The organism is Pseudomonas sp. AC463, assembly GCF_979253585.1.
In genome coordinates this window covers 1-57,671 of sequence record NZ_CEEDDZ010000011.1, presented here as the reverse complement: position 1 = coordinate 57,671, position 57,671 = coordinate 1, and the positions used below count along the sequence as shown (strand labels likewise).

Here is a 57,671-nt window from a genome sequence, read left to right as displayed (position 1 = left end):
TTCCACTGACTACGATACTTCCGACCGTCTGTACTTCGAGCCGGTAACCCTGGAAGACGTGTTGGAAATCTGCCGCGTCGAGAAGCCAAAAGGCGTGATCGTCCAGTACGGCGGCCAAACCCCATTGAAACTGGCTCGCGCTCTGGAAGCTGCCGGCGTACCGATCATCGGTACCAGCCCGGACGCTATCGACCGTGCCGAAGACCGTGAGCGCTTCCAGCAAATGGTTGAGCGCCTGAACCTGCGTCAGCCGCCAAACGCCACCGTGCGCAGCGAAGACGAAGCCATTCGTGCCGCCAGCAAGATCGGCTACCCGCTGGTGGTGCGTCCGTCCTACGTGCTGGGCGGCCGGGCGATGGAAATCGTCTACGAAGAAGAAGAACTCAAGCGTTATCTGCGTGATGCGGTGAAAGTGTCCAACGACAGCCCGGTGCTGCTGGATCACTTCCTCAACTGCGCCATCGAAATGGACGTGGATGCGGTTTGCGATGGTACCGACGTAGTCATCGGCGCGATCATGCAGCACATCGAGCAGGCGGGCGTTCACTCCGGTGACTCCGCGTGCTCGCTGCCGCCGTACTCGCTGCCGGCGCACATCCAGGACGAGATGCGCGAACAGGTCAAGAAAATGGCCCTGGAGTTGGGCGTGGTCGGCCTGATGAACGTACAGTTGGCGCTGCAAGGCGAAGACATCTACGTGATCGAAGTCAACCCGCGTGCCTCACGTACCGTGCCATTTGTTTCCAAGTGCATCGGTGTGTCCCTGGCCATGATCGCTGCACGCGTGATGGCCGGTAAGACCCTGAAGGAAATCGGCTTCACCAAGGAAATCATTCCTAACTTCTACAGCGTGAAAGAGGCGGTGTTCCCGTTCGCCAAATTCCCGGGTGTGGACCCGATCCTGGGCCCAGAGATGAAGTCCACCGGTGAAGTGATGGGCGTGGGCGACACCTTCGGTGAAGCATTCGCCAAGGCCCAGATGGGCGCCAGCGAAGTACTGCCGACCGGTGGCACTGCGTTCATCAGCGTGCGTGATGACGACAAGCCACTGGTTGCAGGTGTGGCCCGCGATCTGATCAACTTGGGCTTCGAAGTCGTGGCTACCGCCGGGACCGCCAAGCTGATCGAAGCTGCCGGCCTGAAAGTGCGTCGCGTGAACAAGGTGACGGAAGGCCGTCCGCACGTGGTCGACATGATCAAGAATGACGAAGTCACCCTGATCATCAATACCACCGAAGGTCGCCAGTCGATCGCCGACTCCTACTCCATTCGCCGTAACGCCTTGCAGCACAAGATCTACTGCACCACTACCATTGCTGCTGGCGAAGCCATCTGTGAAGCGCTCAAGTTCGGTCCGGAAAAGACCGTGCGTCGCTTGCAGGATCTACACGCAGGATTGAAGGCATGACCAAATACCCAATGACCGTCCAGGGCTTCAAGGCCCTGGAAGAGGAGCACGCCCATCTGACCAAGGTCGTACGTCCAAAGCTGAGCCAGGACATCGGTACGGCCCGCGAGCTGGGTGACTTGAAGGAAAACGCCGAATACCACGCTGCTCGCGAGCAGCAGGGTATGGTCGAGGCGCGGATCCGTGATATCGAAGGCCGCCTGCAGAACTCGGTGGTGATCGACGTGACGACCATTCCCAAGACCGGCAAGGTGATTTTCGGCACTACGGTGGAAATCGCCAACGTCGAGACTGACGAAAGCGTGGTCTACCACATCGTGGGTGAAGACGAAGCTGACTTCAAACTCGGCAAGATCTCCGTCGGATCGCCACTGGCCCGCGCCTTGATTGCCAAGGAAGAGGGTGATGTGGTGTCGGTGAAGACCCCTGGCGGCGTGATCGAGTACGAGATTGTTGAAGTTCGTCACATCTGAAAGAAGGCGCCCGCTTCGTGCGGGCGCCATGCTTTGGCAGCTCTCCCAGATGCTTTGGGTGGGCGGCCTGTGGCTGTTGCATATTGGTGTGTTGCCGGCGTTGGGCCTGATTGGCCTGGCGCCGTTGCTGATCGATGAGATCGACGGATTACTGAGCGCGTTGCTGGTGGGTTTTGCGGCGGCGTGCGTGACGATCCAGGTCTTGGTGCTGGTCAAGGCCGAAGGCGTGGGGAGTTTGTGGCGGGATATTCGCGGGCAACTGCTGTTGATGGCGCTGTATGCGTGTGCGATGTACTACATCGTGCATATCTGGCTGCCGGAAGCGTTGCGCTGGCAGCTATTCAGCTATCTTGTGCTAGGGTTCTCCGGCCTGGTACTGGTGATACAGCCTGCACCGGGATGGAGTGGCGGGGCGCGCGAAGCACGCCCGTAACCCTTGTAGCCATTTGAACATTACTTGAAGCGATGAACGTTCGACAGTTGCTTGTTGACGCTGAAGTTCTTGCGATACAGCAGCGCCATCTTGCCGATGACCTGAACCAGGTCCGCTTTGCCAACCTTGCACAGTTCTGCAATGGCGGCCAGGCGAGCTTCACGATCAAGGATGTTGACCTTGATCTTGATCAGCTCGTGATCGTTCAGTGCGCGTTCAAGTTCGGCTAACACACCTTCAGTCAAACCGTTGTCTGCCACAATCAGAACTGGTTTCAGATGGTGGCCAATGGACTTGTACTGTTTCTTCTGCTCTTGAGTGAGCGGCATAATCTGACCCCTGCGTCTGATCTTGTAAAAAGCGGCGGCCAGTTTACCCGAGCGAGTCCGGGACCGCCCAGTTAATCACGACCCGTTTTATTTTTCGAGGTGGCCCGTGGCCCGTTCCAAAACTAGCCTTAAGTGGCTGCAAGAGCATTTCAACGACCCTTACGTCAAAAAGGCGCAAAAGGACGGCTATCGTTCACGGGCCAGTTACAAGCTGCTGGAGATCCAGGACAAGGACAAATTGATCCGTCCTGGCATGAGCGTTATCGACCTGGGCGCCGCCCCGGGTGGTTGGTCCCAGGTGACCAGTCGTCTGATTGGTGGGCAAGGTCGCCTGATTGCTTCCGACATCCTGGAAATGGACAGCATCCCGGATGTGACCTTTGTTCACGGTGACTTCACCCAGGACGCCGTACTCGCAGAGATCCTCGAGGCTGTGGGAAATTCACAGGTAGACCTTGTGATTTCCGACATGGCCCCCAATATGAGTGGATTACCGGCCGTTGATATGCCGCGTGCCATGTTCCTGTGTGAGCTGGCGCTGGATCTGGCGGGTCGGGTGTTGCGTCCTGGTGGTGATTTCCTGGTGAAAGTCTTCCAGGGCGAGGGTTTTGACGAGTATCACAAGAACATCCGCAAGCTGTTCGACAAGGTACAGACGCGCAAGCCTGACTCCTCGCGGGACAGGTCCCGTGAGCAATATCTGCTGTGCCGCGGCTTCCGCGGTGTTGAAGGCGCTGCGAGCGAAGAGCGTTTTTGAGGAATTGGAGGAGGGCGATAGGTTTTTTTATATCGCTTTCGTCACGAAGCTTTACGAATATTGTGTAGTCAAAGTTTCACAAAGGGTTACAGACGGCGCCTGCCAGTGTTGTAGGTAATGTAGTAAGTTAGGCCGGTGAATATCATGCGAAGCGCGCGCCAGTAGCGGAGCTTGCTTCAGAGGGTAGTTAATTGAACGATATGGCAAAGAATCTGATCCTGTGGTTGATCATCGCGGCTGTCCTGGTGACGGTGATGAACAACTTCTCCAGCCCTAACGAGCCGCAGACCCTCAACTATTCCGACTTCATCCAGCAAGTTAAGGATGGCAAGGTCGAGCGCGTGACGGTTGATGGCGCTGTAATCACCGGCAAGCGCAACGATGGCGATGGCTTCAAGACCATTCGCCCGAATATCCCGGACAATGGCCTGATCGGCGACCTGGTGGATAACCACGTAGTTGTTGAAGGTAAGCAGCCTGAGCAACAGAGCATCTGGACTCAACTGCTGGTGGCCAGCTTCCCGATCCTGGTGATCATCGCCGTGTTCATGTTCTTCATGCGCCAGATGCAAGGCGGCGCGGGAGGCAAGGGCGGGCCGATGAGCTTCGGCAAGAGCAAGGCGCGCCTGCTCTCCGAAGATCAGGTGAAGACCACCCTGGCTGACGTCGCGGGTTGCGATGAGGCCAAGGAAGAAGTGGGTGAGTTGGTTGAGTTCCTGCGCGATCCAGGCAAGTTCCAGCGCCTGGGCGGCCGCATTCCTCGCGGCGTGCTGATGGTCGGCCCGCCGGGTACCGGTAAAACCTTGCTGGCCAAGGCAATTGCCGGTGAAGCCAAGGTGCCGTTCTTCACCATTTCCGGTTCTGACTTCGTCGAAATGTTTGTCGGTGTTGGCGCCAGTCGTGTCCGCGACATGTTCGAGCAGGCCAAGAAACACGCGCCATGCATCATCTTCATCGATGAAATCGACGCCGTCGGTCGTCATCGTGGTGCCGGCATGGGCGGTGGTCATGATGAACGTGAGCAGACCCTCAACCAGTTGCTGGTGGAGATGGACGGCTTCGAAATGAATGACGGCATCATCGTCATTGCAGCTACCAACCGTCCGGACGTACTGGACCCTGCGCTGCTGCGTCCAGGTCGTTTCGACCGTCAGGTCGTGGTCGGCTTGCCGGATATCCGTGGTCGCGAACAGATCCTCAAAGTACACATGCGCAAAGTGCCGATGGGCGACGACGTGGCTCCGGCCGTGATTGCCCGTGGTACGCCAGGCTTCTCCGGTGCTGACTTGGCCAACCTGGTGAACGAGGCTTCGCTGTTTGCAGCCCGTACCGGCAAGCGCATCGTTGAAATGAAAGAGTTCGAACTGGCAAAAGACAAGATCATGATGGGCGCAGAGCGCAAATCCATGGTCATGTCCGAGAAAGAGAAGCAGAACACCGCTTACCACGAAGCCGGTCACGCCATTGTGGGGCGTGTTGTGCCTGAGCATGACCCGGTCTACAAAGTGTCGATCATTCCTCGCGGCCGGGCGCTGGGTGTGACCATGTTCCTGCCGGAAGAGGATCGCTACAGCCTCTCCAAGCGCGCGCTGATCAGCCAGATCTGCTCGCTGTACGGCGGTCGGATTGCTGAAGAGATGACTCTGGGCTTCGACGGTGTGACCACTGGTGCCTCCAACGACATCATGCGTGCCAGTCAGATTGCACGGAATATGGTGACCAAATGGGGCTTGTCGGAAAAACTCGGTCCTTTGATGTACGCCGAGGAAGAAGGTGAAGTGTTCCTGGGGCGTGGCGGCGGCGGTCAAGCTGCCAGCTTCTCTGGTGAGACCGCCAAGCTGATCGATTCCGAAGTGCGCAGCATCATTGACCAGTGCTACGGCACGGCCAAGCAGATCCTGACCGACAACCGTGACAAGCTCGACGCCATGGCCGACGCGCTGATGAAGTACGAGACCATTGATGCCGATCAGATCGACGACATCATGGCGGGTCGTGCACCGCGCGAGCCTCGCGATTGGGAAGGTGGTTCGGGTACTTCGGGCACTCCGCCAGTGGTACAGAACGAACGTCCGGAAACCCCGATCGGCGGCCCGGCAGCTGACCACTAAGGTTTGAAATGACTTCAGCGTTGTCCTCCACCCGGTTGCCTTGCGGCAACCGGGTTCTTGATTTGGCCCGTACTCATGTGATGGGCATCCTCAATGTAACCCCCGACTCCTTTTCCGACGGCGGCCGCTTCAGCCAGCTGGATGCCGCGTTGCGTCATGCAGAGGCGATGGTGGCTGCGGGTGCGACCCTGATCGATGTTGGCGGTGAGTCGACTCGGCCAGGTGCTCGTGTTGTTTCTCCGGTGGAGGAGCTTGAGCGAGTGGCGCCCATTGTCGAGCGCATCGCGCGCGAGCTGGACGTGATCATCTCAGTGGATACCTCGACTCCCGCAGTAATGCGCGAGACTGCGCGGTTGGGTGCAGGGCTGATCAATGATGTGCGTTCACTGCAGCGCGATGGTGCCCTGGATGCAGCGGCGGCTACCGGCCTGCCGGTGTGCCTGATGCATATGCTGGGTGAGCCCGGCAATATGCAGGACGATCCGCACTATGACGACCTGGTGGGCGAGGTGGGCGACTTCCTTGCCGAAAGGATCGCTCAATGTGCCGCTGTGGGTATCGCACCGGAAAAGATCATCCTTGATCCAGGATTTGGCTTCGCCAAAACCCTGCAACACAATTTAAGTCTGTTCAAACACATGGAGTCCCTGCATGCCCTTGGTCGGCCCCTGTTGGTCGGCGTTTCGCGCAAGAGCATGATAGGCCTGGCGTTGAATCGTCCTGTGGGTGAGCGGCTGTACGGTGGTCTTGCACTGGCAGCGCTTGCGGTGACCAAGGGCGCGCGGATCCTGCGCGTGCATGACGTTGCCGAGACCGTGGATGTAGTACGCATGATTGCCGCTGTAGAATCAGCCGAATAAGAATGATGGAGCACTTATGACTAAAAAATACTTTGGCACCGACGGTATCCGTGGTCGGGTCGGCGAATTTCCGATTACTCCTGATTTCATGCTCAAGCTGGGTTGGGCGGCAGGCATGGCGTTCCGCAGCATGGGCGCATGCCGCATCCTGGTGGGCAAGGACACCCGAATCTCGGGGTATATGTTTGAATCCGCGCTGGAGGCCGGTCTGTCGGCTGCAGGCGCCGATGTGATGCTGCTGGGGCCAATGCCGACGCCGGCTATCGCGTACCTGACGCGTACCTTTCACGCTGAAGCCGGTATTGTGATCAGCGCCTCGCACAACCCCCATGATGACAACGGCATCAAGTTCTTCTCGGGCCAGGGTACCAAGCTGCCGGACGAGATCGAGTTGATGATCGAAGAGCTGCTGGATGCGCCGATGACGGTGGTTGAGTCCAGCAAGCTGGGCAAGGTGTCGCGTATCAACGACGCATCAGGCCGGTACATCGAGTTTTGCAAAAGCAGCGTGCCCTCCAGCACCAATTTTGCCGGTCTGAAAATTGTCGTCGATTGCGCCCATGGCGCGACCTACAAGGTCGCCCCAAGCGTGTTCAAAGAGCTGGGTGCCGATGTGACGGTGCTTTCGGCCCAGCCAAATGGTTTGAATATCAACGAAAACTGCGGCTCCACCCATATGGAGCAACTGCAGGCTGCCGTTCTGTCCGAGCATGCCGACCTCGGTATTGCTTTTGACGGTGATGGCGATCGCGTCCTGATGGTCGATCACACCGGTGCTGTAGTGGATGGTGATGACCTGTTGTTCATCATTGCGCGCGACCTGCATGAGCGTAACAAGCTGCAAGGCGGTGTCGTCGGTACGCTGATGAGCAACCTGGGGCTTGAGCTTGCCCTGGCGGACCTGGGTATCCCGTTCGTTCGCGCGAATGTCGGTGACCGTTACGTGATCGCCGAACTGCTGGAGCGTAACTGGCAGGTGGGCGGTGAAAACTCCGGCCACGTGGTCTGCTTCCAGCACACCACCACTGGCGATGCAATTATTGCGGCGTTGCAGGTGCTGTTGTCCTTGCGCCGTCGTGAGGAGAGCCTGGCCCAAGCGCGTCAGGCTTTACGCAAGTGCCCGCAAGTCTTGCTTAACGTGCGATTTGCCGGTGGCGAAAACCCGATCGAGCACCCTGCTGTCAAAGAGGCCTGCGAGCGCGTGACCCTGGCAATGGCGGGGCGTGGGCGGGTGTTGTTGCGCAAGTCCGGCACAGAGCCTCTGGTGCGCGTTATGGTCGAAGGTGACGATGAAACACAGGTTCGCGGCCATGCCGAAGACCTGGCAAAACTGGTAACTGAAGTTTGCGCCTGAATTCGGCTTGCCAGTGGTGATGTGGTTGGGTAACATCTGCGCCCACTTTGACCGACGGGGTACAGCATGCGTCGCACTATGGTAGCTGGTAACTGGAAGATGCACGGTACCCGCGCCAGTGTCGCTGAGCTGATCAACGGCCTTCGTCACCTGGCATTGCCTAGCGGTGTTGATGTTGCGGTTTTCCCGCCTTGCTTGCATATCAACCAGGTGGTTGATGGCTTGAAAGGCAAGTCGATTCAGGTCGGCGCGCAGAACTCTGCGGTGGAACCCATGCAAGGTGCATTGACCGGTGAGATTTCGCCGAGTCAGTTGGTTGATGCGGGTTGTTCCTATGTGCTTGTTGGGCACTCCGAGCGCCGTCAGATGATGGGCGAGCGTGATGGGACACTCAATCGCAAGTTCGCAGCGGCACAGGCTTGTGGCTTGATTCCAGTGTTGTGCATAGGGGAGACCCTGGAGCAGCGTGAATCGGGCAAGACTCTTGAAGTTGTCTCGCGTCAGCTGGGCAGCATCATCGAGGAGCTGGGTGTTGGTGCGTTTGCAAAGGCAGTAATTGCTTACGAGCCGGTCTGGGCCATTGGCACCGGGCTGACTGCTACACCGCAACAGGCGCAGGATGTGCACGCAGCCATCCGCGCGCAGTTAGCGGCAGAGAATTCTGAGGTCGCACAAGGTGTGCGGCTTCTATACGGCGGCAGCGTGAAGGCGGCCAATGCGGTCGAACTGTTCGGCATGCCGGATATCGATGGGGGGCTCATTGGTGGAGCTTCCCTGAATGCAGATGAGTTCGGTGCGATCTGTCGCGCCGCGGGAAACTGAAAAAATGCTGGAAACAGTCGTAGTCGTTTTTCATCTGTTGGCTGCCCTGGGCGTAGTTGCCCTGGTTTTGTTGCAACAGGGTAAAGGTGCGGATGCTGGTGCGTCTTTCGGTGCAGGTGCTTCAAATACTGTGTTCGGAAGCCAAGGTTCCTCTACCTTTCTTAGTAAGTTTACTGCTATACTTGCCGCCGGTTTCTTCATAACCAGCTTGGGGTTAGGTTACTTTGCTAAAGAGAAAGCTCATGTGCTGACTCAAGTAGGTCTCCCAAACCCAGCAGTGTTGGAAGTACCAAAAGCAAAACCGGCTTCTGATGATGTCCCGGTGCTTCAAGAGCAAAAGTCGGCTACTCCAGCGACTGACGTACCTCCAGCTCAAGAGCAGAAGTAAGAAGGGTTGTAAGCGCTGTATTGCCGAGGTGGTGGAATTGGTAGACACGCAACCTTGAGGTGGTTGTGCCCATAGGGTGTAGGGGTTCGAGTCCCCTTCTCGGTACCAATTATCAGGAGAGCCCGCTGTTGCGGGCTTTCTTGTAGGTGGAAGGTTACATTGACCCTGTAAGGGATCGGTCGTATACTTCCGCCCCAGCTTTGTCGCGGGGTGGAGCAGTCTGGTAGCTCGTCGGGCTCATAACCCGAAGGTCGTCGGTTCAAATCCGGCCCCCGCAACCAGTTTTAGCGGAGCCCCTTTTAAGGGGCTTTTTGTTAGCTGGACACTTTCAACGCCGCTGTTCGACGGCGTTTCAAGGATGGGCGTTTCGCCCATTTTTTTATTTTGCACAGCATGCACATACATGCACGAGGGGGTTCAGGTGTCGAGCAAGCTAGAAGAGTTGCAGGCCTTGTTGGCCCCGGTGGTCGTGGCCCTAGGCTATGAATGCTGGGGTATTGAGTTTTCGGCTCAAGGTCGCCACTCAATGTTGCGCGTTTATATCGATAAAGAGGGCGGTGTGCTGGTGGACGATTGCGCCATTGTCAGCCGTCAGATCAGCGGTGTCCTGGATGTTGAAGATCCAATCTCCGTTGAATACACCCTCGAAGTTTCCTCGCCAGGCATGGAACGCCCACTGTTCACTATTGAGCAGTTTGCAAAATTTGCCGGTGAACAAGTGAAGATCAAGCTGCGCTCCCCGTTCGAAGGGCGACGCAACTTTCAGGGCCTTCTGCGCGGTGTAGAAGAACAGGATGTCGTGGTGCAGGTAGAAGACCATGAGTTCCTGTTGCCGATCGATATGATCGACAAGGCCAACATTATTCCCAGTTTTGACTGAGACGCGGATCCCGCGGATCCAATGGCTTGCGAAAGGCGAGGCGTACGATGAGCAAAGAAGTACTGCTGGTTGTTGAGTCGGTATCCAATGAAAAGGGCGTACCGGCAAACGTGATTTTTGAAGCGCTGGAGCTGGCCCTGGCCACTGCTACCAAAAAGCGTTTTGAAGACGAAGTTGATCTGCGTGTGGAAATCAACCGCCACACCGGTGCCTATGAGACTTTCCGTCGCTGGACGGTCGTCGAAGAAGCCGATCTTGATGATCCGGCCATCGAAACCTGGCCGAGCAAGGTTGCGCAAACGCACCCGGGCGCCCAGGTCGGTGATGTCGTCGAAGAAAAGATCGAGTCGATCGAGTTCGGCCGTATCGCTGCACAGACCGCCAAACAGGTGATCGTGCAGAAGGTTCGCGAAGCCGAGCGCGCTCAAGTCGTTGACGCTTATCGCGAGCGCCTGGGTGAAATCATCTCCGGCACCGTGAAAAAAGTTACCCGCGACAACGTGATCGTTGATCTGGGCAACAACGCCGAAGCGTTGCTGGCCCGCGAAGACATCATTTCTCGCGAAACCTTCCGTGTCGGCGTGCGCTTGCGTGCGCTGCTCAAGGAAATCCGCACCGAGAACCGCGGCCCTCAGCTGATCCTGTCGCGTACCGCGCCGGAAATGCTGATCGAGCTGTTCCGTATCGAAGTGCCGGAAATCGCAGAAGGCCTGATCGAAGTCATGGCTGCGTCCCGCGATCCGGGTTCGCGTGCCAAGATCGCGGTCCGCTCCAAGGACAAACGCATCGACCCGCAAGGCGCTTGCATTGGTATGCGCGGTTCGCGCGTCCAGGCAGTGTCGGGCGAATTGGGCGGTGAGCGTGTGGACATCGTCCTGTGGGACGATAACCCGGCGCAGTTTGTGATCAACGCCATGTCGCCGGCTGAAGTGGCGGCAATTATCGTTGACGAAGATGCCCATGCAATGGACATCGCCGTTGGCGCAGACAATCTGGCTCAGGCCATTGGTCGTGGTGGTCAGAACGTGCGTCTGGCCAGCCAACTGACCGGTTGGACCCTGAACGTGATGACCGAATCGGACATCCAGGCTAAGCAGCAAGCTGAAACCGGTGACATCCTGCGCAACTTCATCGAAGAGTTGGAAGTCGATGAAGACCTGGCGCAGGTGCTGGTAGATGAAGGCTTCACCAGCCTGGAAGAGATTGCCTACGTACCGTTGGAAGAAATGCTCAACATCGACGGCTTTGACGAAGACACCGTCAACGAGCTTCGCGCTCGGGCCAAGGATCGCTTGTTGACTAAAGCCATCGCTACTGAGGAAAAGCTGGCAGACGCCCATCCGGCCGAAGACCTGCTCTCGCTTGAGGGTATGGACAAGGATTTGGCGATGGAACTGGCGGTGCGCGGCGTAATTACCCGCGAAGACCTGGCCGAGCAGTCTATTGACGATCTGCTCGACATCGACGGCATTGACGATGATCGTGCCGGCAAGTTGATCATGGCCGCCCGAGCCCATTGGTTCGAGTAACTAGGCGCGGCCTGAGGAGAGAAGTGCATGACGCAAGTCACGGTGAAACAACTGGCCGATGAGGTCAAAACACCGGTAGAGCGCCTGTTGCAGCAGATGCGTGAGGCAGGTCTGCCGCACACCGCCGCCGATGAAGGTGTGAGCGATAGTGAGAAGCAGTCTTTGCTGACTCACTTGAAGAGCAGCCACAAGGCGAAAGTGGAAGAACCGCGCAAGATTACATTGCAGCGCAAAACCACCAGCACCCTGCGTGTTGCTGGTAGCAAGAGCATCAGCGTTGAAGTACGCAAGAAGAAAGTCTTCGTACAGCGCAGCCCGGAAGAAATCGAAGCCGAGCGCAAACGCGAGCTGGAAGAACGTCGCGCAGTAGAAAATGCTGCTCGTCAGAAGGCTGAAGAAGAAGCCAAGCGTCGCGCCGAAGAAGAAGCGCGTCGCCAGCCTGCTGCTGCGCAACCTGCTGGTACTGAAGCGGTCGCCGCTCCAGCTGCGCCTGTTGAAGCTGTGCGTGAGGCCGCTCCGGTTGCCGCTGCACCAGCACCTGCAGCTGACGCCCGCAAACGCGACGAACCTCGTCGTCCGGACAAGCCACGTGCTGACGATAACAATCGTCGCGGTGGTGGCGGTGATGGCGAGCGCAAAAACGCTCCGCATCGCGCCTCGGTCAAAGAGAAAGCGCCTGCTCCACGCGTTGCCCCACGTACTACCGACGAAGAAAGCGATGGCTTCCGTCGTGGTGGTCGCGGCAAGGCCAAGCTGAAAAAACGCAACGCCCACGGTTTCCAGAGCCCAACCGGCCCTGTCGTGCGTGATGTGCAGATCGGCGAGACCATCACTGTTGGCGATCTCGCTAATCAGATGTCGGTCAAGGCTGCTGAAATCATCAAGTTCATGTTCAAACTGGGTACTCCAGCGACCATCAACCAGGTGCTTGATCAGGAAACTGCTCAGCTTGTGGCTGAGGAGTTGGGCCACAAAGTGACCCTGGTCAGCGACACGGCCCTGGAAGACTCCCTGGCAGAGTCCCTGAAGTTTGAAGGTGAGACGTTCTCCCGTGCGCCAGTTGTGACCGTAATGGGTCACGTTGACCATGGTAAGACTTCGCTGCTCGACTACATCCGTCGTGCCAAGGTAGCTGCTGGCGAAGCCGGCGGTATCACCCAGCATATCGGTGCGTACCACGTTGAAACCGAGCGCGGCATGGTCACCTTCCTCGACACCCCAGGTCACGCCGCGTTTACCGCAATGCGTGCCCGTGGTGCCAAGGCGACTGATATCGTGATCCTGGTAGTTGCAGCGGACGACGGCGTGATGCCGCAGACCATTGAAGCTGTCCAGCACGCCAAGGCCGCTGGTGTTCCACTGGTTGTTGCAGTGAACAAGATCGACAAGCCGGGCGCCGATCTTGATCGCATCCGTAGCGAACTGTCGGTTCACGGTGTGACGTCTGAAGAGTGGGGCGGTGATACGCCGTTCGTTTCGGTTTCGGCGAAAGTCGGTACTGGTGTGGACGAACTGCTCGAAGCGGTCCTGCTGCAAGCTGAAGTACTCGAACTGAAAGCAACTCCATCGGCCCCAGGTCGTGGTGTTGTGGTTGAATCGCGTCTCGACAAGGGTCGTGGCCCGGTTGCGACCGTTCTGGTTCAAGACGGTACCCTGCGCCAAGGCGACATGGTGCTGGTCGGTTCGAACTATGGCCGTGTACGTGCCATGCTCGACGAGAACGGTAAGCCAATCAAGGAAGCCGGTCCTTCCATCCCTGTCGAGATCCTCGGCCTGGACGGTACCCCGGACGCTGGCGACGAGATGAGCGTGCTGTCCGACGAGAAGAAAGCCCGTGAAGTGGCTCTGTTCCGTCAAGGCAAGTTCCGCGAAGTCAAACTGGCTCGCGCTCACGCCGGCAAGCTGGAAAACATCTTTGAGAATATGGGCCAGGCAGAGAAGAAGACGCTTAACATCGTCCTCAAATCTGACGTTCGTGGTTCCCTCGAAGCGTTGAACGGCGCCTTGAACGGCCTGGGTAACGACGAAGTGCAAGTGCGCGTTGTCGGTGGCGGTGTCGGTGGTATCACCGAATCCGACGCCAACCTGGCACTGGCTTCCAACGCTGTACTGTTCGGCTTCAACGTGCGTGCCGATGCTGGCGCACGGAAGATCGTCGAGCAGGAAGGCCTGGACATGCGTTACTACAACGTCATCTACGACATCATCGAAGACGTCAAGAAAGCCCTCACCGGCATGCTTGGCAGCGACGTACGGGAGAACATCCTGGGTGTTGCCGAGGTGCGTGACGTGTTCCGCTCGCCGAAATTCGGCGCGATCGCCGGTTGCATGGTTATCGAAGGTACCGTGTACCGTAACCGTCCAATCCGTGTACTGCGTGAAGACATCGTTATCTTCGAAGGCGAGCTGGAATCCCTGCGCCGCTTCAAGGATGACGCTTCCGAAGTACGTGCCGGCATGGAATGCGGTATCGGCGTCAAGAGCTACAACGACGTCAAGGCTGGCGACAAGATCGAAGTCTACGAGAAGGTTCAGGTTGCTCGCAGCCTCTAACTCGCGCACTTCCGGAGCCACGCCGCGTGTGGGCATGCAAATGCCCCGCGCAGCGTACGGACTCTAAACGCAACGCCCGGTCTGGCTTTTGTCAGGCCGGGCGTTTGCCGCTTTCAGACCCCACGGGTTTCACCGTGTGGCAGTAACAGGTAACAAGACATGGCAAAAGAATACAGCCGTACCCAACGTATCGGCGATCAGATGCAGCGCGAGCTGGCCCAACTGATCCGTCGCGAAGTCAAAGACCCGCGCGTTGGCCTAGTCACCATCACCGCCGTTGAAGTGAGCCGTGACGTGGGTCACGCCAAGATCTTCATCACCGTGATGGGGCAGGACAGCAGCGAAGAGATCGCGCAAAGCATCAAGGTGCTCAACTCGGCTGCGGGTTTCCTGCGCATGCAGTTGGCCCGTGAAATGAAGCTGCGCAGCGTGCCTCAGTTGCACTTCCACTACGACGAAAGCGTCGTGCGTGGGGCGCACCTGTCGGCACTCATCGAGCGCGCGGTGGCGGAAGACAGCCAGCACCCGTCCACACCTGAAGACGCCAAGGAGTAAGCGGTGGCTCAGGTCAAACGTATCCGTCGCAACGTCAGCGGCATCATTCTGCTCGACAAACCCATTGGCTTTACCTCCAATGCCGCGTTGCAGAAGGTTCGCTGGCTGCTCAACGCCGAGAAGGCCGGGCACACCGGCAGCCTCGACCCCTTGGCCACCGGCGTGCTGCCGTTGTGCTTTGGCGAGGCGACCAAGTTCTCGCAATACCTGCTCGATTCCGACAAGGGTTATGAAACCCTGATGCAACTGGGCAAGACCACCACCACGGCCGATGCCGAAGGTGATGTTCTGCAGGTTCGCGACGTGACCGTTGGTCGCTCTGATATCGAAGCCGCTTTACCCGCTTTTCGTGGGCAAATCAGTCAGATACCGCCGATGTACTCGGCGCTCAAGCGTGATGGCCAGCCCCTTTACAAGCTGGCACGTGCGGGCGAAGTAGTGGAGCGCGAACCGCGTTCTGTTACTATTGCGCGCTTGGAATTGCTCGCCCATGAAGGCGACACTGCCCGCCTGGCCGTGGACTGCAGCAAAGGCACCTATATCCGTACCCTGGTGGAAGATATCGGTGAACAGCTCGGTTGCGGTGCGTATGTTGCAGAACTGCGACGCACCCAGGCAGGCCCTTTCAGCCTGGCCCAGACGGTTACGCTGGAAGAGCTGGAAGCGGTACATGCCGAAGGCGGCAATGAAGCAGTTGATCGCTTCCTGATGCCTTCGGACAGCGGTTTGCTCGATTGGCCACTGCTGCACTTTTCGGAGCACAGCGCGTTCTACTGGCTCAACGGCCAGCCGGTACGTGCCCCGGATGCCCCGAAGTTCGGCATGGTGCGAGTACAGGATCATAACGGTCGCTTTATCGGTATCGGTGAAGTGAGCGAAGACGGGCGCATCGCGCCGCGTCGACTGATTCGGTCAGAATGACCGAACGAGTGTGGCTGTTAACAGGCACGGTCAACACTCATTTTTAGATACAGGGATTTGTCCCTGGCCTGTTGAAACTGCCCTTTGGGTGGTTTCCTGAAAAAAGGATTGCCTCATGGCTCTCGACGTTCAAGAAAAAGCACAAATCGTTGCTGACTATCAGCAAGCTGTTGGTGACACTGGTTCGCCAGAAGTGCAAGTTGCACTGCTGACTCACAACATCAACAAGCTGCAAGGTCACTTCAAGGCCAACGGTAAAGACCACCACTCCCGTCGTGGTCTGATCCGCATGGTAAACCAGCGCCGTAAGCTGCTGGACTACCTGAAAGGCAAGGATCTGGGTCGTTATCAGGCTCTGATCGGTCGCCTGGGTCTGCGTCGCTAATAAGCGATTGCGCTAGAGGTTGGTTGTCTGCCGTGTGTCAGTGGGATTCCCGCTGGCCCATGGTAGGCTCCCAGCCTCAAGTTTTATCTGGATACACGTTTTACCCTGGACAAGGGTTGGGCCGATTCCCGACATTGCCCAAGAATTTCGCAAGAAGACAAGTTCCCCAAGAGCCACAAAGAAGGTAGGACACCGTGAACCCGGTTATCAAAAAATTCCAGTTCGGTCAGTCGACCGTTACCCTCGAGACAGGCCGTATCGCCCGTCAAGCCTCCGGCGCAGTGCTGGTTACCGTTGATGACGACGTTACCGTACTGGTGACCGTTGTTGGCGCCAAGACCGCTGACCCAAGCAAAGGCTTCTTCCCTCTTTCCGTTCACTACCAGGAAAAGACTTACGCTGCCGGTAAGATCCCTGGCGGTTTCTTCAAGCGCGAAGGCCGTCCTTCCGAGAAAGAAACCCTGACTTCCCGACTGATCGACCGTCCGATCCGTCCGCTGTTCCCAGAAGGCTTCATGAACGAAGTGCAGGTTGTCTGCACCGTCGTTTCCACCAGCAAGAAGACCGATCCGGACGTCGCTGCGATGATCGGTACCTCGGCTGCCCTGGCCATCTCCGGCATTCCTTTCGATGGCCCGATCGGCGCCGCTCGCGTGGCTTTCCATGAAAGCACCGGCTACCTGCTGAACCCGACTTACGAGCAACTGAAAGCTTCGAGCCTGGACATGGTCGTTGCCGGTACCTCGGAAGCCGTGTTGATGGTTGAATCGGAAGCCAAAGAGCTGACCGAAGACCAGATGCTGGGCGCCGTACTGTTTGCTCACGACGAGTTCCAGGTTGTGATCAACGCCGTTAAAGAACTGGCTGCCGAAGCTGCCAAGCCGACTTGGGCTTGGGCACCACAGGCCGAAGCGACCGAACTGCTGGGCGCGATCCGCTCCGAGTTCGGCACTGCCATCTCCGACGCCTACACCATCACCGTCAAGGCCGACCGTTACGCGCGCCTGGGCGAGCTGAAGGACCAGGTTGTCGCCAAGCTGTCCGGTGAAGAAGGCCAGCCTTCTTCCAGCGAAGTCAAAGCTGCCTTCGGTGAAATCGAATACCGCACCGTTCGCGAAAACATCGTTAACGGCAAGCCGCGTATCGACGGTCGCGACACCCGCACCGTACGTCCGCTGAACATCGAAGTCGGCGTTCTGCCGAAGACTCACGGTTCGGCGCTTTTCACCCGTGGTGAAACTCAGGCGCTGGTAGTCGCGACCCTGGGTACTGCCCGTGACGCACAGCTGCTGGACACCCTGGAAGGCGAGAAAAAAGACCCGTTCATGCTGCACTACAACTTCCCTCCGTTCTCGGTGGGCGAGTGTGGTCGCATGGGTGGCGCTGGTCGTCGCGAAATCGGCCACGGCCGTCTGGCCCGTCGTTCGGTTCAGGCCATGCTGCCTGCTGCTGACGTGTTCCCGTACACCATCCGTGTTGTGTCGGAAATCACCGAGTCCAACGGTTCCAGCTCCATGGCTTCCGTTTGCGGTGCTTCCCTGGCGCTGATGGATGCTGGTGTGCCGATGAAGGCGCCGGTTGCCGGTATCGCCATGGGCCTGGTTAAAGAAGGCGAGAAGTTCGCCATCCTGACCGACATCCTGGGTGACGAAGACCACTTGGGCGACATGGACTTCAAAGTAGCCGGTACCGCCAAAGGTGTTACCGCGCTGCAGATGGACATCAAGATCAAGGGCATCACCGAAGAGATCATGGAGATCGCTCTGGGCCAAGCCCTGGAAGCGCGCCTGAACATCCTCGGTCAGATGAACCAGATCATTGGTCAGTCCCGTACCGAGCTGTCGGAAAATGCTCCGACCATGATCGCGATGAAAATCGACACCGACAAAATCCGTGATGTTATCGGTAAAGGCGGCGCGACCATCCGTGCGATCTGTGAAGAAACCAAGGCTTCGATCGACATCGAAGACGACGGCTCTATCAAGATCTTCGGCGAAACCAAGGAAGCAGCTGAAGCAGCACGTCAGCGCGTTCTGGGCATTACCGCTGAAGCCGAGATCGGCAAGATCTACGTCGGTAAGGTTGAGCGCATCGTCGACTTCGGCGCATTCGTCAACATCCTGCCGGGCAAGGACGGTCTGGTTCACATCTCCATGCTGAGCGACGCTCGCGTTGAGAAAGTGACCGACATTCTGAAAGAAGGCCAGGAAGTGGAAGTGCTGGTACTGGACGTGGACAACCGCGGCCGTATCAAACTGTCCATCAAGGACGTAGCAGCAGCCAAGGCTTCGGGCGTTTAATTACCCCCAGGCTGTACGCTGAAAGAGAGGACCCTTCGGGGTCCTTTTTTTATGGGCGCTGGAAAGTGAAGGGAAATCAGCCATTTACCCCATGACAAAAGCCGCAACTTGCATGCAGGCACGATGGGGTTCATGCAAGTTGCACGATTCCGAAAATCTGGATAATTGTTAAGTTATTGTTTTATAAGGATTTAATTCCAGGTCGAGACTTGGCACACTGCCTGCAATATCCCTGTTAACGCTGCAGCATCAAGGTTCACACACTGCAGACTTTTAATAAAACAGGAGTTACTCGTATGAAGAAGTTCGCTCTCGCTACTGCTACCGCTCTGACCCTGGCCATGGGTGCTAACGTGGCCTTTGCACAGACTTCCCAAGCTCCAATGACCCTGGCGGCCGGTGAAGTGACCAAGGCTAAAGAATCCACTTCGGATACTTGGATCACCACCAAAGTTAAAGCTGATCTGCTGACCGAGAAAGGCATTCCAGGCGGCGACATCAAGGTTGAAACCAACAAAGGCGTGGTTTCCCTGTCCTCCACCGTTGCCATCTCTGATGCGCAAAAAGCTACCGCTGTAGCGATCACCAAGAAAATCAAAGGTGTTACCGCAGTTTCGGCTGACGGCCTGATGGCTGGCGGCGCTACTAAAGCTGACAACGTCGACAAAACCAAAAGCGCAGCTGCCGGCGCTAAAGAGTCCACTTCCGATACCTGGATCACCACCAAAGTGAAGGCTGATCTGGTCACCGAGAAAGGCATTCCTGGTACCGACATCAAAGTCGAAACCAACAAAGGTGTAGTTTCCCTGTCGTCGACCACCGCAGTGACCGAAGCGCAGAAAACTACCGCGGTGAACATCACCAAGAAGATCAAAGGCGTTAAAGCTGTATCGGCCGATGGCCTGAAAGCAGAGTAACGCTTAATGGTTCGACTGAACTGGACAGCGGCGGCTTAGGGTGAGTTAGATATCCACCCGACGCACCTCTGAGGAGTTCATGCGACCGACCACACGGATGTGGTCATTACAGGCCCTGGCACTTGTGTCAGGGCCTGTTCTATTGTGGGCTTGGACAAAGTGCCAGCTTCACAAAGCACAAATGTGGGAGGGGGCTTGCCCCCGATAGCGGTATGTCAGTTGAAATCTGCTCAACTGACCCACCGCCATCGGGGGCAAGCCCCCTCCCACATTTGGATCTGTGTTGGTTATGGACTACTCGGCATCCAGATGCATCGGTGTGACCACGCGACCATCTTTCTCCGCCTGCCCCAGGTTGGCATCAATGAAGTACACCCGGTCGTCTTCCAGCTGCCCCTTGTCCACCAGGTAATCCTTGATGGTGCTGGCGCGGTCCTGGCCCAGCTGACGCAACAGCACGTCACTGCCACTCCAGAACTTGATCACACCGTCGCGCAGTTTCGCGGTCCGGTCATCGTCGCTCAGGTTTTTCCATTCGGCCGGAGGTTGCTGTTTCAGGCGGGTACGGTAGATGCCTTCCAGCAATGGCGCTTTTTCCTTCTCGGGTACCGCCAGCAACGAAGCCTGCGCCGGCACCTTGTCGCCACGGCGCTGAAGGATCTTGTAGTAGTTGTACTGGTATTCACGCTCCAGGCGTTCTGCAGCCAGGAATGGTCCGTCGCTGCTGGCCGCCGCCGTGCCTTCGATTTCCAGGCGCAGGGTAGGGCGTTCCTTGAGGGCGTTGGCCAAGGTGTTCAGGGCGCCTTCGGCATCCTTGCTCAACTCACTTGAGCCGGCTGCGAACGACACATTACCCAGGTCCTCCGCGCCCCCGCCGGTCACCAGCCCGCCGATAAACTTGAACGGCGCCGTCGCCGCGCGTACCACCAGGTTACGCAGGGTCTGCCACACAATCGGCATCACGCTGAATTGAGGGTTGTTCAAATCACCGGTTACCGGCAGTTCGATGGAGATCTTGCCGTCGGTGTCCTTGAGCAAGGCAATTGCCAGGCGAATCGGCAGGTCCACGGCATCGGCGCTGTCGACCTTCTCACCCAGTTGCAGCTGCTCGACCACCACTTTGTTTTCGGCCTTCAGCTGGCCCTTGGTGATCACGTAGTGCAGGTCGAGGTTGAGCCGGCCCTTGCGGATGCGAAAGCCCGCGAACTTGCCGGAGTACGGCGTCAGTGTGGTCAGCTCCACACGCTTGAAGCTGGTGGCGATATCCAGCGCCGCCATCGGGTCAAACGGATTCACGCTGCCTTTGATGGTGACCGGTGCGTAGCGGTCCACCTTACCTTTGATGTCGACCGTGGCCGGTTTGGCCTGGCGGCTGTCGATGGTGCCGATCTGCCCGTTGAGCTGTTGGATGGCCGTGGCGAAGTTGGGCGTGAGGCTGAAGTCGGCGAAGTTGGCCGAGCCGTCGTTGATCGCGATCTGGCCGATATGAATGCCCAGGGGTTTGTCTTTGCTGGCTGCAGGTTTGGCGGCGGATTTAGCGCCACTGTCGGCCGGCTGCGGAATCAGCAAGTCGTCGACGTTGGTGGTGCGGTCATCGTTGATCATGAAGCGTGCATACGGCTGCAGCAGGTTGACCTTGTCGATCGACAGGCTGTCACCGTGCTGGTAGTTCACGCCTTCCAGCACCAGGCGCTGCCACTTGAGGAAGTCACGTGTCTTGAGCGTGTCGAGTGTGTGCAGCTGGTCCACTTGGGCCCGGCCTGTCACCTGGAGCTTCAGAGGGTCAGTGCTTTTCAGGTTCACATCAAGGTTGCTGCCGAGCATGCCGCTGCGCAGTTCCAGGCGGATAAACGGGCTGATGTAGGCCTGCGCGACCCGCAGGTCGATATCCTGGGTGTTTACTTTCAGCTTGGCGCTGACCGGGTTGAGGTTGACCTCGCCGGTCGCCTGGATCTTGCCTTGCTTGCCCAGGCCGGAATCGACCTTGAGGGTGAAGGGGCTCTGGTTGAGGCTGTCGAAGTTCTGCATGTCGACGTTCAGCGGGCCCAGCTCCAGCGCGACGGCCGGCTTGACCGCGCGGTCGGCCAAGTGCACCTGATAATTGCGCAGTTGCACATCCTTGAGCAGCACTTGCCAGGGCTTGCTCGGTGCTGCGGGCGCAGGTTTTGGCGAGTCGGCAGTGGCGGGAGCGCTGGCCGGCTCCGGCGTCTTGGACGGCTTGCTCGGTTGGCTGGCGAACAGTTTCTGCCAGTCAAGCTGGCCGTCGGCCTCACGGGCCGCCCAGGTTTCCAGTTTGTTGCTGCGGATCTTGCCGACCACCACCTGCTGCTTGGCCAGGTCGACGGTGGTTTCACTCACGTCCAGGCGTTCCAGGCGCACCAGTGGGCGGCCATCCGGCGCCTTGATGGCGAAGGGCGCGATGCTGGCGGCGGTGTTGGTCAGGTTCAGTTCGGTTTCTTTGGCCAGGCTGAATTTGTACTCGGTGCTGAAGTTGAGCACACCGTCCTCAAGCACCAGCGGCAACGCGTCACGCACATAGGGCCACCAGGCTTTCATCTTGCCGCCGGTGACTTTCAGGGTGCCTTCGGAGGTGATCGGCACCAGGCTGAAGTTGCCTTTCCAGTCGATCTGGCCGCCTTCGGGGCCGGCGGCCACCAAGGTCATGTCGGCGTTGTCTTCGGGCAAGGTACTGAGGTTTTTCAGCTCGAAGTCGAGTTTGTCGTAGAGGAACTCGATGGGCTCGCTGGGGCGCAGGTCCTGGAAGTGCACGTAGCCGCTGGCCAGCTTGATGCTGTCGATACGCAGCGGGAAGGGCTTGGCATCGGGATCGGCCGGGGTTGGCTCGCTCGGTGGCAGCTTGAACAGTTGCGCCAGGTTCAGCTGGCCGGACTTGTCGAACAGCAGCTCGGTCTTGGGCTGGTCCAGTTGTACGTCCGCCAAGTGCAGGGCGCGGGTCCACAGACTGTCGATCTGCAAGTTGGCATAGAGGCGCTCGAAACCCACCTGCTCCTTGCCCGGCTCGCCGACCTTCAGGCCCCACACGGTGAGTTCCAGGCTGAACGGGTTGAGTTCGATGCGCTCGATCCGTGCCGGCACCGTGGCGTAATTGGCCAGTTGTTGGTTGGCAATGCGAACGGCAATGCCCGGTAAAATCAAAAAGCCCAGCAAGCTGTACAGGGCCAGGGCAGTCAACACGGCGCCAGCGGCGCGGATCAATCCTTTGGGCATGGGGCGGCGCCATCTATGTCAAACAGGAGTGCCTTGGAGTATGGCACGGGTTTTCGGTTCCGAAGAGCGGGGCCTTTGGGAAGCGTCCTACAGCTGGAGTATCAGGGTTTTCAGCGGAGGCTGTTGATCGAGCGAAGGAAAGTCGGCGCCAGGCGTCATGATTTTCCAGTCGCGGACCGGGCGTCCGGCTTTCTCGGCACAGCGCAACACTTGTTCACGCCAGTCATCCATGCTGACTTTTGCCAGGTTGTTGCAGCAGATCAGTACGCCATTGTCGGCGGTGGCGAGCAGCGCAGGCTTGAGCAGGCTCTGGTAGTCGCGCAGCAGGTCGACGGTGCCAAAGGCGCTCTTGGCCCAGGCCGGCGGGTCGAGTAACACCAGGTCATATTGACGCTGCTCCAGGCGCGGATAACTCGGCAGCTTCTGGCCGCGACGCTGGGTGATGGGCAGGCCGGCCAGTTGGCGAATCGCCGGGAAATAATCCGATTGCACAAACTCCATGGTGGGCAGCTGTGGATTGAGCACGCCGTTCTCACGCCCCACCGCCAGGTTGCCCTCGGCGAAGTCCAGGTTGCACACCTCACGCGCGCCACCCGCCGCAGCGCTGAGGCCCACGCCACAGGTGTAGGCGAACAGGTTGAGCACGCTTTTGCCAGCGCTGTGTTCCTTGACCCAGCCACGGGTGTTGCGCAGGTCGAGGAACAGCAGCGGGTCCTGCCCGGCATGCCGCCCGCGCACGCGGTAATTGAGGCCCCATTCGTGGCCCACCAGGTCTTCCAGCGCGGCGGGTTCGGCGCGGTACACCGTGTCTTCGCGGTCGATGCGCGAGTTGCCACGGGCGCGGTCGTTGTACACCAGCAGCAATTCCAGGCCCAGGAACTGGTTGACCTGTTGATGCAGCTCCAGCAGGTCGGCGCTTTCCAGGCTCTGGTGGAAGCTCTGCACCAGCAGTTGCGGGCCGTAGCGGTCGATAGTCAGGCCGCCGGCGCCTTCCTGGCTGCCGTGGAACAGCCGATAGCAATCGGTGCCCTGGGCGTGCAGCTCGTTGATCAGGTCTTGGCGTTGATCGAGGGCGGCGCGCAGCGCCTGATTCAGGGAAGACATGGAGCGCGCCTTGGTGGGTAAAAGGGGCGCAAAGTTTAACAGCTATGGGCCGTCGCCTACATCAACCCCATCCGCCGGTGCGCGCGTTGCACCGAACCATTGCGCATCGCCCAGCGCAGCAGTGGCGCGCTGCGCTTGACCGCCGCGCGGATCATCTGGCGCTGCAACGGGCTCTGGTGCTGATCGAGCATGTCGCTTGCCCAGGCCGGCAGCAGGTCGATCCCGGCCTGCATCATCAAGGCGCCAAACGGTTTGGCCAGATGGCTGGGGGCGGGCGCGTCCAGTAGCAGGCGCAGTACTTCGCGGCTGCGCTCGTCGCACAGCAGTTGCGGGCGGATACCTGCCAGATAATCCGAAACGTCCTGCCGCGAGCGTGGCACCTCTCGCGCACCCAGGCGCTCGGCGACCAAGGCGATTTCACTGTAGTAGCGATCCTGGTCGCGCCCCGACAGATGCGGGTTGCGATAGCGCAAATGCGCCGCGAGGAAACTGCTCACCTCGGCCACATGCACCCAGGTCAGCAAATCCGGATCGCTGGCCGCATAGGGGCGCCCATCCGGTGCATGCCCCACCACCTGCAGGTGAATGGTGCGCACTTTTTCGATCAGCCACTCGGCGTCCTTGCGCGAGCCGAAGGTGGTGCCGGAAATGAACTGCGAGGTGCGCCGCAGGCGCCCGAGCATGTCCTGGCGAAAATTCGAATGGTCCCACACGCCCGCCAGCGCCAAGGGATGCAAGGCTTGCAGGAGCAAGGCGCTGATGCCGCCGATCAACATGCTGCTGAAGTCGCCATGCACCTGCCAACTGATCGAGTCCGGCCCGAACAGGCCTGGGTCGCCCTTGGGATTTTCCAGGTCCAGTTGCCCCAGTGACAAACCGGTCAGGCTCATCAACTGGGTTTCGATACGGCTGCGGATGAATTCCATGGCGACTTGAGGGGTTCCTATCGGTTCAGACGTTTGTCGATCAGGCCGTCGACCACGCTCGGGTCGGCCAGGGTCGAGGTATCCCCCAGGCTGTCCAGTTCGTTGCAGGCGATCTTGCGCAGGATCCTCCGCATGATCTTGCCCGAGCGGGTTTTCGGCAAGGCTGGCGCCCATTGGATCAGTTCCGGCTTGGCAAAGCTGCCGATTTCCTTGCTGACCAGTTCCAGCAGGTGCTTTTTCAACGCATCGCTGGGTTCCACGCCATTCATGGGCGTGACAAAGGCATAGATGCCCTGGCCTTTGACGTCATGGGGGTAGCCGACCACGGCGGCTTCGGCGACCTGGTCATGCAGCACCAGTGCGCTTTCCACCTCGGCGGTACCGATACGGTGGCCGGACACGTTGATCACATCGTCGATGCGCCCGGTGATCCAGTAGTCGCCGTCCTCATCGCGGCGTGCGCCGTCACCGGTGAAGTAGTAGCCGGGGTAGGGTTTGAAATAGGTGTCGAGCATGCGCTGCGGGTCGCCGTACACACTGCGGATCTGCCCGGGCCAGCTGGCCTTGATCGCCAGCACGCCGCTGCCGGCGCCGCTGATTTCCTTGCCTTGCTCATCCAGCAACACCGGCTGTACGCCAAACATCGGCTGGGTCGCGCAACCGGGTTTGATGCGCTGGGCGCTGACCAACGGGCTGAGCATGATGCCGCCGGTTTCGGTCTGCCACCAGGTATCGACTATCGGGCAGCGCTGCTCGCCGACGGCGTTGAAGTACCAGTCCCAGGCTTCCGGGTTGATCGGCTCGCCGACGCTGCCCAGCAGGCGCAGGCTGGCGCGCGAGGTGCTCTCCAGTGGGCCGTGGCCTTCACGCATCAAGGCGCGCAAGGCGGTGGGCGCGGTGTAGAAGATGTTCACCTTGTGTTTATCGATCACCTGCCAGAAGCGCGAGCTGTCCGGGTAGCTGGGCACGCCTTCGAACATCAACGACGTCGCCCCATTGGCCAGCGGCCCATACACGATGTAACTGTGGCCGGTGACCCAGCCCACATCGGCGGTGCACCAGAACACTTCGCCGTCGCGGTAGTCGAGCACGTACTTGAAGGTCATTGCGGCTTGCAACAGGTAGCCGCCGGTGGTGTGCAGCACGCCCTTGGGTTTGCCGGTGCTGCCGGAGGTGTAGAGGATAAACAGCGGGTCTTCGGCGTCCATCGGCTCGGGTGGGCAGTCGGCGCTGGCGGCGTCGAGGGCGGGTTGATACTTGAGGTCGCGGCCTTCGCTCCAGTTCACGGCGGCCCCGGTGCGCTCTACCACCAGCACTGTGCTGACGTTGGGGCAGCTGGCCAGGGCTTTGTCGACATTCTGTTTCAGCGCCACCGGCTTGCCACCGCGCACGCCTTCATCGGCGGTGATCACGGTGCGGCAGTCGGCGTCGAGGATGCGGTCGCGCAGGGCGTCCGGCGAGAAGCCCCCAAACACCACCGAGTGCACCGCGCCAATGCGCGTGCAGGCCAGCATGGCGTAGGCGGCTTCCGGAATCATCGGCATGTAGATGCACACGCGGTCGCCTTTCTTGACGCCACGGCTTTTCAGCACGTTGGCCAGGCGGCTGACGTTCTCGTGTAATTGACGGTAGGAAATGGTGGAAGATTTTGCAGGATCGTCGCCTTCCCAGATAAAGGCCGGCTGGTCGGCGCGTGTGGCCAGGTGACGGTCGATGCAGTTGTAGCTGACGTTCAGTTGGCCGCCGGCAAACCATTGGGCGGCGCCGGTGTGGATATCCGAGCTGTGCACGCTGTGCCAGGGTTTGAACCAGTCGAGAAAGCCCTTGGCCTGTTCGGCCCAGAAGGTGTCGGGTTGCTCGATGGATTGGCGGTAGAGGCGCTGGTAGTCGGCTTGACTGAGCTGCGCAGCCCGGCGGACGGCATCGGCGGCGGGGAATGTGCTGATATCGAACATGAGCGGTCCTTATTCTTGTTTTCGGGACAAGTCATAAAGATGCACGCTGCGGGGGGAGGGTTCAAGGCCAACGTCCAAACGGACGTTGGCCTTGGTGTACCTGGATCAGCCGCGGTGACGACCGCGGAAGTAGTTGATCAGGCCCTGGGTCGACGCGTCTTCGGCCAAGGTTTCTTCGGCGCCGGTGAGACGGTTGTACACACCTTTGCCCAACTCTTTACCCAGCTCCACGCCCCATTGGTCGAAGGCGTTGATGCCCCAGATCACGCTCTGCACGAACACTTTGTGTTCATACATGGCCACCAGAGCGCCCAGACGACGCGGGCTGATGCGCTCGACCACGATAGTGTTGCTCGGGCGGTTGCCCGGGATCACCTTGTGCGGCGCCAGCTTCTGCACTTCGTCTTCGGCGATGCCCTTGTCGCGCAGCTCGGCTTCGGCTTCGCTGCGGGTCTTGCCGAGCATCAGCGCCTGGCTCTGGGACAGGCAGTTGGCGTACAGCCACTGGTGGTGGTCGGACACCGGGTTGAAGCTGACGATCGGCACGATAAAGTCGGCCGGGATCAGTTGGGTCCCCTGGTGCAGCAACTGGTGGTACGCGTGCTGACCGTTGCAGCCCACGCCGCCCCAGATCACCGGGCCGGTATCGGTGGCCACGGGCGTGCCGTCCTGGCGCACGCTCTTGCCGTTGGATTCCATGTCCAGTTGTTGCAAGTGTTTGGTGATGTTACGCAGGTAGTGGTCGTACGGCAGGATCGCATGGCTCTGCGCACCCCAGAAGTTGCCGTACCACACGCCCAGCAGGCCCAGCAGCACCGGCATGTTCTGCTCGAACGGGGCGTTCTGGAAATGCTGGTCCATGGTGTACGCACCGGACAGCAACTCCTTGAAGTTGGACATGCCGATGGCCAGGGCGATTGGCAAGCCAATGGCCGACCACAGCGAGTAACGGCCGCCGACCCAGTCCCACATCGGGAAGATGTTTTCTTCACGGATACCGAAGGCCACGGCCGCCGCGTTGTTGCTCGACACGGCGATGAAGTGGCGATACAGCTCGGCTTCCGAGCCACCCTGGGCCAGGTACCAGGCGCGGGCGGCCTGGGCATTTTTCAGGGTTTCGAGGGTGTTGAAGGATTTCGACGACACGATAAACAGCGTGGTTTCGGCGCGCAGCTTCATGGTCAGCTCGTGGAACTCGCTGCCGTCGATATTCGCCAGGTAATGACAGCGCACGCCTTTATGGGCGTAGGAAAGCAGCGCTTCGGAGACCAGCTCCGGGCCGAGGAACGAGCCACCGATGCCGATGTTCACCACGTCGGTGATCGGCTTCTCGGTGTAGCCACGCCACAGGCCGTCGTGGATGCGGCCGACCAGGTCAGTGATCTGGTTCAGCACCTTGTGCACGTCCGGCATGATGTTCACGCCGTTGACCGACAGCTTGTCGCCCACCGGGCGGCGCAGTGCGGTGTGCAGGGCAGGGCGGCCTTCGGAGGAGTTGACCGGCTCGCCGGCATACAGCGAGTTGATTGCGTCCTTGAGGCCGACTTCCTTGGCCAGGCCCACCAGCAGGTCGCGGGTTTCGCCGGTGATCAGGTTTTTCGAGTAATCGAGGAAAAGTCCGCAGCTGCTCAAGGTGAATTGGGAGAAACGCTGAGGATCGGCATTGAACGCTTCGCGCATGCTGAAATCCTGCATGGCTTGGCGATGTTGATTGAGCGCTTGCCAGGCGGGCAGAGCGGTAACGTCATGAGGAGTGCGGTAGTACGCCATCGCTGCGGGTTTCCTTTTATTACGGGGACTGCCTTTAGGACACTTCAAAGCCCGGAACGTCCAGTCTTTCATCAAGGGCTGGGTGCCGGACAGCGCTAACCATAGCGCAGGGCGATTACATTAAACCTAGCGTGTCGATATGTCTTGGCTTTGTCTGCGCTGTGGCCGGTACTTTTTTATACCGGCGCAGCAGGCAGGGCAACAGGCGGGGTGTAAAGAGGGGGTCAGGCGAGGTTCAAATGCAGGTTGTCGATCAGGCGCGTGGCCCCCAGGAAGGCAGCAACCAGAATCACCACATCGGTGTCCTCGGCGGTGGCGGGGCGCAGGTGCACGCCCTGGCGCACTTCGAGGTAGTCCAGGCGCAAGCCGGCGGCTTCGATCTGGCGTACCTGTTCGGCGCGCAGCGTGGCGAAGTCGTGGTCGCCGCTTTTGATGGCGGCGGCGATCTGGCTGAGGCTGCGATATAGCACCGGCGCGATGGCGCGTTCCTGCGGGGAGAGGAAACCATTGCGCGACGATAGCGCCAGGCCATCCTCGGCACGCACGGTCGGCTCGCCGATAATCTGGATCGGCATGTTCAGGTCATGGACCATGGCGCGAATCACGGCCAGTTGCTGGTAGTCCTTCTGGCCAAACACGGCGATATCCGGCTGGACCATGTTGAACAGCTTGCTGACCACCGTGGCCACACCTTCGAAGTGCCCGGGGCGGCTGGCGCCGCACAGGCCTTCGGACAATTGCGGGACGCTGACGCGGGTCTGGCCGGTCATGCCGCCGGGGTACATTTCTTCGACGGCGGGGGCGAACAACAGGTTGCAGCCGGCTTGCAGGAGCTTTTCCTGGTCGGCGGCCAGGGTGCGGGGGTACTTTTCCAGGTCTTCGCCGGCGCCGAACTGCAGCGGGTTGACGAAGATACTGGCCACCACGAAGTCGGCTTGCTGCACGGCCTTGGCCACCAGGGTGGTATGGCCGCTGTGCAGGTTGCCCATAGTGGGCACAAAGCCGATGCGCTTGCCGGCGCTGCGGGCGTGGGTAACAGCGGCGCGCAGTTCACGCAGGGTTTTTACCGTGTTCATGCAGAGAATCCGTGTTCGGCGCCGGGGAAGGTCACGCCTTTGACTTCGGCGACGTAGGCACTCAATGCCGCGTGGATGCTGTCTTGGCCGGCCATGAAGTTTTTCACGAACTTGGGCACGCGGCCGGTGATCGACAGGCCGAGCATGTCGTGCAGCACCAGCACCTGGCCATCGGTGGCGGAGCCCGCGCCGATGCCGATCACCGGCACTTTAACGGCCTGGGTGATTTCTGCGGCCAGTTCGCTTGGCACACATTCAAGCAGGATCATCGCCACACCGGCCTGTTCCAGGGCGATGGCATCGGCGCGCATCTGGCGCGCCTGGGCTTCGTTGCGGCCCTGCACCTTGTAGCCGCCGAGGATGTTCACCGACTGCGGTGTAAGGCCCATGTGTGCGCACACCGGCACGCCGCGTTCAGCCAGCAGACGAATCGACTCGGCCAGCCACACGGCGCCTTCGACCTTGACCATATGGGCACCGGCGCGCATCAGCTTACCGGCGTTCACGAAGGTTTGTTCGACGGTGGCGTAATCCATGAACGGCAGGTCGGCAATGATAAACGCGCCGTCGTTGCCGCGTTTGACGCTGGCGGTGTGGTAAGCCAGTTCATCGGTGGTCACGGGCAGGGTGCTGTCATTCCCTTGAAGAACCATGCCCAGGGAGTCGCCTACCAGCAACACTTCCACACCGGCCTGGCAGGAGGCGTGGGCGAAGGTGGCGTCATAGCAGGTCAGCATGGTGATTTTTTCACCTTTGAGCTTGAGGCTCTGCAAGGTGGTCAGGGTAATGTCTGGCATGAAAAGGGTCCTCGTTCAGGCGCTTGGAAACAGCGAGTAACGCGCGTGAGTCTTCGTTTATACAGGCGCACTGTCTTGAGAGCAGTGCTTATAAGGCCTGGATTGCGCCCTTCAGCGCCGGGTTGGCGGCAGCGGGACGCCTATAGTCGTGATGAGGACACGGGAAGTCAATTGGATGTGTTACCGCATTGTTACGATGGCGGTGTTACCGCTGTTACTGACGCGATTCAGCAACTTGCAGGCGTTCCAGGCCGACAAACGGGCAGGCTTCAAGCAGGCTGCTGAGGCGGTTGCCGTCGGGCAGTTGCAGGGCGGCGGGCGCCAGTTCGGCCAGTGGGTACAGCACGAAGGCGCGCAGGTGCATCTGGTAGTGGGGCACCTTGAGGCGCGGTTCGTCGATCAGGCGATCGCCAAACAGCAGGATGTCCAGGTCCAGTGTACGTGGGCCCCAGCGCTCAAGGCGCTCGCGGCCCTGGTCGTTTTCGATGGCTTGCAGGGCATCCAGCAGCTCGAGCGGCGCAAGGCTGCTGTCCAGGGCGGCAACCGCATTGGTGTAGCGCGGTTGGCCCGGGAGCAGGGAGTCACTTTGATAGAAGGCCGACACGCCGGCGAGGCGGGTGCCTGGCAATTGCGCCAGCGCCTCAAGGGCGCTGCGCAATTGTTGCTCCGGGGCCGCCAGGTTGCTGCCCATACCGATGTAGATGCGTTCCACGTTTATTCGCCCGTAGCGCCCGAGGCGTCGGCGGCACTGCGCTTGCGCTTGCTGGAGCTGCGGCGACGTTTTTTCGGCCCGGCACCTTCGGCATCGCCTTTGCTGCCCAGCTCGCGAATCATCTCGCGGCGCTCGCTGTCATTGGCGTCCTGGTAATCAGTCCACCATTCGCCCAGGCCGTCGGTCTGCTCGCCGGCGCTTTCACGCAGCAGCAGGAAGTCGTAGCCGGCGCGGAAGCGCGGGTTGTCCAGCAACAGGTCGGCACGCTTGCCGCTGCGGCGTGGCAAGCGCTCCTGCATGTCCCAGATCTCGCGGATCGGCATGGTGAAGCGTTTCGGGATAGCGATGCGCTGGCATTGCTCGGCGATCAGCTCGTGAGCGGCTTCCTGCATGGCCGGAATCGGCGGCATGCCACGGTCTTGCAGGCGCAGTACACGTTTGGGCAAGGCTGGCCACAACAGGGCGGCAAACAGGAACGCCGGGGTTACCGGTTTGTTCTGCTTGATGCGCAGGTCGGTGTTGATCAACGCTTCGCTGATCAGCGTGTGGGTGTACGTCGGGTTGTATTCCAGTGCCTCGGCGCTGGCCGGGAACAACGGATCGAACAGTTGCAGGTCGACAAGCATTTCGAAGGTGTCGGCGGCGTAGCCCGAGAGGAACAGCTTGAGTACTTCCTCGAACAGGCGCGCCGAAGGAATCTCGCGCAGCATCGGCGCCAGCTCGCGGATCGGCGCAGCAGTGTGCTTTTCGATGCCGAAATTGAGCTTGGCGGCGAAACGCACGGCCCGCAGCATGCGCACCGGGTCTTCCTGGTAACGCTGGGTCGGGTCGCCGATCAGGCGGATCAGGTTGTTGCGGATGTCGTGTACGCCATTGGCGTAATCGAGGATGCGCTCGCTGACCGGGTCGTAATACAGGGCATTGATGGTGAAGTCGCGGCGCTGCGCGTCTTCTTCCAGGGTGCCGTAAACGTTGTCACGCAGGATGCGCCCGCTCTCGTTGCGGGAAGACTGGTTGGTGTCTTCCTCTTCATCGTTTTGCGGGTGGCCGGCGCGGAAGGTCGCAACTTCGATGATTTCTCGACCGAAGTGGATATGCACAAGCTTGAAGCGGCGACCGATGATTCGCGCATTGCGAAACTCGGCGCGCACCTGCTCCGGCGTGGCGCTGGTGGCGACGTCGAAATCCTTGGGCGTGATATTGAGCAACATGTCACGTACACAACCACCCACCAGATAAGCCTGGTAGCCGGCGTTCTGCAAACGTTCGACGATGTTCACCGCATAGCGGCTGAATTGAGCGCGCTGCAATGAATGCTGATTGCTGTTAAGCACTTCAGGCGTGCTGCGAATGTGTTGCGTACGACGCAAGGGGGAACGGAATGACTGGAACAACTTCTTCAGCATGGGATGCACTGTTTGAAGGAATGTTCGGCCATAACGAAGAATGACCGCATGATGGGCGGGGATTCTAGCATTTAGTCGGGGGATGGTGTAGGAACAAGCTGCGGCCTTGCGCCATAAGCCTTAAATCGTCAAATGCCAGCCCCTAACGCCGAGGCTTTCTGCCAGAAACTACAAGGGGAGCCGAAGCTCCCCCAGAAGTAGTTGCGTGCTCTTTTTTTATTATTGGTTGCGGGCTTCTTGTTTTTGTTGATCGCCCTCGCCATGAAGCTTCACCTTCATGACACTCCCAATCGGGAGCCAAGAGCAAACGGATTGCTTTGGTCGCTGTGTTGCTGATCTACGATCCAACCAGTTCAGGCTCTGCCTTAGGGCAGTTTTTGTTGTTCTCGGCCTGGTTGCGGGGCAAGCCCCAAATGCAACGCCTCTCCAAAAGAATCAGTTAGCTGCGCCTCCGCCGTGTTGTTTTTGTTATGCGTGAGTCGATTCGTCTTATTTTTATTGTCTTGTACAAAGCTTGTTATTGTTTTTGTACTAAGCATATAGCAGGGTGCGTGCCAACTTTTGCGCCGCCCAGCAAAAACGGGGGGTTAAGGTGATTTCGGGTTTTTCGAAGGCCAAAAAAAGCCGGGGCTTCGTTACCGTAAGCCCCGGCTTTTGTTACGCGAATTGTCTGCGGTAACAGTTTTTTCACATCTGAGGGTGTTACCTGTGGGGGCACACCCTCAACTCTCGCTGGCCACCCCGGTCTTGCGCCGTGGGATGCCCAGGCGCTGGCGGCGTTCCCACAGGCATTTACGGCTCACGCCGAGTTTGCGCGCCAGTTCGGTTTCGGTCATATGGTCCTGATGCTCAAGGACAAAGTGCTGGAAGTAGTCTTCCAGTGACAGGTCCTCGGTCGGCTCATGGCTGGTATTGCTACCGCCGCCCTGTTGCGGGGCAAGGCCGATGAAATCGTCGTCCTCAAGGTCGCTCAGCTCGATATCGATGCCCAGCAACTCGGCAGAAATCTCCGGGCTCTCCGACAGGATCACCGCGCGCTCCACCGCGTTCTCCAGCTCACGCACGTTACCCGGCCAGGAGTAATGCCGGATCGCCTGTTCGGCGTCGGGGGCAAACTTGAGGTCGGTACGGTTGATGCGCGCGCTCTGGCGCAGCAGGAACGCATTGGCGATCTCGTTGACGTCGGCGCCACGCTCGCGCAGGGCCGGCAGCTTGAGGGCGATCACGTGCAGGCGGTAGTACAAGTCTTCGCGGAACTGGCCGATCTTGGCCAGGCTTTTCAGGTCGCGGTGGGTGGCCGCGATCAGGCGCACATCGACCTTTTGCGATTGCACCGAGCCCACGCGGCGAATTTCGCCTTCCTGCAACACGCGCAGCAAGCGCGCCTGGGCCTCCAGTGGCAGTTCGCCGATCTCATCGAGGAACAGCGTGCCGCCGTCCGCCGCTTCGACCAGGCCCGCACGCCCGGCACTGGCGCCGGTAAACGCGCCTTTTTCGTGGCCGAACAGCTCGGACTCGATCAGGGATTCGGGGATCGCTGCGCAGTTCACCGAGATCATCGGTGCCTTGGCGCGCTTGGACAGGTTGTGCAGGGCGCGGGCCACCAGCTCTTTACCAGTGCCGGACTCGCCCTGGACCAACACATTGGAGTCGGTCGGTGCGACTTTGCGGATCTTGCTGTACAGGTCCTGCATCGGTGGGCAGGAGCCGATGATGCCGATCTCGCCATTGCTGTTGTCGACGCCAGGCTTCTCGGCGGTTTTGCCGGCGGGACGCTGTTCGGCCGGCGCGCTGCTGGCCGACTGGCGGTCACGCAGGATGCGCGCCACGGCCTGGAGCATTTCGTCGTGGTCGAAGGGCTTGGCGATGTAGTCCACCGCGCCCATCTTCATCGAGTCCACCGCCGAGCGCAGGCTGGCGTAGCTGGTCATGATCAGCACCGGGGTGCCCTGGCCAAGCTTGATCAACTCGGTGCCAGGCGCGCCAGGCAGGCGCAGGTCACTGACAATCAGGTCGAACGTGGGAATGCTGAAACGCTCCTGGGCTTCCTGCACCGAGCCGGCTTCGCTGACCTGGTACTGATTACGTTCAAGCAGGCGACGCAAGGCAGAGCGGATAATGGTTTCGTCTTCGACGATCAAAATGTGCGGCATTGATTCAATTCTCTCGACGGTCTCAGTTCACAGCGGACGTCGCTTCGACATGACGCGGCAAGGTCACCCGAATACGGGTGCCGCGTTGGCTTTCGGTGTCAGCCGGGCTGTCGATGGTGATTTGTCCATAATGCTCTTCAACGATGGAATAGACCAGTGCAAGGCCCAGACCGGTACCTTCACCGGGGTCCTTGGTGGTGAAGAAGGGTTCGAACAATCGGTCCATGATGTTCTGTGGAATACCGCTACCTTCATCTTCGACGATCAGATCGACCGTATGTTCGAAAGCCTCGGTCTTGACACGTACCGCGCCGCCCGGCGGTGTTGCATCGCGGGAGTTGGACAGCAGGTTGATCAGCACCTGGGCCAGGCGTTGTGAGTCGCCGTCGACCCAATGGTCGGGGTCGCACAAATTGAAAAACTGTACTTCGAAATTGCGTCGGTTCAGGGCCAGCAGCCCAATGGCGTCCTGCGCCACTTCCGCCAGGCACACGGCTTCGTCCTGGTTCTGATGCGCGCCGGCATGGGCGAAGCTCATCAGCGACTGCACGATGCGTGACACGCGTTTGGTCTGTTCGAGGATCTGCCCGCTGATCTCGGTGATTTCGCCGTCTTCCTCGCGCTCTTCGCGCAGGTTCTGCGCCAGGCAGGCGATACCGGTGATCGGGTTGCCGATTTCATGGGCCACGCCGGCCGCCAGGCGGCCAATGCTGGCCAGGCGCTCGGAGTGCACCAGCTTGTCTTCGAGCATCTGGGTGTCGGTCAAATCCTCGACCAGCAGCACCAGCCCACTGTTACCGGGAGCCAGCGGCTCATCGATTGCGGCTTTGTGCAGGTTCAGCCAGCGGGTCTGGCCGTCGAGGGCCAGGTGCTGCTTGTGCAAGTGTTCGTCGGGCAGGTTGATAAAGCCTTGTAACAGTTCTTTCCACGGATCGCCCAAGGTGTTCAGGCGCGAACCGACCACCCGCTGTGCGGCGATGCCGGTGAGTTCTTCCATGGCCTTGTTCCACATCAGAATTTCCTGATCCTTGGCCAGGGAACACACGCCCATTGGCAGCTCCTGCAGGGTTTGGCGGTGGTAGCGGCGCAGGGCATCGAGTTCGGCGGCCAGGCCGGTGAGGCGTGAGTGATAGTCCTCCAGCCGGCTCTCGATGAAATGGATGTCTTCGGTTACATAGTTTTCGCCGCCGGCCTTGTAGGGCAGGAAGGTTTCCACCATGTCCTGGGACACGCTGGGGCCCATCAGGCCCGACAGGTTGGCCTCGATGCGGTCGCGCAGGCGGCGCAGGGCATACGGGCGGCGCTCGTCAAACGGCAGGTACAGGTCGCGCAGTGCCTGCTCGACTTCCTTTTGCGCAGCCTTGGCGCCCAGAGGCTTGGCCAACTGGGTGGCGAATTCCTGCGGCGAGGCCGCGTGCAGCTCTCGCCGTTGCGGGCGGCGCACGTTGTCCACCGCGCAGGCCTCGGCGGCGCTGGTTTCTTCGGGGCTGGCGTTGGTGAACAGCGAGATCAGGGTGAACATCAATACGTTGGCGGCCAGGGAAGCAATCGCCGCCATGTGCCAACTGGTGTCGTCCAGCACGTAAATCATGTTCAGCAGCGGGATGTAGAAGCCCTGCAGGTTGCCGACCAGCGGCAGCAGCATGGTCACGATCCACACCAGAATCCCGGCAAGCAGTCCGGCGATAAAGCCGCGCCGATTGGCGGTCGGCCAGTACAGCACCGACAACACTCCCGGCAAAAATTGCAAGGTGGCCACGAACGCGACGATGCCCAGGTTCGCCAGGTCTTGCCCGGCGCCCAGCAGCAGGTAGAAGCCGTAGCCGGCCATGATGATCGCGACGATCAGCGCGCGGCGCGTCCACTTCAGCCAGCGGTAGATATTGCCTTCGGCCGGCGGCTGGTACAGCGGCAGTACCAAGTGGTTGAGCGCCATGCCCGACAGCGCCAGCGTAGTGACGATGATCAACCCGCTGGCCGCCGACAAACCGCCCACGTAGGCCAGCAGCGCCAGAGCCGGGCTGTTGGCGGCAATGCCGATGCCGAGGGTGAAGTATTCGGGGTTGGTGGTGGCGCCCAGTTTCAGGCCGGCCCACAGGATCAGCGGCACCGCCAGGCTCATCAGCAGCAAAAACAGCGGCAGGCCCCAGCTGGCACTGACCAGCGAGCGCGGGTTGAGGTTCTCGGTGAAGGTCATGTGATACATGTGCGGCATCACGATGGCCGAGGCGAAGAACACCAGCAGCAGCGTGCGCCACGGGCCTTCCTGCAGCGGCGTGTGCAGCGCGGCGAGGGCGGTCTGGTTTTGCAGCAGCCACAGCTCCAACTGTTGCGGGCCGTCGAACACGCCGTAGAGCGCGTAGAGGCCGACGCCACCGATGGCGATCAGCTTGATCACCGACTCGAACGCAATCGCAAATACCAGGCCTTCATGCTTCTCGCGGGTGGCGATATGGCGTGAGCCGAAGAAAATCGTGAACAGGCTGATCAGCGCGCAAAACGCCAGCGCGACGCGGTGCTGCACCGGCTCGCGGGTGAGGATGCTGATGGAGTCGGCCACGGCCTGTATCTGCAAGGCCAGCAACGGCAGCACGCCGATCAGCATGAACACGGTGGTCAGCGCGCCGGCCCAGGTGCTGCGAAAGCGAAATGCGAACAGGTCGGCCAGGGACGACAGCTGATAGGTGCGGGTGATTTTCAGGATCGGGTACAGCAGCACCGGCGCCAGCAAAAATGCGCCGGACACGCCCAGGTAGCTGGACAGAAAACCGTAACCATACTGGTAGGCCAGGCCCACCGTGCCATAAAACGCCCAGGCGCTGGCGTAGACGCCGAGGGACAAGGTGTAGGTTAACGGATGGCGAATGATCGCCCGCGGAATCATTCCGCGCTCACTGATCCAGGCGACGCCGAACAACGCCGCCAGGTAGGCGGCGCTGATCAGCAGCATCTGGGTGAGGCTAAAGCTCATCGGCATCTTTTTGGCTCTGCAGGATGAAAGTCACGACGATCAGGATCAGCCACAGCAGATAAGGGCGGTACCAGGCGCCCGTGGCGTCGATCCACCAATCCATGATGGCGGGAGAAAACAGGTAGATCCCGACGACCAGCAGCAGGACCAATCGATAGATGTACATGTTGGCCTCTGAGTTAAAAACTGCGGCGATGGTAACGGATGGTTGGCAAGCTGCAAGCGCCTTCAGTTCAATTGCGCTTCGGCCAGCGTGAGTGTGCGCGGGATCTGGCTGGCATCCCAATGCGCGATGCCCCAATCCAGCAGCTCCCGTGGGCTGGCGTGGAGCAATTCGCTGCCGGGTTGCTGGCCGAGGGCGCGCAGGGCCCTTAATAGCAAAGGCGTGGCCTGGTCGGGTGTCAACGGCGGCGAGCGGTAGGATTTGCCCAATTTGTTACCGTCCGGCTGCACGATCAGCGGTACGTGCAGGTAGCGCGGTTGGCGCAGGCCCAGCAACTCTTGCAGGTACAGCTGGCGCGGCGTGGAGTCGAGCAGGTCGGCACCGCGCACGATATCCGTCACGCCTTGCCAGGCGTCGTCGAGGACCACGGCCAGTTGATAGGCATAGAGCCCGTCGCGGCGACGGATGATGAAGTCGCCAACGTCGCGGCCCAGGTGTTGTCGGAATTCGCCCTGCACGCGGTCAGTAAAGTGGTACTCCAACTCGGGAACGCGTAAGCGGATGGCGGCATCGTGCTGCTCGTGGCCGGCATTGCGGCACAGCCCTGGGTAAATCCCGTTGTAGGGCTCCAGCTGTTTGCGCGAACAGGTGCAGGCGTAGGCCAGGCCGTGGTTGAACATGTCGTTCAGCACTTTGGCGTAGGCATCATGCCGCTCGCTTTGTCGGACCAGTTCCCCGTCCCACTCAAAGCCGTAGCTTTCCAGGGCGTGCAGGATGGCGGCCTGGGCGCCGGGCTCTTCACGGGGAGGGTCGAGGTCTTCCATGCGCATCAGCCAGCGGCCGTGGTTGGCGCGGGCATCAAGGTAGGAGGCGAGGGCGGCAACCAGCGAGCCGAAGTGCAAGTGGCCGCTGGGCGTGGGGGCGAAACGCCCGATATAGGTAGAGGCTGTCATGGGCCGGATACTACTGGAAAAACGGTAAACGCCAGAAACAAAAATGGGGCGTTTGCACGCCCCATTCGTTCAGCTCGGCAGGATTACTTGCCGACCTGTTTTTCCTTGATTTCAGCCAAGGTCTTGCAGTCTACGCAGAGGTCCGCGGTAGGGCGGGCTTCCAGGCGACGGATACCGATCTCGACGCCGCAGGATTCGCACCAGCCGTATTCTTCGTCTTCGATCAGTTGCAGGGTCTTGTCGATCTTTTTGATCAGCTTGCGCTCGCGATCACGGGCGCGCAGTTCGAGGGCGAATTCCTCTTCCTGGCTGGCACGGTCGGCCGGGTCCGGGAAGTTGGCTGCTTCGTCCTTCATGTGGTCAACCGTGCGGTCGACTTCCTGCATCAAGTCCTGTTTCCACTGCTTCAGGATTTTGGAGAAGTGCTCGCGCATGGGCTTGCCCATGTATTCCTCACCCTTCGACTCGACGTAGGGTTGGAAACCGCTGATGCTCTGTTGCTTTGCTTGGGTGGACATGAATAGACCGCCTCTCACTCTTCTAATCCATTGCGCAGGATTGCAACGTCACCGACACCTGCCGGCCCTGCGGCTGCAAGCGGGCGAACTTACCAGATAGATTCGGGGTGCGCCACTCCCGGTTGTCGAGGCCCGTCGCGTACGGGTTGCAAAGTGCAGTGGCCCGTCGTTGCTGGGTATGTCACGTCTCGAATGTTGATTTTAGTCGTTTTGCGCGCGCTTGCCCGAACCACCAAGGTGGCCGGGCAGGCAATAGAGCATGTTTTACCGCGAGGGTTCGGTAGAATCCTGATTTTGTCCTCACCGTTAAGGAAGGCTAATGGCTCAGCCCTACAGTGCGCGCAGTCGCGCCATCGAACCGTTTCATGTCATGGCGTTGCTGGCGCGCGCCAATGAGCTGCAGGCAGCCGGCCATGATGTGATCCACCTGGAAATCGGCGAGCCGGATTTCACCACCGCCGAACCGATCATCCAGGCTGGCCAGGCGGCACTGGCCAACGGCAAGACCCGCTACACCGCAGCCCGCGGCCTGCCGGAACTGCGTGAGGCGATCAGTGGCTTCTATCAGCAGCGCTACGGCCTGAACATCGACCCCGAGCGCATCCTGATTACCCCCGGCGGCTCCGGCGCCCTGCTGCTGGCCAGCAGCCTTTTGGTGGACCCGGGCAAACATTGGCTGCTGGCCGACCCGGGTTACCCCTGCAACCGGCATTTCCTGCGCCTGGTGGAAGGCGCGGCGCAACTGGTGCCGGTCGGCCCCGAGGTGCGCTACCAACTGACCGCCGATCTGGTGGCCAAACACTGGGACCAGGACAGCGTCGGCGCACTGGTCGCGTCCCCGGCCAACCCGACCGGCACCATCCTCACTCGCGATGAATTGGCCGGGCTGTCCAGTGCCATCAAGGCACGCAACGGCCATCTGGTGGTGGACGAGATCTATCACGGCCTGACCTACGGCACCGACGCCGCCAGCGTGCTGGAAGTGGACGATGAGGCGTTTGTCCTAAATAGTTTTTCCAAGTATTTCGGCATGACCGGCTGGCGCCTGGGTTGGCTGGTGGCGCCTCCGGAAGCGGTGGGTGAACTGGAGAAGTTGGCGCAGAACCTTTACATCAGCGCGCCAAGCATGGCCCAGCATGCCGCTCTGGCCTGCTTTACCCCGCAAACCCTGAGCATCCTGGAAGAACGCCGCGCCGAATTTGGGCGTCGCCGGGACTTTCTGTTGCCGGCGTTGCGCGAGCTGGGTTTTGGTATCGCGGTCGAACCGGAAGGCGCGTTTTATTTGTACGCGGATATCAGCAAGTTCGGCGGCGATGCCTTCGCGTTCTGCCGGCACTTCCTCGAAACCGAGCATGTGGCGTTTACCCCCGGCCTGGACTTCGGTCGTTATCAAGCCGGGCACCATGTGCGCTTTGCCTATACGCAAAATCTTGCTCGGCTACAGGAGGCGGTGGAGCGCATCGCCCGTGGCTTGCGGAGCTGGCAAGGCTGATGCGTTTTTATCCTCCTCTCGAAGAAGCGCGGTTGATTCGCCGCTACAAGCGTTTTCTCACCGATATCGAAACCGTTACCGGCGAGTTACTCACCATTCACTGCCCAAACACCGGCTCGATGCTCAATTGCATGGTGGAAGGCGGGCAGGTCTGGTTCAGCCGTTCCAACGACCCCAAGCGCAAGCTGCCGGGCACTTGGGAAATCGCCGAGACGCCACAAGGGCGGCTGGCGTGTGTCAACACCGCGCGGGCCAACCAGCTGATAGAAGAAGCACTGCGCGCGGGGGTAATCACCGAGCTGAACGGCTTTACCGGGTTGAAGCGCGAGGTGCCTTACGGGCAGGAAAAAAGCCGTATCGATTTCCGCCTGGATTACCCCGATGGCGCGGCCTATGTCGAAGTCAAAAGCGTGACCTTGGGTTTTGATGGCTCAAGTGTGGCCGCCTTCCCCGATGCCGTGACCCAGCGCGGCGCCAAGCACCTGAGGGAGCTGGCGCACCTGGCCCGTGATGGCGTGCGGGCGGTGCAGTTGTATTGCGTCAACCTATCGGGCATCGACGCGGTGCGGCCGGCCGTGGAAATCGACCCCGGCTACGCCGCCGCGCTGCGCGAGGCCAAGGCGGCCGGGGTGGAAGTGTTGGCGTATGGGGTGAAGGTCACGCCCGAGGAAATCTACGTGGACCGCCGACTGGACGTGCAGCTCGGCGACTAAAGCTGCACCCACAATCCCTGTGCGTCTTCGCGGCCGGGCAGGGCAGTAAGGCTTTGCCCCGCGCACGGGCCGGCGATGCATTCGCCGCTTTCGATCAGGAACAGTGCGCCGTGGGTGGCGCACTGGATCAGGCTGGCACTGTCGTCAAGAAAGCGGTCGGGCTGCCATTCCAGCGGGATGCCGCGATGGGGGCAGCGGTTGATATAGAAGTAGGCAACGCCGCCCCGGCGCACGGCCAGCAGCTTGCAGCCGTCGATATCAAACCCGAGGCTGCTATCGGGCGCCAGGGCGTCGGAGGGGCAGAGAAACTTCATTTAAATCCTTATGCCTTGACGTTCAAATGCAAACAATTATCAAATGCCGGCTTCGCCCGTTAGCTGACTGGGTGCTCGGTTCGATGCGCTGCACAGGTTAAATGTCACATCGATGAGTACCCGAAGGCCCTGCCCCTGGAAGGAAACCCTGTTATGCGCCTGAGTGCCAGTGCTATTGCGCTTGTTGTCGGACTGCTGGTCAACCACGGGGCGCAAGCCTCTGAACTGCCTCAACGCTGGGTGAGTGCCGGTGGCGCGCTGTCGGAATGGGTGACGGCCTTGGGCGGCGAGTCGAAGCTGGTGGGGGTGGACACCACCAGTCAGCACCCCGAATCCCTCAAGGCATTGCCGAGTATCGGCTATCAGCGCCAGTTGTCGGCCGAAGGCATTCTGAGCCTGCGCCCGCAGGTATTGGTCGGCACTGAGGAAATGGGCCCGCCGCCGGTGTTGGCGCAGATTCGCGGCGCGGGCGTGCAGGTGGAAATGTTTTCGGCAGAGCCGGATTTGCCCACCCTCAAAGGCACCCTTGACCACCTGGGCAAGCTGCTGGGCAGTGAAGCCAAGGCCAACGAATTGTTTGCCGGATATGCACAGGCGCTGGACCAGCAGAAAGCCTGGGTTGCCAAGGTTCAAGCCACGCAAAAATCACCCGGCGTGTTGCTGTTGCTCGGGCATGCTGGCGGCAAGCCGCTGATTGCCGGCAAGGACACCGCCGCCGACTGGATGCTGCAGCACGCCGGCGGGCATAACCTGGCGACGCATACTGGCTACAAACCGTTCTCGGTAGAGTCGCTGGCAGGTTTGAGCCCAGACGTACTGGTGTTTGCCGATCGCGCCCTCACCGGTGACGCGGCCCGCGCGGCCTTGTTCAAGGAAAACCCGATCCTGGCCGCCACGCCGGCCGCCAAGAGCGGGCGGGTGTTCGAGCTGGACCCGACCTTGTTGGTGGGGGGCTTGGGCCCGCGTCTGCCGCAAAGTCTTGTAAAACTGTCGCAAGGTTTCTATCCGTCCCAGGCTAAAGCCGCACCATGACCACTCTGGTTAAACCGCGAACGTTGTTTATCGGGCTGGCGCTGCTGTGTGTGCTGGCGATCTGGCTGTCCTTGGCCCTGGGGCCGGTGAGCCTGCCGCTGCTGGATACGCTCAAGGCGGCGTTGCGCTTGATGGGCATGCCGATCCCGGCGCAGGGGTTAGAGCAGGCTGAGCTGATCCTGGGGCAGATTCGTTTGCCGCGCACCCTGCTGGGGCTGGCGGTCGGAGGTGTATTGGCGTTGTCGGGCGTGGCCATGCAGGGGCTGTTTCGCAACCCGCTGGCCGATCCTGGGTTGGTCGGCGTTTCCAGTGGTGCGGCGCTGGGGGCGGCGGTGGCGATTGTCGGCGGTTCGTTTTTTGGCGGTTTACCGGATGCGTTCGGGCCGTATCTTTTGTCGCTGTGCGCATTCCTCGGTGGCCTGGGCGTAACTGCGCTGGTGTACCGGCTGGGGCGGCGTAATGGGCAGACTAATGTTGCAACGATGCTGCTCGCCGGTATTGCCTTGACGGCGCTGGCGGGCTCGGCGGTCGGGCTGTTCACTTACCTGGCGGACGACGCGACCCTGCGCACGCTCACGTTCTGGAACCTGGGCAGCCTCAATGGCGCCAGTTATTCGCGCCTGTGGCCGTTGCTGCTGGTGAGCGCCGGTGTGGCGCTGTGGTTGCCACGCCGGGCCAAGGCGTTGAATGCGCTGCTGCTGGGTGAGTCGGAGGCCAGTCACCTTGGAATTGATGTAGAAGGGCTTAAGCGCGAGCTGGTGTTCTGCACCGCGCTCGGTGTGGGCGCGGCCGTGGCGGCGGCGGGCATGATCGGTTTTGTTGGGCTGGTGGTACCGCATCTGGTGCGCCTGCTGGCGGGGCCTGATCATCGCGTGCTGTTACCGGCGTCGATATTGGCGGGCGCGAGCCTGTTGCTGTTTGCCGATTTGGTCGCTCGACTGGCCCTGGCGCCAGCTGAACTACCGATCGGTATTGTCACCGCGTTTATTGGCGCACCGTTTTTTCTTTACCTGTTGTTGCGAGGGCGCGCCTGATGCTTCGCGTGGAAGGGTTGCACATCCGTCGCGGCCACAAGACCGTCCTGGCGGACATCACCCTCGACCTGCTGCCCGGCCAGGTGCTCGGCGTGCTCGGCCCCAATGGCGCGGGCAAGAGCACATTGCTCGGTGCGTTGTGCGGTGAGCTGCCGCCGGACCAGGGCAAAGTGTGGCTGGGTCAGCAGGCGCTCAAGGACTGGAGCGGCTCGCAGCGGGCACAGCGGTTGGCGGTGTTGCCGCAAACCTCGACGCTGGATTTTGCGTTTCGCGTGGAAGAGGTCGTTGGTATGGGGCGTTTGCCTCATCAGACTGGCCGTGTGCGCGATGACGAGATTATCGAGGCGGCGCTGCAGGCCGCGGATGTGGGCCACTTGAGTGGTCGCAGTTACCTGGCGTTGTCCGGGGGCGAGCGTCAGCGCGTGCACCTGGCGCGGGTGCTGGCGCAGCTATGGCCAGGTGAAACGGGGCAGACATTGCTGCTGGATGAGCCTACTTCGATGCTTGACCCCTTGCATCAGCACACTACATTGCAGGCTATTCGCACCTTTGCCGACCGTGGCGCAGCCGTATTGGTGATCCTGCATGACCTGAACCTGGCCGCCCGCTACTGCGATCGGATTCTGTTGCTGGAGGAGGGGCGCGCCCACGCCTTGGACACACCGGCGCAGGTTATGCGTCCGGAACCGTTGAAGGCTGTGTTTGGTTTGGATGTGCTGGTGCAGCCGCATCCGGAGCGCGGGCATCCGCTGATCATCGCGCGCTGAGCTTTTTACAGGCAGCTTTCTTATAGGTAAAAAAAGACCCGGCAAAAAGCCGGGTCAAATAACCGTGATTAGCCTGATGAGGAGATAATCTGAGAGTCCGAACCAATGGTCTTTCAGTTATCGGCTGATCTCGCGACCAGTTGTGATAATCATAACGATTCTCATTTGAGAGTCAACATCTGATTTGTCGCGCTGTAGGGTTTTCCTCAAACGTTCGTTCGAAATGCCTGTAAACATTAGGTTTGTTGGCTGATTTAATTCTTCTGCCGCGCCGAAATAGCGTCAAGCTGGCGGTTCAGCGCTTCTTTGCGTTCGACAGGAATGTCATTCCAGTGCACATCCATCAACGCCCCCTCGATTGCATACAGCAGCACTTTGGATGCCCGAAACCCGCGAGTACGTACCGCCCGGTACGCATCGACGGCCCCCAGTCGGCGCAGGTCCGACGCACTGTGGATGCCCACCGCATGCAGCCACTGTGCTGACGTCTTGCCGAGGTTTTTCAGGTGTTGCAGCTCATCGTTCATCAAGCCTCCTTGCGACGGCCGAATGGTGCGGTGGGTATCGTGACCAGGCAAGCCTGAACAGGAGTGTAGCGCTCAGTAGGAAAAGCGTAGTTCTTTGGTCAGAAACGGCTTAAACGCTTATAAGAATGGCGCGGGGATTTTGACGGGGGGGCATGCGAGGATCCCCGGTACGTCTGTGCGTAACCGGGGCAGAGTCGGGGATGGTTACTTGGTGCGGTAGCGCAGGCGGGTGCCGAAATTCACCGACATGAGGATCTCGTCGGCGGTCAGTTCAGGCGGGAAGTAGGTTCCGGAGATCTGCGCATGGGCCAGGCTGGCGCCTTCCAGTGAACAGTCACGCAAGTCCAGGCCGCGCAAATCGGTGGAGCGAAAGTACGCGTCGGTGAAATCCACGCCCGTCGCATTCAGCTCGCGCAGGTCCAGGCCACGGAAGTCGCCCCCACGCATGTCGATGGTGCCGTCTTTTGGACGTTCCTGGTTGAAACCGCGGATGTTGTCTTTGTGCAGGAGCGAGTAAAGCGGGGTATCGAGAAGCTTGGGCTGACTCATGAAGGCGACTCCTGTTGGATTTATGACGCCATTATAGTGCCACTATTGCTTGGCCGTGCGCCCAAGTAGACGACACGACCAAGAAATTTTTCTTACAGGCCGGGCAGGCGTTGGCGAATATGTGCGACCAAAGCGTCAAGGGTCCCGCTTTCATTGGTCTCCACGCGCTTGCTCAGCAACAGTTCTTCGGCCGTCAGTGGGTCGCGATTAGCCTGCTGTTCTTCGATAACGCTTAGCGTAGCGTCGGAAGGGTCGTTTTTATCCGCCTGACGTTGCTCCAGCCAGCTGGCGATAACGGCTTGTGGCGCGTTGCAATCCAAAATCAGGAAGGGCGCACCCGTGGCTTCGGCAACCTTGGCCGCTGCGTCGCGTTGGTCGCGTTTGAGGAAAGTAGCATCCAGCACCACCGGGTAGCCGGCGCGCAGTACGGTATCGGCAATTTCATTCAGCCGGGCGTAGGTTGCCGTGCTGGCATCCGCTGCGTAAATACCGGCCTGCGGCGTGTTTTCTACCTGCTGCTCGCCGAACAGGCGCTTGCGCTCCACATCCGAACGCACGCGCACGGCGCCCAAAGCTTCCACCAGGCGCATGGCAACGTGGCTTTTGCCTACTGCTGAAACACCGTGGGTAACGGCCAGGAAGCGCGATGGGATGGTGCTGTAGCTTTCCGCCAGGTTCGCGTAGTTGCGGTATTGGCGCAGAGTAGTGGCACGTTGCACCGGGCTGGCTTCGCTCGGCATGCTGAACAGCGAAACCTTGGCGCGTACCAGCGCGCGGTAGGCTTTATAGAAATTCAGTACTTCCAGGCCCTGATAGTCGCCGGTCAACTCCAGGTACTGGCTGATAAAGCGCCGCGCCAGGGATTTGAGGCCACGGTCTTCAAGGTCCATGGCCAGGAAACCGGTGTCGGCCCAGACGTCGGTGAAGCGGAAAGGCTCGTTGAATTCGATGCAGTCAAAGATCACCACTTGGCCATCGATCAAGGTGGCGTTGCCCAAGTGAATATCACCGTGGCATTCACGGGTGAAGCCATCCGCCTTGCGTTGTGCCAGCAATGGCTTGAGGCGTTCGAAACTGCTTTCGGCCCAGGCTTGCAGCGCTTCCAGTTGAGCCAGGTCGGCCTTGTCGCTGAGGAACGGGCGGATCTGGTCAAAGTTCTGCCGCACCGGCGCCATCACTTCATCCGGGGTGCCGGCCGCGTGAGCCTGCGGGACTTTCGGCGCAGTGAGGTGGAAGTGCGCGATCTGCTTGGCCATCTCGTCAATGTGCGCACTGGTCAGTTCGCCATTGGCCTGCAAGGTGCTGAGCAGTTGGCTCTGCGGGAATTGACGCATTTTCAGCGCGTACTCGATCGCCGGGCCTTCGCCGCCCAATTGCGGAGCGTCTGCCGTGCCGGTGATTGGCAACACTTCAAGATACAAATCTTCGGTCAGGCGTTGGTTGAGGCGCAGCTCTTCTCTGCAGAAGTGCCCGCGATCGTCCAGCTGAGTGAAGTCCAGGAAGCCGAAGTTCATCGGCTTCTTCAGCTTATAAGCGTAGGGGCCGGTCAGGATAACCCAGGAGATGTGGGTTTCGATGACTTGGAACGCTTCAACCGGATGAGGGTATAAAGCCGGGTTTTGCAGGGCTGCGATCAGGGACTGGCTCACGGGCGATCCTTCAAAGACTGGGGGAAATCATGGCCGGCATTATGGCGGTTACAGCCGGTCGTGCAAACCGCTGTCCGGCTCATGTTGATCGTCAATAAAGTGCGTATAATCCGCCGCCATGACTCGAACCCGATCTCCCCGTTCCCGTAAAAAACCTCCTTCCCGTGGCCTGCGCCCTTGGCTTGGCTGGGCGCTCAAGCTCGGCCTGGTTGGCCTTGTGGTGCTCGCAGGCTTCGCGGTGTACCTCGACGCCGTGGTCCAGGAGAAGTTCTCCGGCAAGCGCTGGACCATTCCGGCCAAGGTGTACGCACGCCCGCTGGAATTGTTCACCGGCCAGAAGCTGAGCAAGGATGACTTCCTTACCGAACTCGACGCGTTGGGTTATCGCCGTGAGCCGGTGAGCAATGGCCCGGGTGCGGCGGCGGTGAGCGGCAATACCGTTGACTTGAATACCCGTGGCTTCCAGTTCTACGAAGGCCTGGAAAAAGCCCAGCCGGTGCGTGTGCGCTTTTCCGGTGACTACGTAGCGGAGCTGTCTTCGCTTAACGGCTCCAAGCTGCCCGTAGTGCGTCTGGAACCGCTGATGATCGGCGGCATCTACCCCAAGAACCTTGAGGATCGCATCCTGATCAAGCTTGATCAGGTGCCGCCGTATCTGCTCGAAACCCTGGTTGCCGTGGAAGACCGCGATTTCTACAGCCACTGGGGCGTGTCGCCGAAGTCGATTGCCCGCGCCATTTGGGTGAACACCTCGGGCGGCAAGATGACCCAGGGCGGCAGTACGCTGACCCAGCAGTTGGTGAAGAACTTTTACCTCACCAACGAGCGCAGCCTGACCCGCAAGCTCACCGAAGCCATGATGGCGATGCTGCTTGAGCTGCATTACAGCAAGCAGGAAATCCTCGAGGCTTACCTCAACGAGGTATTCGTCGGCCAGGACGGCCAGCGCGCGGTGCACGGCTTCGGTCTGGCCAGCCAGTTCTTCTTTGGCCAGCCACTGTCCGAGCTGAAGTTGCATCAAGTTGCGTTGCTGGTGGGCATGGTCAAGGGGCCGTCCTACTACAACCCGCGGCGTAATCCTGAGCGTGCATTGGAACGCCGCAATCTGGTGCTCGACGTGCTTGAGCAGCAGGGCGTTGCCACGGCTGAACAAGTGGCTGCAGCGAAGAAAATGCCACTGGGTGTAACTACTCGCGGCAAGCTGGCGGACAGTTCCTTCCCAGGCTTTATCGATTTGGTTAAGCGCCAGTTGCGTGAAGACTATCGCGACGAAGACTTGACCGAAGAAGGCCTGCGGATCTTTACCAGTTTCGACCCGATTCTGCAGATGAAGGCCGAAGCATCAGTCAATGACACCTTCAAGCGTCTGACCGGCCGTAAGGGCTCCGAAGATGTAGAAGCGGCGATGGTGGTGACCAACCCGGAAACCGGTGAAGTCCAGGCCATGATCGGCAGCCGTCAGGCCAGTTTCGCCGGCTTCAACCGCGCTCTAGATGCCGTGCGGCCGATTGGCTCGCTGGTCAAGCCGGCGGTTTATCTGACCGCGCTGGAAAAACCGAGCAAATATTCCCTGACCAGTTGGCTGTCGGATGACCCGCTGTCGGTCAAAGGCGCCGATGGCCAGGTATGGACGCCACAGAATTTCGATCGCCGCTCCCACGGCACGGTTTTCCTGTATCAGGGGCTGGCGCATTCCTACAACATCTCCACCTCCCGGCTGGGTCTGGAAGTGGGTGTGCCGAACGTGCTCAAGACGCTCGCACGCCTGGGCATCACCCGCGAATTCCCGGCCTTCCCGTCGATCCTGCTGGGCGCTGGTGCGATGACGCCGATGGAAGTGGCGACCATGTACCAGACTCTCGCCAACGGTGGTTTCAATACGCCGATGCGTGGGATTCGCAGCGTGCTGACCGCCGAGGGCGAGCCGCTCAAGCGCTACCCGTTCCAGATTCAGCAGCGCTTCGACGCAGGTTCCATCTACCTGATCCAGAACGCCATGCAGCGTGTGATGCGTGAAGGTACCGGTAGCTCGGTCTACAAAGTACTGCCTTCGAACCTGACGCTGGCGGGCAAGACCGGTACCAGTAACGATTCGCGTGACAGTTGGTTCGCCGGCTTCGGCCAGGATGTGCTGGCGGTGGTGTGGCTGGGTCGCGATGACAACGGCAAAACGCCATTTACCGGCGCGACCGGTGCGCTGCAGGTCTGGACCAGCTTTATGCGCAAGGCCGACCCGCTGCCGCTGAACATGCCGCAACCAGACAATATTGTGCAGGCCTGGATTGATCCGCATACCGGCCAGGGCTCTGACGCCAACTGCCCAGGCGCGGTGCAGATGCCGTATATTCGCGGCAGCGAACCGCCACCCGGGGCCACGTGCGCTGGCAGTGCGCCTGCTGACGCGGAATCGGTGATGGATTGGGTCAAGGGCTGGATGAATTAAGCAAAGAGGGTTTCAAGTGAACAAGTGGTGGATTCCAGCTATTACAGCTCTGGCTTTGCTCAATGGTTGCGCCAGCGTGCAGCGCGGCTCAATTCCCGTGGTGGATTCGAGCACGGCTGTCTCCAATAACGACCGGATCTCGGCCAATGGCGGGTTCCGTCAGACCGTGACCAATCGTCCCGCCCAGGTTGCGACTCAAGCCGTGCCGCAGGATTCGGGTGTGGTAGTGATGGTGCCGGGGGCGGGCGCGGCCACGTCCGCGCCGATCAGTGCCGAGCCTTGGACCCCAGGGCCGAGCACCTCCGGGCCGATCGACACGACGCCGATCCAGACCGCGCCTGTCACCCAAGGCACCTACACCATGCCGTCGACGCCAAGTGGCATACCGTCGTCCTCCAGTGCGGGTGGCCTGTCGGCCGACGAGCAACTGGATGGCCCGGTACTGGCCTTGCTGACCACAGCCCAGCAACAGCAGGCCGGTGGCGACTTGAATGGTGCATCGTCGAGCCTGGAGCGCGCCCAACGTGTGGCGCCGCGTGAGCCCCAAGTGCTGTATCGCCTGGCACAGGTGCGCATGGCACAGGGCGACGCGCCGCAAGCCGAGCAGTTCGCCCGCCGTGGCCTGACCCTGGCCAATGGCCGTCCTGACCTGCAAGCCAGCCTGTGGGCGTTGATCGGCGATGCGCGTGCAGCGCAAGGCGATGCCGCCGGCGCTGCCCAGGCGCGGCAGAAAGCCAAGGTCAGCCTCTGATGGATGCGCGTTTTCCAGCGATTGCCGAACAGTTATTGCTGATTGAGCGCGAACTCCGCGTGCAAGGCTGGTGGGACGAAGTGCCCCCCAGCGTTGAGGCGCTCAGCAGTGTCGAGCCGTTTTCGGTGGACACGCTGGACTTCCATCAGTGGCTGCAGTGGATCTTCCTGGCGCGCATGAAGCAGATCCTCGAACAGGACCTGCCATTGCCGAATGCTTCCGGGATTATGGAAATGGCCGAGATGGTCTACGCCGACCGGCCGCGGGAAAGCCTTGGATTGCGCAATGCGCTGAAAAAGTTCGATCAACTGATCGTCGACGCTCGTTAATTGCCTGACTGTCGGGTTTTCCGGCAGTCTTGCGCACATTTCTACCGCTTGACGACATTCAGGCGAGTTTTATCCCTCCTCAAAGCCCTTTCTTCTACGTTCTCATGCGCTTAGTTGGAAAAAAGCGCAATTATTGCTTGACTTGAAGGGGCTGAAACAGAAGAATCCAAAGTCCGCTGTATCGGGACTGCCAGAAGCAGACCCGCTCGGCAGATCATGAGGCGCACATCCGCGCCGACCTGTTACACCCGCAACGCGTTACCTCGCGCTGGGTGGGAAAAGCCCGCAACACTTGGGACGATCCCAATACTTGCTCAGTCAGTGCTGACGTAGTCGGCGACCACCGTCGCTCATGCTCTGTTGAGAAGTAAACCTATTAAGACCCGTCGGTTTTCAACGGACGGTATTCTGGCGTTTTAGAGGTGAACAACGTGGAGCTTTTATCTGGCGGTGAGATGCTCGTCCGCTTTTTGCGTGACGAAGGCGTCGACTATATCTACGGGTACCCAGGTGGTGCTCTGCTGCATGTTTACGACGCACTGTTCAAGGAACCGGCTGTCAACCACATCCTGGTTCGCCACGAACAGGCCGCGACCCATATGGCTGACGGTTATGCCCGTGCCACCGGTAAAGCCGGCGTGGTACTGGTAACGTCCGGCCCAGGCGCAACCAATGCCATTACCGGCATCGCGACTGCGTATATGGACTCCATCCCGATGGTGATCATTTCTGGCCAGGTTGCCAGCACCATGGTCGGTACCGATGCATTCCAGGAAACCGACATGATCGGTATCTCCCGGCCGATCGTGAAACACAGCTTCATGATCAAGCACGCGTCGGAAATCCCGGAAGTCATGAAAAAGGCCTTCTACCTCGCACAGTCCGGTCGCCCGGGTCCTGTGGTGGTCGATATCCCGAAAGACATGACCAACCCGGCGGAAAAATTCGAATACGTTTTCCCGAAGAAAGCCAAGCTGCGTTCCTACAGCCCGGCCGTTCGCGGGCACTCGGGCCAAATCCGCAAGGCGGCAGAAATGCTGCTGGCTGCCAAGCGTCCTGTGTTGTACTCGGGCGGTGGCGTGATTCTGGGCGGCGGTTCCGCACCGCTGACCGAACTGGCCAAGTTGCTCAACCTTCCGGTGACCAATACCCTGATGGGTCTTGGTGCCTTCCCGGGTACAGACCGTCAGTTCGTCGGTATGCTCGGTATGCACGGCAGCTACACCGCCAACCTGGCCATGCACCACGCCGACGTAATCCTGGCGGTCGGCGCGCGGTTCGATGACCGTGTGATCAACGGCGCGAGCAAGTTCTGCCCGAACGCCAAGATCATCCATATCGACATCGACCCGGCGTCCATCTCCAAGACCATCAAGGCCGACGTGCCGATTGTAGGTCCAGTGGAAAGCGTACTGACCGAAATGGTCGCCGCGCTGAAGGACATCGGCGAAACGCCGAACAAGGAATCCGTTGCCAGCTGGTGGAAGCAGATCGACGAATGGCGCGGCGACCGCGGCCTGTTCCCTTACGACAAGGGCGACGGCAGCATCATCAAGCCACAAACCGTGATCGAGACCCTGTGCGAAGTGACCAAGGGCGATGCCTTTGTGACCTCCGACGTGGGCCAGCACCAGATGTTCGCCGCGCAGTACTACAAGTTCGACAAGCCTAACCGTTGGATCAACTCCGGCGGCCTGGGCACGATGGGCTTTGGTTTCCCTGCGGCCATGGGTGTGAAGCTGAGCTTCCCGGACACCGACGTTGCGTGCGTCACCGGTGAAGGCAGCATCCAGATGAACATCCAGGAACTGTCGACGTGCTTGCAGTACGGCCTTCCGGTGAAGATCGTCTGCCTGAACAACGGCGTACTCGGCATGGTTCGCCAGTGGCAGGACATGAGCTACAACAGCCGTCACTCCCATTCCTACATGGAATCGCTGCCGGATTTCGTCAAGTTGGTTGAAGCCTATGGCCACGTCGGCATGCGCATCACCGATCTGAAAGATCTGAAGCCGAAGATGGAAGAGGCGTTCGCCATGAAGGACCGCCTAGTGTTCCTCGATATTCAAGTGGATACCAGCGAGCACGTCTACCCGATGCAGATCAAAGACGGCTCTATGCGCGACATGTGGCTGAACAAGACGGAGCGTACTTAATCATGCGGCACATTATCTCCCTGCTTCTGGAGAACGAGCCTGGCGCACTGTCTCGTGTTGTCGGCCTGTTTTCGCAACGCAACTACAACATCGAAAGCCTGACCGTGGCACCGACCGAAGACCCGACCCTGTCGCGCCTGACGTTGACCACCGTGGGCCACGATGAGGTGATCGAGCAGATCACCAAGAACCTCAACAAGCTGATCGAAGTGGTCAAGCTGGTCGACCTGTCGGAAAGTGCCCACATCGAGCGCGAGCTGATGCTGGTCAAGGTCAAGGCCACGGGTGCCCAACGTGCCGAGATCAAACGCACTACCGACATCTATCGCGGGCAGATCGTCGATGTGAGCGCCAGCGTTTATACCGTTCAACTGACCGGTACAAGCGACAAACTGGACAGCTTCATCCAGTCGATCGGGACGGCCTCGATTCTGGAAACTGTACGCAGTGGTGTCACCGGGATTGCCCGTGGCGACAAAGTACTCAGCATCTAACCCAATTAGTGAATGGCCTCACGGCCTGGATATATAGAGGAACCTCATGAAAGTTTATTACGAAAAAGATTGTGACCTGTCGATCATCCAGGGCAAAAAAGTCGCCATCATCGGCTACGGCTCCCAGGGTCACGCGCAAGCTTGCAACCTGAAAGACTCCGGCGTTGACGTGACTGTTGGTCTGCGCAAAGGCTCGGCCACTGTTGCCAAGGCTGAAGCCCATGGCCTGAAAGTGACTGACGTTGCTTCCGCCGTTGCGGCTGCCGACCTGGTCATGATCCTGACCCCGGACGAGTTCCAGTCCGCGCTGTACAAAAACGAAATCGAGCCGAACATCAAGAAGGGCGCCACCCTGGCCTTCTCCCACGGCTTCGCGATTCACTACAACCAAGTTGTGCCACGCGCTGACCTGGACGTGATCATGATCGCGCCAAAAGCGCCGGGTCACACCGTGCGTTCCGAGTTCGTCAAAGGCGGCGGCATCCCTGACCTGATCGCTATCTACCAGGACGCTTCGGGCAACGCCAAAAACGTTGCACTGTCCTACGCAGCAGGCGTTGGCGGCGGCCGTACCGGTATCATCGAAACCACCTTCAAGGACGAGACTGAAACCGACCTGTTCGGCGAACAAGCCGTTCTGTGCGGCGGTACCGTTGAGCTGGTCAAAGCCGGTTTCGAAACCCTGGTTGAAGCTGGCTACGCGCCGGAAATGGCCTATTTCGAATGCCTGCACGAACTGAAGTTGATCGTTGACCTCATGTACGAAGGCGGTATCGCCAACATGAACTACTCGATCTCCAACAACGCCGAATACGGTGAGTATGTGACTGGCCCGGAAGTGATCAACGCCGAGTCCCGTCAGGCCATGCGCAACGCCCTGAAACGTATTCAGGACGGCGAATACGCCAAAATGTTCATCAGCGAAGGCGCTACCGGCTACCCTTCGATGACCGCCAAGCGTCGTAACAACGCCGCTCACGGTATCGAAATCATCGGCGAGCAACTGCGCTCCATGATGCCGTGGATCGGTGCCAACAAGATCGTCGACAAAGCCAAAAACTAAGTCGAACGCATCAAGAGAAAACGCGGCTTAGGCCGCGTTTTTTCGTTTGGGGGGCTGGTTCTGGTATAAAGCTGCATCGTTTGCGGGCGAACACTCGCCGCAAGTATTTGTCGAATTTTTTCACACCGTTGCAAGGTAAAGTCCATGAGCGAACGTCCCGAAGAGCCAAACCAGGCTCCTGACGCCGAAAGCCTGCTGCCGATCGATGAGCATGTCGAAGAAGGGCATGACGCGGAAGGCCGCAAGGTCCGGCATCGTGGCATCTATCTGCTGCCCAATCTGTTCACCACGGCGAACCTGTTTGCCGGGTTCTATTCCATCATCAACTCCATGAGCGCCCAGAGCGCGCTGGCAGCAGGTGATGCGGCGAGTGCCAGCAAGTATTTCGGTTTTGCTGCCATCGCGATTTTTGTGGCCATGGTGCTCGACGGCCTTGATGGTCGTGTGGCGCGTATGACCAACACCCAAAGCGCCTTCGGTGCCGAGTACGACTCGTTGTCGGACATGGTTGCCTTCGGTGTAGCCCCCGCGTTGCTGGCGTTTGCCTGGGCGCTGGGTGATATGGGCAAGGTCGGCTGGATGGTTGCCTTCATTTATGTCGCGGGGGCTGCGCTGCGTCTGGCGCGCTTCAATACCCAGGTGGGGACTGCCGACAAGCGTTACTTCATCGGCTTGGCCAGCCCTGCTGCCGCAGGTGTGGTGGCGGGTATTGTCTGGGCGTTCAGCGACTACGGCATTCAGGGGTCGAAAATGTCGTTCCTGGTGGCGTTGATGGTTGCGGCTGCGGGCATGCTGATGGTCAGCAACATCAAGTACAACAGCTTCAAGGAGTTCGACCTGAAAGGGCGTGTGCCTTTCGTGGCGATCCTGGTAGTGGTGCTTGTGTTCGCAGTGGTGTTCAGCGATCCGCCGCGTATCCTGCTGCTGGCGTTCCTGGTTTACGCGGCGTCGGGGCCGGTTCAGTACTTGCTGCATCTGCGTCGCGACAAAACATTGCCTTAATGTAATTTCCCCCATACTCCGCAGTCTATTGGTGCATCAGTCCTCCAATGCTGCGGAGTTGCCATGTTAATCAAATTTCCAAAAGCGTCCGATTGCCATGAATCGGATGTCACGCCTGAATCCTTCTATCTCTCTCGCCGCAGCTTGCTCGGTGGTGCCCTTGCCGGTATTGCTGCCAGTGCCTTGCCGCGCTTCGCCAGCGCCGAAGATGCCGCGCGCTATGCCGATGTTGAGCCGGGCAAGGCGCCGAGCTGGTTTGCCGAGAAGCTGCCAGGCACTCAATGGCAGGCGGTAACCGTGAAGGACGAGGCTATTACTCCCTTCAAGGACGCCACCCACTACAACAACTTCTATGAGTTCGGCACAGGCAAGGGCGATCCGGCGACGAATGCGGGGTCACTCAAGACCGAGCCCTGGAGTGTCGTGATCGACGGGGAGGTCGCGAAGCCGGGGCGTTATGCTCTGGAAGACTTCATGAAGCCTTATCAGTTGGAAGAACGTATCTACCGGTTACGCTGTGTCGAGGCATGGTCGATGGTGATTCCCTGGATCGGCTTCCCGATTTCTGCCTTGCTCAAACAGGTTGAGCCGACTTCCAAGGCCAAGTACATCCGCTTTGAAACCCTTCAGGACCCAAAAACCATGCCGGGGCAGCGCTCGAGTTTTGGCTTGATCGATTGGCCTTATGTAGAGGGGTTGCGCCTGGATGAGGCGATGAACCCTTTGGCGATCCTTGCCGTTGGCATGTATGGGCGGGAGCTGCCTAACCAGAATGGCGCGCCGTTACGTTTGGTAGTGCCGTGGAAATACGGCTTCAAGAGCGTGAAGTCGATTGTGCGCATCAGCCTGGTGAGCGAGCAGCCCAAGACAACGTGGCAGAGTATTGCGGCGGATGAGTATGGGTTCTACGCGAACGTGAATCCCACAGTTGACCATCCGCGTTGGACGCAGGCGCGCGAGCGTCGTTTGCCGAGCGGCCTGTTCAGTCCGAATGTCCGTGAAACGCAGATGTTCAATGGGTACTCGGATGAGGTTGCCTCTCTTTATACCGATCTTGATTTGCGGAAGAACTACTGATGCGGTTTCCGATCTGGCGCATTGCCGTCTTTATAGCTGCTGCGGTGTGGCCGTTGTGGTGGCTATATGAAGCGTGGAGTTTTGCTCTAGGGCCTGATCCGGGGAAAGTGCTGGTTGACCGGCTTGGTTTGGGAACCTTGGTCCTGTTGTTGATCACCCTGAGCATGACACCGCTGCAGAAGCTGAGCGGTTGGGCAGGGTGGATAGCGGTGCGTCGGCAGTTGGGCTTGTGGTGCTTTGCGTATGTAGTACTGCACCTGGCGGCCTATTGCGTCTTTGTGCTCGGGTTGGATTGGTCCCAGTTGGGCGTGGAGCTACGTAAGCGGCCCTACATTATTGTCGGTACATTGGGTTTTCTATCGCTGCTGGTATTGGCGGTGACGTCCAATCGCTATAGCCAGCGTCGGCTGGGCAGCCGTTGGAAGAAGCTGCACCGCCTGGTGTATGTGATTCTTGGGCTCGGCTTATTGCATATGTTGTGGATCGTACGGGCCGACCTGAAGGAGTGGGCTATCTACGCTTCTATAGGTGCGCTGCTATTGGTGATGCGGATTCCTCCGCTGATGCGTCGAATTCCGCGCCTTATTGCTAAAAAAACACCTTCTGCAACAAAAGCTTAATTAGCGCTTGACCGCAGATTCCAGACGTCTATAATTCGCCCCACTTCCGGCGCAGTCGAAACGGAAACTCCTTGGTAAACAACGAGTTATGATGTTTTCGTCAGCAAGTTGCTTCAGCTCATCGAAGCCAAAAGGAAGTTGAAAAAGAGGTGTTGACAGCAGCGTGTAACGCTGTAGAATTCGCCTCCCGCTGCAGAGAGATCTGGAGCGCAAGTGGTTGAAGTTGTTGAAGAATTCTTCGAAAACTTCTGAAAATAATCACTTGACAGCAAATGAGGCTGCTGTAGAATGCGCGCCTCGGTTGAGACGAAAGATCTTAACCAACCGCTCTTTAACAACTGAATCAAGCAATTCGTGTGGGTGCTTGTGGAGTCAGACTGATAGTCAACAAGATTATCAGCATCACAAGTTACTCCGCGAGAAATCAAAGATGTAACCAACGATTGCTGAGCCAAGTTTAGGGTTTCTTAAAAACCCAAAGATGTTTGAACTGAAGAGTTTGATCATGGCTCAGATTGAACGCTGGCGGCAGGCCTAACACATGCAAGTCGAGCGGTAGAGAGAAGCTTGCTTCTCTTGAGAGCGGCGGACGGGTGAGTAATGCCTAGGAATCTGCCTGGTAGTGGGGGATAACGTTCGGAAACGGACGCTAATACCGCATACGTCCTACGGGAGAAAGCAGGGGACCTTCGGGCCTTGCGCTATCAGATGAGCCTAGGTCGGATTAGCTAGTTGGTGAGGTAATGGCTCACCAAGGCGACGATCCGTAACTGGTCTGAGAGGATGATCAGTCACACTGGAACTGAGACACGGTCCAGACTCCTACGGGAGGCAGCAGTGGGGAATATTGGACAATGGGCGAAAGCCTGATCCAGCCATGCCGCGTGTGTGAAGAAGGTCTTCGGATTGTAAAGCACTTTAAGTTGGGAGGAAGGGCAGTTACCTAATACGT

50 protein-coding genes, 2 tRNA genes and 1 rRNA gene (1 of these 53 running past the window's edge) are annotated in these 57,671 nt (G+C 59.6%); 34 read left to right on the top strand and 19 right to left on the bottom strand.

Annotated features, from left to right (window positions below; genetic code table 11):
* The 3 genes in view from carB to AC0IYH_RS15530 are tightly spaced (at most 28 nt apart) and all read left to right on the top strand, a layout consistent with a single transcriptional unit that may run on beyond the window.
* Positions 1 to 1,408: the end of a carbamoyl-phosphate synthase large subunit gene (gene carB, locus AC0IYH_RS15540; RefSeq protein WP_116629304.1), read on the top strand. The gene continues 1,814 nt to the left of window position 1, outside the view; the window shows 1,408 of its 3,222 coding nt (coding positions 1,815-3,222); the start codon falls outside the window, past its left edge; its stop codon occupies positions 1,406 to 1,408.
* Entirely contained in the window at positions 1,405 to 1,881 is a 477-nt protein-coding gene (gene greA, locus AC0IYH_RS15535) for a transcription elongation factor GreA (protein ID WP_116629303.1), read from the top strand. The genes carB and greA overlap by 4 nt, the downstream gene beginning before the upstream one ends.
* A gap of 28 nt (positions 1,882 to 1,909) precedes the next feature.
* Positions 1,910 to 2,314, top strand: a complete 405-nt coding sequence (locus AC0IYH_RS15530) for an MFS transporter (RefSeq protein WP_116629302.1) — start codon at positions 1,910 to 1,912, stop codon at positions 2,312 to 2,314.
* 20 nt (positions 2,315 to 2,334) lie between these two features.
* On the opposite strand, the gene AC0IYH_RS15525 is transcribed toward AC0IYH_RS15530, so the two are convergent.
* Positions 2,335 to 2,643, bottom strand: coding sequence for a YhbY family RNA-binding protein (locus AC0IYH_RS15525; protein WP_116629301.1), 309 nt, complete (start codon positions 2,641 to 2,643; stop codon positions 2,335 to 2,337).
* A 106-nt stretch (positions 2,644 to 2,749) separates the two neighbouring features.
* Between AC0IYH_RS15525 and rlmE the strand changes: the two genes are divergently transcribed.
* The 16 genes from rlmE (at position 2,750) to AC0IYH_RS15445 (ending at position 18,975) form a co-directional block, all read left to right on the top strand.
* Positions 2,750 to 3,400: a 23S rRNA (uridine(2552)-2'-O)-methyltransferase RlmE gene (gene rlmE / locus AC0IYH_RS15520; protein ID WP_034117848.1), complete on the top strand. Its 651-nt coding sequence runs from the start codon at positions 2,750 to 2,752 to the stop codon at positions 3,398 to 3,400.
* A gap of 200 nt (positions 3,401 to 3,600) precedes the next feature.
* Positions 3,601 to 5,511 carry an ATP-dependent zinc metalloprotease FtsH gene (ftsH, locus tag AC0IYH_RS15515; RefSeq protein WP_116629300.1) on the top strand — a complete coding sequence of 637 codons (1,911 nt, stop codon included), beginning with the start codon at positions 3,601 to 3,603 and terminating at the stop codon, positions 5,509 to 5,511.
* An 8-nt stretch (positions 5,512 to 5,519) separates the two neighbouring features.
* Entirely contained in the window at positions 5,520 to 6,371 is an 852-nt protein-coding gene (gene folP / locus AC0IYH_RS15510; RefSeq protein WP_116629299.1) for a dihydropteroate synthase, read from the top strand.
* A 16-nt stretch (positions 6,372 to 6,387) separates the two neighbouring features.
* On the top strand, positions 6,388 to 7,725 hold the full coding sequence (gene glmM / locus AC0IYH_RS15505; protein ID WP_116629298.1) for a phosphoglucosamine mutase: 1,338 nt from the start codon (positions 6,388 to 6,390) through the stop codon (positions 7,723 to 7,725).
* Positions 7,726 to 7,791: 66 nt separating this feature from the next.
* Entirely contained in the window at positions 7,792 to 8,547 is a 756-nt protein-coding gene (gene tpiA / locus AC0IYH_RS15500) for a triose-phosphate isomerase (protein WP_003194193.1), read from the top strand.
* Positions 8,548 to 8,551: 4 nt separating this feature from the next.
* A complete protein-coding gene (gene secG, locus AC0IYH_RS15495) occupies positions 8,552 to 8,935 on the top strand; it encodes a preprotein translocase subunit SecG (RefSeq protein WP_010206600.1) in 384 nt (127 codons plus the stop codon).
* Between the two features lie 22 nt (positions 8,936 to 8,957).
* A tRNA-Leu gene (locus tag AC0IYH_RS15490) sits at positions 8,958 to 9,043 on the top strand.
* A 96-nt stretch (positions 9,044 to 9,139) separates the two neighbouring features.
* Positions 9,140 to 9,216, top strand: a tRNA-Met gene (locus AC0IYH_RS15485).
* A gap of 140 nt (positions 9,217 to 9,356) precedes the next feature.
* Positions 9,357 to 9,815: a ribosome maturation factor RimP gene (rimP, locus tag AC0IYH_RS15480; protein WP_038843818.1), complete on the top strand. Its 459-nt coding sequence runs from the start codon at positions 9,357 to 9,359 to the stop codon at positions 9,813 to 9,815.
* 47 nt (positions 9,816 to 9,862) lie between these two features.
* Positions 9,863 to 11,344, top strand: a complete 1,482-nt coding sequence (nusA, locus tag AC0IYH_RS15475; protein WP_043051766.1) for a transcription termination factor NusA — start codon at positions 9,863 to 9,865, stop codon at positions 11,342 to 11,344.
* A 27-nt stretch (positions 11,345 to 11,371) separates the two neighbouring features.
* Positions 11,372 to 13,897: a translation initiation factor IF-2 gene (gene infB, locus AC0IYH_RS15470; RefSeq protein WP_116629297.1), complete on the top strand. Its 2,526-nt coding sequence runs from the start codon at positions 11,372 to 11,374 to the stop codon at positions 13,895 to 13,897.
* A gap of 159 nt (positions 13,898 to 14,056) precedes the next feature.
* Positions 14,057 to 14,452 carry a 30S ribosome-binding factor RbfA gene (gene rbfA, locus AC0IYH_RS15465; protein ID WP_016973761.1) on the top strand — a complete coding sequence of 132 codons (396 nt, stop codon included), beginning with the start codon at positions 14,057 to 14,059 and terminating at the stop codon, positions 14,450 to 14,452.
* A gap of 3 nt (positions 14,453 to 14,455) precedes the next feature.
* Positions 14,456 to 15,373: a tRNA pseudouridine(55) synthase TruB gene (gene truB / locus AC0IYH_RS15460; protein ID WP_101273030.1), complete on the top strand. Its 918-nt coding sequence runs from the start codon at positions 14,456 to 14,458 to the stop codon at positions 15,371 to 15,373.
* Between the two features lie 115 nt (positions 15,374 to 15,488).
* On the top strand, positions 15,489 to 15,758 hold the full coding sequence (gene rpsO, locus AC0IYH_RS15455; RefSeq protein WP_003176135.1) for a 30S ribosomal protein S15: 270 nt from the start codon (positions 15,489 to 15,491) through the stop codon (positions 15,756 to 15,758).
* 194 nt (positions 15,759 to 15,952) lie between these two features.
* Complete coding sequence (gene pnp, locus AC0IYH_RS15450; protein ID WP_101273029.1) at positions 15,953 to 18,058, top strand: polyribonucleotide nucleotidyltransferase; 2,106 nt, start codon at positions 15,953 to 15,955, stop codon at positions 18,056 to 18,058.
* Positions 18,059 to 18,354: 296 nt separating this feature from the next.
* Complete coding sequence (locus tag AC0IYH_RS15445; RefSeq protein ID WP_116629296.1) at positions 18,355 to 18,975, top strand: BON domain-containing protein; 621 nt, start codon at positions 18,355 to 18,357, stop codon at positions 18,973 to 18,975.
* A 294-nt stretch (positions 18,976 to 19,269) separates the two neighbouring features.
* On the opposite strand, the gene AC0IYH_RS15440 is transcribed toward AC0IYH_RS15445, so the two are convergent.
* The 14 genes from AC0IYH_RS15440 to dksA all read right to left on the bottom strand — a co-directional run bounded on the left by AC0IYH_RS15440 (position 19,270) and on the right by dksA (position 38,707).
* Positions 19,270 to 22,203 carry a DUF748 domain-containing protein gene (locus AC0IYH_RS15440; RefSeq protein WP_471835002.1) on the bottom strand — a complete coding sequence of 978 codons (2,934 nt, stop codon included), beginning with the start codon at positions 22,201 to 22,203 and terminating at the stop codon, positions 19,270 to 19,272.
* An 87-nt stretch (positions 22,204 to 22,290) separates the two neighbouring features.
* Complete coding sequence (locus tag AC0IYH_RS15435; protein ID WP_471835000.1) at positions 22,291 to 23,307, bottom strand: class I SAM-dependent rRNA methyltransferase; 1,017 nt, start codon at positions 23,305 to 23,307, stop codon at positions 22,291 to 22,293.
* 56 nt (positions 23,308 to 23,363) lie between these two features.
* The gene (locus AC0IYH_RS15430; protein WP_471834999.1) at positions 23,364 to 24,233 is read right to left on the bottom strand and encodes an oxygenase MpaB family protein; all 870 of its coding nucleotides are present in this window, start codon (positions 24,231 to 24,233) and stop codon (positions 23,364 to 23,366) included.
* A 17-nt stretch (positions 24,234 to 24,250) separates the two neighbouring features.
* Positions 24,251 to 26,188, bottom strand: coding sequence for an acetate--CoA ligase (gene acs / locus AC0IYH_RS15425; RefSeq protein ID WP_471834997.1), 1,938 nt, complete (start codon positions 26,186 to 26,188; stop codon positions 24,251 to 24,253).
* Positions 26,189 to 26,293: 105 nt separating this feature from the next.
* Positions 26,294 to 27,958, bottom strand: a complete 1,665-nt coding sequence (pgi, locus tag AC0IYH_RS15420) for a glucose-6-phosphate isomerase (RefSeq protein WP_116629291.1) — start codon at positions 27,956 to 27,958, stop codon at positions 26,294 to 26,296.
* 224 nt (positions 27,959 to 28,182) lie between these two features.
* A complete protein-coding gene (gene panC, locus AC0IYH_RS15415) occupies positions 28,183 to 29,034 on the bottom strand; it encodes a pantoate--beta-alanine ligase (RefSeq protein WP_471834995.1) in 852 nt (283 codons plus the stop codon).
* Positions 29,031 to 29,831, bottom strand: coding sequence for a 3-methyl-2-oxobutanoate hydroxymethyltransferase (panB, locus tag AC0IYH_RS15410; RefSeq protein ID WP_116629289.1), 801 nt, complete (start codon positions 29,829 to 29,831; stop codon positions 29,031 to 29,033). The genes panC and panB overlap by 4 nt, the downstream gene beginning before the upstream one ends.
* 214 nt (positions 29,832 to 30,045) lie before the next feature.
* Positions 30,046 to 30,543, bottom strand: a complete 498-nt coding sequence (gene folK / locus AC0IYH_RS15405; RefSeq protein ID WP_116629288.1) for a 2-amino-4-hydroxy-6-hydroxymethyldihydropteridine diphosphokinase — start codon at positions 30,541 to 30,543, stop codon at positions 30,046 to 30,048.
* Positions 30,544 to 30,545: 2 nt separating this feature from the next.
* A complete protein-coding gene (locus AC0IYH_RS15400) occupies positions 30,546 to 31,949 on the bottom strand; it encodes a polynucleotide adenylyltransferase PcnB (protein WP_471834993.1) in 1,404 nt (467 codons plus the stop codon).
* Positions 31,950 to 32,671: 722 nt separating this feature from the next.
* Entirely contained in the window at positions 32,672 to 34,102 is a 1,431-nt protein-coding gene (locus AC0IYH_RS15395) for a sigma-54-dependent transcriptional regulator (RefSeq protein ID WP_116629286.1), read from the bottom strand.
* A 22-nt stretch (positions 34,103 to 34,124) separates the two neighbouring features.
* Positions 34,125 to 37,079 (bottom strand): sensor histidine kinase, encoded by a 2,955-nt coding sequence (locus AC0IYH_RS15390; protein WP_163821474.1) that lies wholly within the window; start codon positions 37,077 to 37,079, stop codon positions 34,125 to 34,127.
* Positions 37,063 to 37,239, bottom strand: coding sequence for a hypothetical protein (locus tag AC0IYH_RS15385; protein ID WP_003176118.1), 177 nt, complete (start codon positions 37,237 to 37,239; stop codon positions 37,063 to 37,065). Before AC0IYH_RS15385 ends, AC0IYH_RS15390 begins: the two co-directional genes overlap by 17 nt.
* Positions 37,240 to 37,301: 62 nt before the next feature.
* Positions 37,302 to 38,189 carry a tRNA glutamyl-Q(34) synthetase GluQRS gene (gluQRS, locus tag AC0IYH_RS15380; protein WP_471834991.1) on the bottom strand — a complete coding sequence of 296 codons (888 nt, stop codon included), beginning with the start codon at positions 38,187 to 38,189 and terminating at the stop codon, positions 37,302 to 37,304.
* An 83-nt stretch (positions 38,190 to 38,272) separates the two neighbouring features.
* A complete protein-coding gene (dksA, locus tag AC0IYH_RS15375) occupies positions 38,273 to 38,707 on the bottom strand; it encodes an RNA polymerase-binding protein DksA (RefSeq protein ID WP_005791430.1) in 435 nt (144 codons plus the stop codon).
* A gap of 319 nt (positions 38,708 to 39,026) precedes the next feature.
* Here dksA and AC0IYH_RS15370 point away from each other — a divergent pair, with 319 nt between their 5' ends.
* Positions 39,027 to 40,199, top strand: a complete 1,173-nt coding sequence (locus AC0IYH_RS15370) for a pyridoxal phosphate-dependent aminotransferase (RefSeq protein ID WP_122774195.1) — start codon at positions 39,027 to 39,029, stop codon at positions 40,197 to 40,199.
* A complete protein-coding gene (gene sfsA, locus AC0IYH_RS15365; RefSeq protein WP_471834988.1) occupies positions 40,199 to 40,912 on the top strand; it encodes a DNA/RNA nuclease SfsA in 714 nt (237 codons plus the stop codon). Before AC0IYH_RS15370 ends, sfsA begins: the two co-directional genes overlap by 1 nt.
* Here sfsA and AC0IYH_RS15360 read toward each other — a convergent pair.
* Positions 40,909 to 41,226 (bottom strand): Rieske (2Fe-2S) protein, encoded by a 318-nt coding sequence (locus tag AC0IYH_RS15360; RefSeq protein ID WP_116629281.1) that lies wholly within the window; start codon positions 41,224 to 41,226, stop codon positions 40,909 to 40,911. The two genes, sfsA and AC0IYH_RS15360, sit on opposite strands and share 4 nt — an antisense overlap.
* A 153-nt stretch (positions 41,227 to 41,379) precedes the next feature.
* Here AC0IYH_RS15360 and AC0IYH_RS15355 point away from each other — a divergent pair, with 153 nt between their 5' ends.
* From AC0IYH_RS15355 to AC0IYH_RS15345, 3 genes are read left to right on the top strand one after another with little or no spacing between them, the layout of a single operon-like run.
* Positions 41,380 to 42,258, top strand: a complete 879-nt coding sequence (locus AC0IYH_RS15355; protein WP_471834986.1) for a heme/hemin ABC transporter substrate-binding protein — start codon at positions 41,380 to 41,382, stop codon at positions 42,256 to 42,258.
* A gap of 50 nt (positions 42,259 to 42,308) precedes the next feature.
* Positions 42,309 to 43,292, top strand: a complete 984-nt coding sequence (locus tag AC0IYH_RS15350; protein WP_163821480.1) for an iron ABC transporter permease — start codon at positions 42,309 to 42,311, stop codon at positions 43,290 to 43,292.
* A complete protein-coding gene (locus AC0IYH_RS15345) occupies positions 43,292 to 44,059 on the top strand; it encodes a heme ABC transporter ATP-binding protein (RefSeq protein ID WP_116629278.1) in 768 nt (255 codons plus the stop codon). Before AC0IYH_RS15350 ends, AC0IYH_RS15345 begins: the two co-directional genes overlap by 1 nt.
* A gap of 254 nt (positions 44,060 to 44,313) precedes the next feature.
* Here the strand turns inward: AC0IYH_RS15345 and AC0IYH_RS15340 are convergent, their stop codons facing one another.
* The 3 genes from AC0IYH_RS15340 to AC0IYH_RS15330 form a co-directional block, all read right to left on the bottom strand.
* Entirely contained in the window at positions 44,314 to 44,586 is a 273-nt protein-coding gene (locus tag AC0IYH_RS15340; RefSeq protein ID WP_105698742.1) for a TfoX/Sxy family protein, read from the bottom strand.
* Positions 44,587 to 44,790: 204 nt separating this feature from the next.
* Positions 44,791 to 45,135, bottom strand: coding sequence for a pentapeptide repeat-containing protein (locus tag AC0IYH_RS15335; protein WP_116629277.1), 345 nt, complete (start codon positions 45,133 to 45,135; stop codon positions 44,791 to 44,793).
* A gap of 92 nt (positions 45,136 to 45,227) precedes the next feature.
* Positions 45,228 to 46,784: a bifunctional aminoglycoside phosphotransferase/ATP-binding protein gene (locus tag AC0IYH_RS15330; protein WP_122774199.1), complete on the bottom strand. Its 1,557-nt coding sequence runs from the start codon at positions 46,782 to 46,784 to the stop codon at positions 45,228 to 45,230.
* A 118-nt stretch (positions 46,785 to 46,902) separates the two neighbouring features.
* On the opposite strand from AC0IYH_RS15330, the gene mrcB reads away from it, so the two are divergent.
* From mrcB to AC0IYH_RS15280, 10 genes are all read left to right on the top strand, one after another.
* Complete coding sequence (gene mrcB, locus AC0IYH_RS15325; protein WP_122774200.1) at positions 46,903 to 49,227, top strand: penicillin-binding protein 1B; 2,325 nt, start codon at positions 46,903 to 46,905, stop codon at positions 49,225 to 49,227.
* Between the two features lie 16 nt (positions 49,228 to 49,243).
* A complete protein-coding gene (locus AC0IYH_RS15320) occupies positions 49,244 to 49,978 on the top strand; it encodes a tetratricopeptide repeat protein (RefSeq protein ID WP_122774201.1) in 735 nt (244 codons plus the stop codon).
* On the top strand, positions 49,978 to 50,307 hold the full coding sequence (locus AC0IYH_RS15315) for a YqcC family protein (RefSeq protein WP_471834982.1): 330 nt from the start codon (positions 49,978 to 49,980) through the stop codon (positions 50,305 to 50,307). Before AC0IYH_RS15320 ends, AC0IYH_RS15315 begins: the two co-directional genes overlap by 1 nt.
* A gap of 431 nt (positions 50,308 to 50,738) precedes the next feature.
* On the top strand, positions 50,739 to 52,463 hold the full coding sequence (locus AC0IYH_RS15310) for an acetolactate synthase 3 large subunit (RefSeq protein WP_116629468.1): 1,725 nt from the start codon (positions 50,739 to 50,741) through the stop codon (positions 52,461 to 52,463).
* Positions 52,464 to 52,465: 2 nt separating this feature from the next.
* Positions 52,466 to 52,957 (top strand): acetolactate synthase small subunit, encoded by a 492-nt coding sequence (gene ilvN / locus AC0IYH_RS15305; protein WP_003176102.1) that lies wholly within the window; start codon positions 52,466 to 52,468, stop codon positions 52,955 to 52,957.
* A 46-nt stretch (positions 52,958 to 53,003) separates the two neighbouring features.
* On the top strand, positions 53,004 to 54,020 hold the full coding sequence (ilvC, locus tag AC0IYH_RS15300) for a ketol-acid reductoisomerase (protein ID WP_007948647.1): 1,017 nt from the start codon (positions 53,004 to 53,006) through the stop codon (positions 54,018 to 54,020).
* Positions 54,021 to 54,164: 144 nt separating this feature from the next.
* Positions 54,165 to 55,022, top strand: coding sequence for a CDP-diacylglycerol--serine O-phosphatidyltransferase (pssA, locus tag AC0IYH_RS15295; protein WP_116629272.1), 858 nt, complete (start codon positions 54,165 to 54,167; stop codon positions 55,020 to 55,022).
* 63 nt (positions 55,023 to 55,085) lie between these two features.
* Positions 55,086 to 56,099: a protein-methionine-sulfoxide reductase catalytic subunit MsrP gene (gene msrP / locus AC0IYH_RS15290; RefSeq protein ID WP_122774203.1), complete on the top strand. Its 1,014-nt coding sequence runs from the start codon at positions 55,086 to 55,088 to the stop codon at positions 56,097 to 56,099.
* Positions 56,099 to 56,719, top strand: coding sequence for a protein-methionine-sulfoxide reductase heme-binding subunit MsrQ (gene msrQ, locus AC0IYH_RS15285; RefSeq protein ID WP_471834979.1), 621 nt, complete (start codon positions 56,099 to 56,101; stop codon positions 56,717 to 56,719). The genes msrP and msrQ overlap by 1 nt, the downstream gene beginning before the upstream one ends.
* A 487-nt stretch (positions 56,720 to 57,206) precedes the next feature.
* Positions 57,207 to 57,671 (top strand): 16S ribosomal RNA (locus tag AC0IYH_RS15280); the annotation flags it as partial.

Bases quoted from the DNA above. Each gene is read 5' to 3' on its own strand.
- AC0IYH_RS15395 (WP_116629286.1), bottom strand. From the start codon at position 34,102: ATGCCGCACATTTTGATCGTCGAAGACGAAACCATTATCCGCTCTGCC.
- msrQ (WP_471834979.1), top strand. From the start codon at position 56,099: ATGCGGTTTCCGATCTGGCGCATTGCCGTCTTTATAGCTGCTGCGGTG.
- infB (WP_116629297.1), top strand. From the start codon at position 11,372: ATGACGCAAGTCACGGTGAAACAACTGGCCGATGAGGTCAAAACACCG.
- rpsO (WP_003176135.1), top strand. From the start codon at position 15,489: ATGGCTCTCGACGTTCAAGAAAAAGCACAAATCGTTGCTGACTATCAG.
- AC0IYH_RS15315 (WP_471834982.1), top strand. From the start codon at position 49,978: ATGGATGCGCGTTTTCCAGCGATTGCCGAACAGTTATTGCTGATTGAG.
- ftsH (WP_116629300.1), top strand. From the start codon at position 3,601: ATGGCAAAGAATCTGATCCTGTGGTTGATCATCGCGGCTGTCCTGGTG.
- AC0IYH_RS15430 (WP_471834999.1), bottom strand. From the start codon at position 24,233: ATGGAATTCATCCGCAGCCGTATCGAAACCCAGTTGATGAGCCTGACC.
- msrP (WP_122774203.1), top strand. From the start codon at position 55,086: ATGTTAATCAAATTTCCAAAAGCGTCCGATTGCCATGAATCGGATGTC.
- sfsA (WP_471834988.1), top strand. From the start codon at position 40,199: ATGCGTTTTTATCCTCCTCTCGAAGAAGCGCGGTTGATTCGCCGCTAC.
- AC0IYH_RS15530 (WP_116629302.1), top strand. From the start codon at position 1,910: ATGCTTTGGCAGCTCTCCCAGATGCTTTGGGTGGGCGGCCTGTGGCTG.
- AC0IYH_RS15370 (WP_122774195.1), top strand. From the start codon at position 39,027: ATGGCTCAGCCCTACAGTGCGCGCAGTCGCGCCATCGAACCGTTTCAT.
- acs (WP_471834997.1), bottom strand. From the start codon at position 26,188: ATGTTCGATATCAGCACATTCCCCGCCGCCGATGCCGTCCGCCGGGCT.
- AC0IYH_RS15340 (WP_105698742.1), bottom strand. From the start codon at position 44,586: ATGAACGATGAGCTGCAACACCTGAAAAACCTCGGCAAGACGTCAGCA.
- AC0IYH_RS15335 (WP_116629277.1), bottom strand. From the start codon at position 45,135: ATGAGTCAGCCCAAGCTTCTCGATACCCCGCTTTACTCGCTCCTGCAC.
- folP (WP_116629299.1), top strand. From the start codon at position 5,520: ATGACTTCAGCGTTGTCCTCCACCCGGTTGCCTTGCGGCAACCGGGTT.
- panC (WP_471834995.1), bottom strand. From the start codon at position 29,034: ATGAACACGGTAAAAACCCTGCGTGAACTGCGCGCCGCTGTTACCCAC.
- secG (WP_010206600.1), top strand. From the start codon at position 8,552: ATGCTGGAAACAGTCGTAGTCGTTTTTCATCTGTTGGCTGCCCTGGGC.
- mrcB (WP_122774200.1), top strand. From the start codon at position 46,903: ATGACTCGAACCCGATCTCCCCGTTCCCGTAAAAAACCTCCTTCCCGT.
- AC0IYH_RS15390 (WP_163821474.1), bottom strand. From the start codon at position 37,079: ATGCCGATGAGCTTTAGCCTCACCCAGATGCTGCTGATCAGCGCCGCC.
- AC0IYH_RS15400 (WP_471834993.1), bottom strand. From the start codon at position 31,949: ATGCTGAAGAAGTTGTTCCAGTCATTCCGTTCCCCCTTGCGTCGTACG.
- ilvN (WP_003176102.1), top strand. From the start codon at position 52,466: ATGCGGCACATTATCTCCCTGCTTCTGGAGAACGAGCCTGGCGCACTG.
- panB (WP_116629289.1), bottom strand. From the start codon at position 29,831: ATGCCAGACATTACCCTGACCACCTTGCAGAGCCTCAAGCTCAAAGGT.
- ilvC (WP_007948647.1), top strand. From the start codon at position 53,004: ATGAAAGTTTATTACGAAAAAGATTGTGACCTGTCGATCATCCAGGGC.
- tpiA (WP_003194193.1), top strand. From the start codon at position 7,792: ATGCGTCGCACTATGGTAGCTGGTAACTGGAAGATGCACGGTACCCGC.
- pssA (WP_116629272.1), top strand. From the start codon at position 54,165: ATGAGCGAACGTCCCGAAGAGCCAAACCAGGCTCCTGACGCCGAAAGC.
- nusA (WP_043051766.1), top strand. From the start codon at position 9,863: ATGAGCAAAGAAGTACTGCTGGTTGTTGAGTCGGTATCCAATGAAAAG.
- pgi (WP_116629291.1), bottom strand. From the start codon at position 27,958: ATGGCGTACTACCGCACTCCTCATGACGTTACCGCTCTGCCCGCCTGG.
- greA (WP_116629303.1), top strand. From the start codon at position 1,405: ATGACCAAATACCCAATGACCGTCCAGGGCTTCAAGGCCCTGGAAGAG.
- dksA (WP_005791430.1), bottom strand. From the start codon at position 38,707: ATGTCCACCCAAGCAAAGCAACAGAGCATCAGCGGTTTCCAACCCTAC.
- AC0IYH_RS15360 (WP_116629281.1), bottom strand. From the start codon at position 41,226: ATGAAGTTTCTCTGCCCCTCCGACGCCCTGGCGCCCGATAGCAGCCTC.
- AC0IYH_RS15440 (WP_471835002.1), bottom strand. From the start codon at position 22,203: ATGCCCAAAGGATTGATCCGCGCCGCTGGCGCCGTGTTGACTGCCCTG.
- AC0IYH_RS15345 (WP_116629278.1), top strand. From the start codon at position 43,292: ATGCTTCGCGTGGAAGGGTTGCACATCCGTCGCGGCCACAAGACCGTC.
- AC0IYH_RS15445 (WP_116629296.1), top strand. From the start codon at position 18,355: ATGAAGAAGTTCGCTCTCGCTACTGCTACCGCTCTGACCCTGGCCATG.
- rbfA (WP_016973761.1), top strand. From the start codon at position 14,057: ATGGCAAAAGAATACAGCCGTACCCAACGTATCGGCGATCAGATGCAG.
- gluQRS (WP_471834991.1), bottom strand. From the start codon at position 38,189: ATGACAGCCTCTACCTATATCGGGCGTTTCGCCCCCACGCCCAGCGGC.
- AC0IYH_RS15525 (WP_116629301.1), bottom strand. From the start codon at position 2,643: ATGCCGCTCACTCAAGAGCAGAAGAAACAGTACAAGTCCATTGGCCAC.
- AC0IYH_RS15435 (WP_471835000.1), bottom strand. From the start codon at position 23,307: ATGTCTTCCCTGAATCAGGCGCTGCGCGCCGCCCTCGATCAACGCCAA.
- glmM (WP_116629298.1), top strand. From the start codon at position 6,388: ATGACTAAAAAATACTTTGGCACCGACGGTATCCGTGGTCGGGTCGGC.
- AC0IYH_RS15385 (WP_003176118.1), bottom strand. From the start codon at position 37,239: ATGTACATCTATCGATTGGTCCTGCTGCTGGTCGTCGGGATCTACCTG.
- AC0IYH_RS15355 (WP_471834986.1), top strand. From the start codon at position 41,380: ATGCGCCTGAGTGCCAGTGCTATTGCGCTTGTTGTCGGACTGCTGGTC.